This is a genomic window from Nocardia niwae NBRC 108934 = DSM 45340, assembly GCF_001613465.1.
GTDB lineage: Bacteria > Actinomycetota > Actinomycetes > Mycobacteriales > Mycobacteriaceae > Nocardia > Nocardia niwae.
Genome location: NZ_BDCK01000038.1, coordinates 1 through 57,671, shown reverse-complemented (window position 1 = coordinate 57,671; position 57,671 = coordinate 1). Strand labels below are relative to the sequence as shown.

Genomic DNA, 57,671 nt, shown 5'->3' with positions numbered 1-57,671 from the left:
TCGAGGACCTGGAGCAGAATCGTCATGCTGCTTCCTCCGCTTCCTTGAGACCAAGCTGCGGTTGTTTGCGATGACCTGCGGATATTCCAGTATGTGCCGGTTACGCGCAGAAATCCACAACGGTCGGGGCACTGGGCGTGCCGCCGTGTCGGACCCGCCTGGTTGGATGGATTGATGCTGCACGGACTGTGGTCGCCGGGATCGGGGCTGCTGCTGTGGCACGACGCGCCGGTCGCCGCGACGTCCGCCGGGCTACCGGATCCGCTGGGCAGCGCGCTGCGGACGTCGAGGTTCCGGCACCGCGCCGAGGTGCTGGCCGTCGCGAACGGCGGCGCCGCGACCGAGCGGGTGCGCGCGCACGCCATGGCCCCGGTCGCGGCGGCGGAGGCGCTGCGGCAGCGGTTGCCCGCCGAGCTGGTGGCAGGAGATCTGCGTTTTCTCGCGCACGTCGCGCGTGGCATCGAACGCTGGGTGCGCGCCGGGCGTGTCGTGCCGGACCTGCGCCGGGAGGACGGCCAGTGGTGGGTGCGCTGGCGGCTGGTCGGCGGGGAGCGGCAGCGGGCCTGGCTGGCCGAGCTCGCGGTCGCCATGCCGCAGGCCCTGCGGGTGGCCGGGCGTCCGGGCGCGGTGCTGGACGACATGGTCACCGAACTCACCGATCCGATCGCGCGGTCGCTGGCCGACCCGCCGGACTCGTCGCATCCGCTGGTGGCCGCCCTGGTCGGCGACACTCCGCTGGAAAACGGCAGCTATCAGGTCGCCGAGGTGCTGGAGCGATGGCGGGCGAGCCTGACCGGTGACGAACCGGAATTGGTGCTGCGGTTGCTGGAACCGGACGGTGAACTCGGGCTCGCCGACGAGTCGGTGGCGCTGTGGCGGCTGGAGGTCTGCCTGCGATTGACCGGGGAGGCGCCGAAAACCGTTCCACTGCACGAGGATCCGAATCTCGTGCGAATCGCGGTGGACAAGCTCGGCGCGGCGCAGCGGGCGTATCCGAGACTGCGTGATCTGCCGAGCGATCCGCGCAGCATGGACCTGCTGCTGCCCACCGAGGTGGTGCTGGACCTGGTCGCGCACGGCGCGCACGCCCTGCACGCCGCCGGGGTCCAGTTGCTGCTGCCGCGTGCCTGGAGCGTCGCCGAACCGAGCATGCGCCTGCGCGTGGACAGCGCGGTGCCCGCCGCGGAGAGCACGGTCGGTCTGCGCGGCCTGGTCGCCTATCGCTGGGAGCTCGCGCTCGGCGACATGGTCTTGACCACGTCCGAGATGGAACGCCTGGTGCGCGGCAAGTCCGATCTGGTGCAGCTGCGCGGCCAGTGGGTGCAGGCCGATCACAAGGCGCTGGCCGCCGCGGCCCGGTATGTCGCCGCCCACGCCGACGACACTCCGGTCACCTTCGCGGACATGCTCGGCGAGATCGCCGTCTCGCGGGTGCCGCAGGTGCCCATCACCGAGGTCACGGCCTCCGGGTGGGCGGGTGACCTGCTCGGGGGCGGCCGGGAGCCGGAACCGGTCGCCGCACCCGTCGGGCTGAAGGCCGAGCTGCGTCCCTACCAGGAACGTGGCCTGGCCTGGCTGGCCACCATGAGCCGGATGGGCTGCGGCGCGATCCTGGCCGACGACATGGGGCTCGGCAAGACCGTCCAGGTGCTCGCCTTGCTGGTGCACGAACGTGAGACGCCGGAGCCAGCCGAGGCGCCGGGCCCGACCCTGCTGGTGTGTCCCATGTCGGTGGTCGGCAACTGGCAGCGCGAGGCGGAACGGTTCGCGCCCGACCTGCGGGTGTGGGTGCACCACGGCGCGGGCCGGCGGACCGGGTCCGAACTCGACGAGACCGTCGCCGCCGCGGATCTGGTGGTCACCACCTACGCCCTGCTCGCGCGCGACGCCGGGGAACTGGGCAGGCAGCGCTGGGACCGCGTCGTCCTGGACGAAGCGCAGCACATCAAGAACGCGGGTACGCGGCAGGCGCGAGCGGCGCGGTCGCTGCGCGCGCGGCACCGGCTGGCGCTCACCGGCACCCCGGTGGAGAACCGGTTGGAAGAGCTGCGCTCCATCATGGATTTCGCGATGCCGAAGGTGCTGGGCAGCGCCCAGTCCTTCCGCGCCCGCTTCGCGGTTCCGATCGAACGCGAGCGCGACCAGAACGCGATCAGCCGGCTGCGCTGGCTCACCCAGCCGTTCGTGCTGCGCCGGGTGAAGACCGACCCCACGGTGATCAGCGACCTACCCGAGAAGCTCGAGATGACCGTGCGGGCCAATCTCACCGTCGAACAGGCCGCGCTCTACCAGGCGGTCGTGGACGACATGCTGGCCAAGATCAAAGACGCGAAGGGCATGGCGCGCAAGGGCGCCGTGCTCGGTGCGCTCACCCGGCTCAAGCAGGTGTGCAACCATCCCGCGCACTTCCTGGGCGACGGGTCGAGCGTGCTGCACCGAGGGGCGCACCGTTCCGGCAAGCTCGCTCTCGTCGAGGACGTCGTGGACGCGGTGCTGGCCGACGGCGAGAAGGCTCTGCTGTTCACGCAGTTCCGGGAGTTCGGCGAGCTGGTGGCGCCCTATCTCGCCGAGCGCTTCGGCGCCGAGATCCCGTTCCTGCACGGTGGCGTGCCGAAGAAGAAGCGCGATGCGATGGTCACCCGGTTCCAGGCGCCGGCCGGCCCGTCGCTGATGTTGTTGTCGCTCAAGGCTGGTGGCACCGGTCTCACTCTCACCGCCGCCAACCACGTGGTGCACCTGGACCGCTGGTGGAATCCCGCGGTGGAGAACCAGGCCACCGACCGCGCCTTCCGGATCGGACAGCAGCGCAACGTCCAGGTGCGCAAGCTGGTCTGCGTGGACACGATCGAGGAGCGGATCGACGAGATGATCAACGGCAAACGCCAACTCGCCGATCTGGCCGTCGGCGCGGGGGAGAACTGGATCACCGAGCTGAGCACCGACGAACTGCGCGACCTGTTCACCCTCGGAGCGGCGGCGGTGGGCGAATGAGTCCGTTCGTCGACTACTCCGAGTACGGGAAGAAGCTGCCGGTGCGCGGCGGAGTGGAGGCGCGCAGCCGGCGCGGCGCGTTCGGGCGCAGCTGGTGGGGCAAGGCGCTGGTGGAATCGGTCGAGCGGATGGCGGAGCCGGGCCGGTTGGCGCGCGGCCGCAACTACGCCAGGTCCGGCCAGGTGGTGAACTACCGAATCGAGCCGGGCGCGGTGACGGCGGAAGTGCAGGGCAGCCAACCGCGTCCGTTCACGGCGGTGTTCACCGTGCGCCCGTTGCGCGAGGACGAACTCGAGTTGCTCATCGAGACCATCCGCGCGGCGCCGGGCATGCTCGCCGAGATCGCCTCGGGCGCGCTGCCGACCGGACTGGGGCCGCTGCTGCTGCCGAGCACCGCGGCCGACCTGGATTTCACCTGCACCTGCCCGGATCCCGGGTGGCCGTGCAAGCACGTGGCGGCGGTCTGCTACCTGCTCGCCGAGCGGCTCGACGAACGCCCCCGCGAGATCCTCACGCTGCGTGGCCTCGACCTGGACACTTTGATCGGCGGCATCGAACGCGAGCCGAGCCCCGCCGTCACCGACGATCCGTACGGCGAGAACATCGCCTTGCCGGAGCTGCCCACCGTCGAATTCCGCCCGGCGTCAGAGGATCTGGATCCGATGCTGCTGCGCAGGGCGCTGCGGATGACCTCGGCGGACGAGACCACCGCCGCGACCGGTCTGCGCGAACTCACCGCTCTCTATCGGCTGTTCGACCGTTGATGTTGGTCGGCACCCAGCATCGGGGCTGTCGGTTACCGCCGGTCTGTCGGGGCGGGATCGATACCGGCGGAGCGAAGGGACCGGAGACTTCCCGACGCCGGGTGCCGCTATCCAGTCTCTCGCCGCGCGACCCGATGCGGAACTGCCCATTGACGCCCCGCCGCTGCCCTTGCGCCGAACTTGCCGAATCGTCACTCCGGTTCGCCGGATCTCGGCACGCTCTGCCGCCGACTCGGGAAAAGCCCCCGACCTGCGCGAACCTCCTGCTATAGGCTGACCGCGTGGCAGGAGAGAGCCCAACGGCCGGGTCGCCGCGCGACGACCTCGGTACCGCGGTGGATCTGCGCACACCCCCGCGCCGGGTGGTGTCGCTCGTTCCATCGCTGACCGAGGCGGTGGCGCGCACTTGCCCGGAAGTCTTGGTGGCCGCCACGCAATGGTGCACGCATCCAGCAGATCTGGCGGTCGAGCGCGTCCGTGGCACGAAGAACCCGGACGTCCGTCGCATCGTGGAACTCGCCCCCGACCTGGTGCTGTGCAACAAAGAGGAGAACCGCCGCATCGACGTCGAACGTCTGCGCGCGGCGGGGATCGCGGTGTGGGTGACCGAGATCCAGACCGTCGAGGAGGCCATGGTCTCACTCGCCCGGCTCTGCGTGGAGGCGCTCGGCGTCGGCATCCCGGCTTGGCTCACCGAGGCCCGCTCCGCCTGGGCCGCAGCGTCACCGGAACCGGCGCGCGCCGCCGTCATCCCGGTCTGGCGGAACCCGTGGATGGTGGTCGGACGCAACACGTTCACCGGCGACCTCGCGCACCTTCTGGGCCTGCGATTGGTGCACGCCGACCGCCCCGACCGCTATCCGCGCGTCACGGAGGCCGAGCTGATCGAAGGCGTCGAGCTCGCGGTGCTCCCCGACGAACCCTACGTCTTCACCGAAAGTGATGGACCCGAAGCATTTCCGGATATCCCGGTCGCTTTGGTCGAGGGTCGCGCCCTCACCTGGTACGGGCCGTCATTGGCGACTGCCCGCGAGACTCTCACCGCGCAACTGGCTCGCGCGATTCACAAATCGTAGTCGAACCACAGGTGGTGTGTGCCGTCGTCGTCCACCCGCAGTCCGCCCGTGCCCGTGATACCGGCGAGGTCGCCGGTGCCGCTGCCGGGCACGATGACGCAGAATTCGTTCGTGCGGTCGGCCCCGCTGGTGCTCGCGACGTGCAGGAAGTTGAAGGTGCCCGCGACGCCGTCGAGCGCGCCCTCGAACGACTCCATCGCGGTGTAGCTGCCCACACCGGTGGCCTGGTCGAACGCGGCGGTGAACACGGTGGACGAGCGGCCTTCGATCGCGCCGCTGAATTGCTTGGCGATGAGGGCGACGCCGACCGGCAACGCGGTGGTGATCGTGGGATCGGGCACCACCTCGGTCGGGACGAAGGAACTCACGGAGAACGTGCCGGTGGCTTTCACGCGGCGAATGTTAGCCCCGGGCACCGACACCCGGGTCAGTCCGCGATCCGGTACACGCGCTGCGCGGTGGCGCGGAAGACCTGCTCGAGTTCCGTCCGTCCGCCGCCGTGACCGGTGACGGCGGTCGCGATGGCCTCGATGCTGTCGGCGATGCTGGTGACCGGCTTGTCCACGGGGAAATTGGAACCCCAGATGAGACGGTCGGCGCCGAAGACGTCCAGCGCGTGCTCGACCAGCGGGCCGATGCGGTCGAGCAGCTGCGGCAGAGGTGTCGACGTGCCGCGCGGTGGGATCGGGTGGCCGAGGATCGGCATCATCAGCCCGCTCACCTTCGCGACCACGTTCGGGCGCGCGGCCACCGCGGCGAGGTCGTCGCGCCACCGCACCAGCAGCTGCCTGCGCAGCCCGGGGTTGGTGCCGGTGTGTTTGCCGACCCCGCCGAAGATTCCTGCGGGCGTGCCGAGGTGGTTCAGCACGATCGGTACCTCGGGATAGCGCTCGGCCAGCGCGGTGACGTCGGGAATGGCGTGCGAGTACACCCACGCCTCGAACGACAGGCCGCGCTCGGCCAGGTGTGCGAAGCCGTCCAGGAATTCCTTGGTGGTGAGCTTGCCGGGAGCGTCGGTGAACGATCGCACGCCCGGATCGGGGTGGTGGGCGACCATGGTGCGGATACCGCGCAGCAGCGGTGACGCCGCGGCGTGCGCGTCGAGCAACTGCGCGAACCCCGGGTCCGCCGGATCGCCGCCCGCCAGGATCGCGCCGAGCCGCGGCGCCGTCTCCAGCGGCAGCCCGGCCACCCAGGCGGTCTCCCCGGCCTTCCCCAGCGGTCCCGGCTGCGACCATTCGACCTCGATGTGCGCGACGAGCTCGATCGGCGCGTTCCCGGCGTCGGCGCGGTAGTCGAACGGCAGGTAGGGCCGCAGGTAGGCGACCGGGTCTCCGACGAACTCGCGATCCCGCCGGGGAGCGAGGCGTTTCGCCGCGTCCACCGGAATCGGCAGCAGCCGGAACAGTTTCGCCAACCCGCTGAAATCTCGCGGTGTGGTGAACGGGTCCCACTGGTGGATGTGTGCGTCGATGATCCGAATACCCGAAAGGTCCATGTCTGCCATCCCAACCGCGCCGAAGGTTTGCTCGGCGATTGTCACATGCCCGTGCGCGGCAGGCCGGGAATCCGCGACGGGGTCCGCCGGATCCGTGCGGGGACCCGGCCCGCGAGCGCTGGCCGGGCATACCGGGACGCCGACCGCGCCCGCCGCGGATGCGGACGCGAACGACCGGCTCACACGTTGCGTCGGTACTGCCCGCCGACGGTGAAGAACGCGTCGGTGATCTGCTGCAACGTGCACACCCGCGCGGCCTCCATGAGTACCTCGAAGATGTTGTCGTCGGTGCGGGCGACCGCGTCGAGCCGGGCGAGCGCGGCGTGGGCGGCGTCCCGGTTGCGCTGCTGGAATTCGCGTACCCGCCGCAGCTGGGACTGCTTCTCCGCTTCGGTGCCGCGCGCGAGCTCCAGTTCCCGGTGCGGCTCGTCGTGGGAGTTGCGGAAGGTGTTCACGCCGATGATCGGCAGCGAACCGTCGTGCTTGCGCTGTTCGTAGCGCATCGATTCGTCCTGGATCTTGCCCCGCTGATAGCCGGTCTCCATCGCGCCGAGCACGCCGCCGCGTTCGCTGATCCGCTCGAACTCGGCAAGCACAGCTTCCTCGACGAGATCGGTGAGCTCGTCGACGAGGAAGCTGCCCTGTAGCGGGTTCTCGTTCATCGCGACGCCCCACTCCCGGTTGATGATGAGCTGGATGGCCAGCGCCCGGCGCACCGATTCCTCGGTCGGTGTAGTGACCGCCTCGTCGTAGGCGTTGGTGTGCAGGCTGTTGCAGTTGTCGTAGATCGCGATCAGCGCCTGCAGCGTGGTGCGGATGTCGTTGAAGTTCATCTCCTGCGCGTGCAGTGACCGGCCGGAGGTCTGGATGTGGTACTTCAGCTTCTGCGACCGCTCGTTGGCGCCGTAGCGGTCCCGCATGGCGACGGCCCAGATCCGGCGGGCCACGCGGCCGATCACCGAGTACTCCGGATCCATCCCGTTGGAGAAGAAGAACGACAGGTTCGGCGCGAAGTCGTCGATGTGCATGCCGCGCGCGAGATACGCCTCCACATAGGTGAATCCGTTGGCCAGGGTGAAGGCCAGTTGGCTGATCGGGTTCGCGCCCGCCTCGGCGATGTGGTAGCCGGAGATCGATACCGAGTAGAAGTTGCGCACGCCGTTGCGCACGAACCATTCCTGGATGTCGGCCATCATGCGCAGGCTGAACTCGGTGGAGAAGATGCAGGTGTTCTGGCCCTGGTCCTCCTTGAGGATGTCCGCCTGCACCGTGCCGCGCACCGTGGCCAGCGTGCGGGCGCGCAGGTCGGCGGCCTCGGCGCCGGTCGGCGGCCGCCCCTGCTCGGCCGTGAAGCGATCCAGTGACTGATCGATCGCGGTGTTCAGGAAGTAGGCCAGGATGGTCGGCGCGGGGCCGTTGATCGTCATCGACACCGAGGTGGTCGGCGCGGTCAGATCGAAGCCGTCGTAGAGCACCTTCATGTCGTCGAGGGAGGCGATCGACACGCCCGAGGTGCCGACCTTGCCGTAGATGTCCGGGCGCTCCGCGGGATCGTGGCCGTAGAGCGTCACCGAATCGAAGGCCGTGGACAGCCTTTTCGCGTCCGAGTGCTCGCTGAGCACCTTGAACCGGCGATTGGTGCGGAACGGATCGCCCTCGCCGGCGAACATGCGCGCCGGGTCCTCGTTGTCCCGCTTGAACGGGAACACTCCGGCGGTGAACGGGAACCGTCCGGGCAGGTGCTCGGCGCGCAGGAAGCGCAGCAGCTCGCCGTGATCGGTGCAGCGGGGCAGGGCGACGCGCGGAATCGAGTTGCCGGACAGCGTCTCCCGGCGCAGCGGGGTGTGAATCTCGCGATCCCGTACCCGCACCACTTGTTCTTCCCCGCGGTAGGACTCGGCCAGCGCGGGCCACTCGGCCAGCAGCGCGGCGTTCGCGGGCGTCAGGTCGGCGCGGGCGCGTTCGGCCAGGTCGGCGACCGCGCTGTCGCCGGGCAGCTCGGCCGCGACCTGCTCGAGGCGTTGCACCCGTTGCGCGGCGGCGATCTGGGCTGCGGTTTCGGCGTGGTAACCGCGCACGGTCTCGGCGATCTCGGCCAGGTAGCGCACCCGTGCGGGCGGGATGAGCTGGGCGAAGCGCGTGGACGTGCGGGTGTCCACCCGCGGCAGCGCCCCGGGCTCCAGCCGCAGGCCGTGTCCGGCGAGCAACCCCGTCAGATGCTGGTAGAGCGCTGTCACCCCGTCGTCGTTGAACGTGGCCGCGCTGGTGCCGAAGACCGGCATGTCCTCCGGCGCGGCGTGGAACTCCTCGCGGTTGCGGATCAACTGCCTGGCCACGTCGCGCAGCGCGTCCGCGGCGCCGCGGCGCTCGAACTTGTTGATCGCCACCACGTCCGCGTAGTCCAGCATGTCGATTTTCTCCAGCTGGGAGGCGGCGCCGAACTCGGGCGTCATCACGTACATCGATACGTCGACGTGGTCGGTCACCGCGGCGTCACCCTGACCGATGCCGGGCGTCTCCAGGATGACCAGGTCGTATCCCGCTGCCTTGCAGGCGGTCACGATGAGATCGATGTTGTCCGGCAGTTCGTGTCCACCGCGGGTGGCCAGCGAGCGGAAGAAGACGTGATCGCCGTCGAGGGCGTTCATCCGGATGCGGTCACCGAGCAGCGCACCGCCCCCGCGCCGCCGGGTGGGGTCCACCGCGAGAATCGCGACCCGCACCTTGTCCTGCTGATCCGAACGCAATCGGCGCACCAATTCGTCGGTGAGCGAGGACTTCCCGGAGCCGCCGGTACCGGTGATGCCGAGCACCGGCACGGTCCGCGCCGACGCGGCCTCGGTCAGCTTCCGCCGGTCGGCCTCCGGCAGCGCGTCCGCTTGCAGGCAGGTGATGACGCGCGCCAAGGCGGCGCGTTCGCCGGCGAGCACCGCGTCGGGCGCCGGAGGCTCGGCCGCGAGGTCGATGTCGCAGGCGCGGATCAGCTGGTTGATCATGCCGGGCAGGCCGAGTCGCTGGCCGTCCTCGGGGGAGAAGATGGTCACGCCCGCTTCGGCCAGTCGCGCGATCTCCTCCGCTACGATCACGCCACCGCCGCCGCCGAAGATCCGCACGTGCCCGGCCCCGGCCTTCCGCAGTGCGTCGGCGAGGTATTCGAAGTACTCGACATGTCCGCCCTGGTAGGAGCTCACCGCGACGCCCTGCGCGTCCTCGGTGAGCACTGCGTCGACGACCTCGCTGACCGAGCGATTGTGGCCGAGGTGGATCACTTCCGCGCCTTGGCTCTGCAAGATGCGGCGCATGATGTTGATCGCCGCGTCGTGCCCGTCGAACAGGGCCGCCGAGGTGACGAAACGAACGGGGTGGGTGGGTGGGTAGAGCGCGCTGCTGTCGGCCACGGGATTCCTCTCGGGATTCCATTGTCGCCCGATACTAGGACGTCAAACTAATCGTACGGTGACGGCGATCACATCGCCAGCGTCGCCGCCGGGTGGTTCGCGCCGTGCTGCTGTGCCGGTTCGTGTCAACCGCCGGCGGATTCGGTGGCGGTCGACGTCGAAGGCGCACACCCGGCTGGGTGCGCGCCTTTCGCCGCGACGAGTTCGGCGCGTTCCGGTCGACCGTCGCGGCAGGCCACGGCGCTGGGCCTCGTAGCGGCGGGCATTCCGGCGGGGACCGTCGCGGGCCGGGTGGATCGGACGGCGACGCCCGTGCGCGATACCTCGCTCCGGCCGATTCTGTTGTCATAACGGCCGACTCGGACATACTGGGCCCATGGTGAGCGACGACAGGGCGGAAGCCGCGGTAGGGCGGCTGGTCGCCGAGCGCGTGCTGACCCGCGATCAGGCCGACGCGGTGCTCACGGCGCTCGCCGTCGAGCGGGCGGCGGCGGTGGCGCGCGGGAAAGTGCTCGCCGAGATCGCCTCGTATGTCGGCGCCGGTTTGCTGTTCGGCGGGATCGCCCTCGTCGCGGCCTCGTCCTGGGACGCGCTCGACCGGCCGGTCCGAGTGGGAGTGCTCGCCGTCGTGTCGGCCGGTCTGCTGCTCGGGGGCGTTCTGCTCGCGGGTGTGCCGACCGGTCGCGCGAGCGCGAACAGTGCGCGCGCGAGGCTGGCGGCCGTCCTCTTCGCCCTCGGATCGGTCGCGCTCGCCGGGTCCGTCGGCACCGCGCTCGAGCACGCGAGCACCGATGCCGCGTGGGTGTTCGCCTGTGTGGCGGGAGCGTTGATTTCCGTACTCGGTTACCTGGCGCTGCCCTCGGTGATCGGAATGCTGGTCTGCGCTTGCTTCGTGCCCGCGGCCGTCGCGGGGATCCTCACCGAAGTGATCGGTCTCGATGACACCTGGGGCAGCGTGGCGGTACTGCTGCTCGGTGGCGCGTGGTTCGCGCTGGCCGGGATCGGCGCCCTCGTGGACCTCCGGATCGGATACCTGATCGCGATCGTCACCTCCGTCGCGGCCGCGCAGACACTCGACATCGACGGCCGGATCTGGGCCTACGGGATCACGGCTCTGATCGCGGTGGTCTGCTTCGCGCTGTACGCCGCTCGGCGGTCGGCGGTGCTCGTGGTCGGGGGCGGTGTGGCCATCGCGGTGGCGGCGGGGGAGGCGGTCTCGGAATGGACCGGCGACTCGCTCGGCGCGGCGGGGGTGGTCGTGGCGATCGGCGCGATCACGCTCGGGTTGGGCGCGTTCCGGTTGGCGCGACCGCGGCGGGAGAAGGAAGCCGATCCGGCTGTTCCCGTGCCGAAGCCGTAGGCAGGGAACTGAACGAACCGTGGCTACACCGATCCGCGCACGCGGCCATCGGGCGGTCGCACCGGATCAGGGATGTCCGGCTCGGCTACCTCTGTGGGCGAAGGCGTGGGATGAATCACATCGGCCCCGCGGCATTGCCGATACTTGGACGTCCAACTATAGGATGACCGCATACCGCACCGCGGTGTCCCGATCGCTACGAGAACAGGACTGGCATGGTTCGCGAACTCACCCATTTCATCGGCGGACAGCATGTGCCGGGCGCTTCCGGCAAGTTCGGCGATGTCTTCGACCCCAACCTCGGCCAAGTGCAGGCGCGGGTGCCGCTGGCGAGTAAATCCGAGGTCGAGGCGGTCATCGCGAACGCCGAGGCCGCGCAGCCGGTGTGGGCCGCGTTCAACCCGCAGAAGCGGGCGCGCGTGCTGATGAAGTTCCTGACCTTGGTGCAGGACGAGATGGACTCCCTCGCCGCCCTGCTGTCCTCCGAGCACGGCAAGACCATCGCCGACGCGAAGGGCGACATCCAGCGCGGCCTGGAGGTCATCGAATTCGCCATCGGCATCCCACACTTGCTCAAGGGCGAATACACCGAGGGCGCGGGCACCGGCATCGACGTGTACTCGATGCGCCAGCCGCTCGGCGTCGTCGCGGGCATCACCCCGTTCAACTTCCCGGCCATGATCCCGCTGTGGAAGGCCGGTCCGGCGCTGGCCACCGGCAACGCGTTCGTGCTCAAGCCCTCCGAGCGCGACCCCTCGGTGCCGCTGCGGCTGGCCGAGCTGTTCCTCGAGGCCGGTCTTCCCGCCGGCGTGTTCAACGTGGTCAACGGTGACAAGGAGGCCGTCGACACGCTGCTGCACGATCCGCGCGTCAAGGCCGTCGGCTTCGTCGGTTCCACCCCGATCGCGCAGTACATCTACGAGACCGCGACCGCGAACGGCAAGCGCGCCCAGTGCTTCGGCGGCGCGAAGAACCACGCGATCGTCATGCCGGACGCCGACCTCGACGACGTAGCCGACCAGCTGATCGGCGCGGGCTACGGTTCCGCGGGCGAGCGTTGCATGGCCATCTCGGTGGCGGTCCCGGTCGGCGAGGAGACCGCCGACCGTCTGGTGGCCAAGCTGACCGAGCGGGTGCACAAGCTCAACGTCGGCCGGTCCGACGACCCGGGTGCGGATTACGGGCCGCTGGTCGGGCGCGACGGCGTGGACCGGGTGAACAACTATGTCCAAATCGGCATCGAAGAGGGCGCCGAGCTGGTGGTGGACGGTCGCGGGCTGGTCGTGGAGGGCGCGGAGGACGGCTACTTCGTCGGCGCGACGCTGTTCGACAGGGTGACCCCGGAGATGCGGATCTACCGCGAGGAGATCTTCGGCCCGGTGCTTAGCGTGGTCCGCGCGAAGGATTACGAAGAGGGTCTGCGGCTGGCCGACGAGCACGAGTACGGCAACGGCGTCGCGATCTTCACCCGCGACGGCGACACCGCCCGCGACTTCGCCGCCCGCGTCCAGGTCGGCATGGTCGGCATCAACGTGCCGATCCCGGTGCCGATCGCGTACTACACCTTCGGCGGATGGAAGCGTTCCGGCTTCGGCGATCTGAACCAGCACGGCCCGGACTCCATCCGCTTCTACACCAAGACCAAGACGGTGACGCAGCGCTGGCCCGCGGGGCCCGAGGAGAGCAACGCGTTCGTCATCCCGACGATGGACTGACGCGGATGTTCGCACTCGACGACGACGAGAAGGCGATCCGCGACACCGCGCGCGGCTTCGCCGACGAATTCCTCGCCCCGAACGCGCTGGAATGGGACGAGCAGAAGCATTTCCCGGTGGACGTCCTGCGCAAGGCGGGCCCCCTGGGCCTGGGTGGCATCTACGTGCGCGAGGATGTGGGCGGTTCCGGGCTGCGCAGGCTCGACGCCGTGCGCATCTTCGAGCAACTCTCCACCGGCTGCCCGGCGATCGCCGCCTACATCTCCATCCACAATATGGCGGCGTGGATGATCGACCGCTACGGCGACGACGACCAGCGCCACCGCTGGCTGCCCCGGCTGACCGCGATGGAACTTCTGGCCAGTTACGCGCTCACCGAGCCGGGCGTCGGCTCCGACGCGGCGGCGTTGAGCACCAAAGCCGTTCGCGACGGTGACGACTACGTCTTCAACGGCGCAAAGCAGTTCATCTCCGGTGCGGGCGCCACCGACGTCTACGTCGTCATGGCGCGGACCGGCGACGCGGGGGCGCGCGGGATCTCGGCGTTCATCGTGCCCGCCGACACGCCGGGCGTCTCGGTCGGCGCCAACGAGAAGAAGATGGGCTGGAACGCGCAACCGACCCGTCAGGTGATCTTCACCGATGCCCGGGTTCCGGCGGCCAATCTGCTCGGCGCGGAGGGCGATGGGTTCCGCATCGCGATGAACGGGCTCAACGGCGGCCGGCTCAATATCGCCGCGTGCTCGGTCGGCGGCGCGCAGGCGGCGCTGGACAAGACGGTGCCCTACCTCGCCGAGCGGCACGCGTTCGGCAAACCGCTGCTGCGCAACCAGGCGCTGCAATTCGAACTCGCCGATATGCGCATCGAATTGGAGGCTGCCCGCACGCTGCTGTGGCGGGCCGCCGCGGCGCTGGACGCCGACGCGCCGGACAAGGTGGAGCTGTGCGCGATGGCGAAGCGCTTCGCCACCGACGCGGGCTTCGAGGTGGCCAACAAGGCCCTGCAACTGCACGGCGGATACGGCTACCTGGCCGAATACGGCCTGGAGAAGATCGTCCGGGATCTGCGGGTGCACCAGATCCTCGAGGGCACCAACGAAATCATGCGGGTGGTCGTCGCCCGCTCGCTGGTAGGAGCGGCATGAGCGGACAGAGCATGAGCGAAGCAGAAGTTCTTCTCGAACAGCGTGACGGGCTCGGCCTGATCACGCTGAACCGGCCCAAGGCCATCAACGCGCTGAATCACTCGATGGCCCTTGCCATCACCGACGCGTTGCGCGCGTGGGCCGAGGACGACGCGGTGCGCACCGTGGTCGTCACCGGCGCGGGGGAGCGCGGCCTGTGCGCCGGCGGTGACATCGTCGCCATCCACGCGGACGCGAAAAGCGGTGCGAATACCGCCGATTCGGCCACCGGTCGATTCTGGCGCGACGAGTACATCCTCAACGCCTTGATCGGCCGCTACCGGAAGCCGTATGTGGTGATCATGGACGGCATCGTGATGGGCGGCGGCGTCGGGCTCTCCGGGCACGGCAGCCACCGCATCGTCACCGAGCGGTCCAAGATCGGCATGCCCGAGGTGGGCATCGGCTTCGTCCCGGACGTCGGCGGCACCTACCTGCTGGCGCGTACCCCGGGGGAGATCGGCACGCACGTCGCGCTGACCACCGCGCGCATGGGCGCGGGCGACGCCATCGCGGCGGGCTTCGCCGACTACTTCGTCGCCTCCGAGGATCTGCCCGCCCTGCTGGAGACGCTGCGCACGGAGAGCGCCGACATCGCGATCGCCAAGTTCGCCACGGACGCACCGGATTCCGCGCTCGCCGCCGGGCGGAGCTGGATCGATGCCTGCTACGGAGCCGATTCCGTGGAGGAGATCGTCGCGCGGCTGCAGGCGCACGAGGCTCCCGAGGCGCGGGTGGCGGCCACCGAGATCCTGGCGAAATCCCCGGTGGCGCTGAAGGTCACGCTGCGCTCGCTGCGTGCGGCGCGCACCGCGCCGAGCCTGGAGGCGGTGCTGAACGAGGAGTATCGGGTCTCCATCGCGTCGCTGTCGTCGCACGATCTGGTCGAGGGCATCCGCGCGCAGGTGATCGACAAGGACCGCAACCCGCAATGGTCGCCCGCGACGCTGGAGGCGGTCACGGGCGCGCAGGTGGACGCGTACTTCGCCGAGCTGGGCGATCGAGAGCTGGGTCTGGCGACCCCGGAGGTGGCGTGATGAGCAAGCGAATCGGATTCCTCGGCCTCGGCCACATGGGCGCGCCGATGGCGGCCAACCTGGTGCGGGCGGGCTACGAGGTGCTCGCCTTCGACCCGGTGCCAGCGGCGCGGGAACAGGCGCAGCGCGACGGCGCGACGGTGGCCGGTTCGGCTGCCGAGGCCGCCGCGGCCGACATCGTGATCACCATGCTGCCCAACGGCAAACTCGTCCTCGACGTGTACGCCGAGCTGCTCGCGGCCGCCGCGACGGGCACGCTGTTCATCGACTGCTCCACCATCGACGTGGCCGACGCCAAGGCCGCGGCCGAACGCGCCGTCGCCGCCGGGCACCGGGCGCTGGACGCACCGGTCTCCGGTGGGGTCGCCGGCGCGGCGGCGGGCACGCTGACCTTCATGGTCGGCGGGGCCGCCGAGGACTTCGCCGCCGCGCTGCCGGTGCTCGAGGTGATGGGCGGCAAGGTGGTGCACTGTGGCGGCTCCGGCGTCGGGCAGGCCGCGAAGATCTGCAACAACATGCTGCTGGGCGTGTCGATGATCGCGCTGTCGGAGTCGCTGGTGCTGGGCGAGAAGCTGGGCCTGAGCCACCAGTCGTTCTTCGACGTGGTCTCCACGGCATCGGGCCAGAGCTGGGCGCTGACCAGCTACTGTCCGGTTCCCGGTCCGGTGCCGACCAGCCCGGCCAACAACGACTATCAGCCGGGCTTCGCCACAGCGCTCATGTCGAAGGACCTGGGCCTCGCCGCGAACGCCCTGCGCGAGAACAACATCGACGGGCAGCTCGGGTTGCTGGCCGCCGCGATCTACGACCGCTTCAACCAGACGGATGCCGGACGGGACTTCTCGGCTATCGTCACCGATATCCGTAACCGTTCCGACCGATCCGACGAAGAGGGTGCCGAATAATGAACGCATCGCAGAGCGATTCCGTGGGGGACGGCGGCCGTGCGACGAGTGGGCGTGACTTCGAGACGATTCTGCTGGAACGCAAGGGCCGGGTCGGCTGGATCACGCTGAACCGCCCGAAGGCGCTGAACGCACTGAACGCGCAGGTCCTCGACGACGTCATCGCCGCGCTCGACGAGCTCGAGCACGACGACGAGATCGGGGCCATCGTGATCACCGGCTCGGAGCGCGCCTTCGCGGCGGGCGCCGACATCAAGGAGATGCAGCCCAAGTCGTACATGGACATGTTCATGGACGACTACTTCGCCCGCTGGGACCGGCTGGCGCAGTTCCGCAAGCCCACCATCGCCGCGGTGGCGGGCTACGCGCTGGGCGGCGGCTGCGAACTGGCCATGATCTGCGATCTCCTGCTGGCGGCCGACACCGCGAAGTTCGGACAGCCGGAGATCAAGCTGGGCGTCATCCCCGGCATCGGCGGTTCGCAGCGCCTGACCCGCGCGATCGGTAAGGCCAAGGCCATGGACCTGGTCCTCACCGGCCGCAATATGGACGCGGAGGAAGCCGAACGCGCCGGGTTGGTCTCGCGTATCGTGCCCGCCGCGGAACTGCTGGACACCGCCCTCGAGGTCGCCGAGACCATCGCGTCGATGTCGCTGCCGGTCGCCATGATCGCCAAGGAAGCGGTGAACCGCTCGTTCGAGACCACCCTCGCCGAGGGACTGCGCTTCGAACGCCGGGTCTTCCATTCGCTGTTCGCCATCGAGGACCAGAAGGAAGGCATGAACGCCTTCGTCGAGAAGCGTCCGGCGAAGTTCACCAACCGCTGACGTCGATCCCGCCCGGCCGATCCGCTCGGCCGGGCGGGATCGGCATGGGTCAGTCGGAGGCACCCGGCGTGGGGACGACGAGTTCCGCAGGAGGGGGCACTTTGTTTCCTTCCGGCCGAGGCGCGTCCTTGCTGGTGGCGAGCAGCCCGGCGATGGTGGCGCCCAGAGCGATGGTGACCGCGGCCGCCGCGATGAGCTTGCGCCGGTCGACGCCGACCGGGACCAGGCTGGCTCCGGCGCGCATCCGTATCCGTGCCATCCGCACGTCGCCGCCCCGGCGTTCGGCGGCCAGCAGCACGGCGCCGCGCGCGGAGACGATCTCGGGCTCGGGGTCGTAGACGATCGGCAGGTCGATCAGTTCGGCCAGCTCGGAGCGAATGCTGGGATTGCGAGTGCACCCGCCGAGCAGCACCACGGCTTCCGGTCGCACACCGGTCTCGTCGATGATCTGCCGCACGAACGACACCGAGTGATGGATACCCGCCGCGCACAGTTCGGCCAGGTCGCTGCGGGTGACGACGGCTCGGTCGCCGGTGCCGTCATCGATCGCGGTGACCACTCTGGCCTCGCTCAATTCCTCGCGGTGGCGGCGGATGGTCGGGGTGTCGGTGAGCACGCCGTCGCGGGCGAGCCGCCAGCGCAGCAGCGAGTCGTAGCTGTCGCCGCCGAGCACCGTGCTGCGCTTGCTCGACAGAATCGTGTCGGTGCGGCAGTCGGCATGGGTGAGGGTGAGTCCCGAACTGCCGAGGTCGTAGAGAATCACCGTGCCGCTGTCCGGCAGTTGCCCGGTGAAGCGCAGATAGCGCAGCTGGGCGAGCGGCTCGTCGACGATGGTCACGTCGCGGCCGCTCACGCCCGCGCGGATGGCGTCGGCGTGCAGCGGACAGCGGCAGGTCACCGCCGTGCCCGAGATCAGCTCGTCGCGCCGGCCCGCCGCGCCGTTCATCCGGCGGATCGCTTCGAAGACCGACTCCTCGACGCCGCCGCCCGCCCGCCGCGGCACTTCGCAGCGATCGATCGGGGGTAGGTGTGGCTGATCGGAGTGTGTCAGCATCGCGTGGGCGCCGCCAGCGCCCGCCGATACCCCCAAGACCAGCACCATGTTCTCCATGGTGGACCTTTTCGCCTCCGCTGCCAAGACGGCATGCCCGGCAATTCGCCGGTTGGATGCCCGAATGTTACTCGGGGGTCGGTCGACCGCGGTATGCGACCGACCGGTACGCCGAATCAGTCTGTGGCCGTGGCCGACCAGCGCGCCGTTCCCTCCGCGGTCTCGAAGTCGCCCGCGGCGTGTCGGAATTCGGCGAGCAGTTGCAGGAGCGTGTGCAGCCGCTCCGGCGGCAGGCCGGGCAGCGCGAAGACCTTCGCGTTCAGTTCCTCGGTGGCCTTCGCCACCAATTCCCGTCCGGCGTCGGTGATTTCGATGAGGGTAGCGCGCCGGTCGCTGGGGTGCGGCACACGCTCGACGAGCTTCGCCGCTTCGAGTCGGTCCACGGTGTTGGTGACGCTGGTGGGGTGGACCTGCAAGCGGGCGCTGGCCTTCGCCATCGGCAGCGCGCCGGTCTTGCTGAAACTGAGCAGCATGAGCAGCTCGTAGCGGGAGAAGGTCAATCCGGTGGGTTTGAGCGCCTCGTCCACCCGGGCCATCACGATTTGCTGGGCCCGGACCAGCGACGTCACCGCGGCCATGCCGTCGGCGACATCGCCCCAGCCGTGGCCGACCCACTGGCGGTGGGCTTCCTCGATCGGGTCGTTCGGAAGCGGGCGTGGCCGAGACATGTTCCGATCATTCCATGTCACCACGAGCGGACGGGGACATCCGACCAGCCTTCGGATCACCGTGAGCGCAATGGTAGGCCGGGCCCGCCTGCCACGGGCACTATCTAGGGCGAGGCGGGCGTGGCTGAGTGGTTTAGGCAACGGTCTGCAAAGCCGTTTACGCGGGTTCAATTCCCGCCGCTCGCTCCAAGCGTCCTCGGCGCCCGGCTCGGCCCACGCCACTGCCGAGCCGGGCATCGAGGCGCACCATCGCGCCGACCGCCGCGTCAGGCGGCTTCGTTGTCGGTGTACGCCACCGCGGAGCCGACCACTTCGAGCCGCACCCGCTGCCCGGTGACCGGGGCGGCGACGCTGGCCCGGCGCACTCGAATAGGAGTGGCGGTGCCGTCCAGCTCGATCGTCAGGATGACGTCGGCGCCGCGAAAATCGACGGCGCCGACCCGGCCGGTCTCCGACTCGTCCTCCGAAGCGATATGCGCGACAAGTTGTTCCGGGCGCAGCATGACGGTGGACGGCCCGCTCGCGGCGCCGTGCTGCACCGGAATCCGGCCGAGCGCGCACTTGGCCACGTCGGCCTCGACCACCGCGTCCAGCAGGACGCAATCGCCGAGGAACCGTGCGGTGAACAAGTCTTTCGGCGTCGCGTACACCTCCTCCGGCGTCCCGACCTGAGTGAAGCGCCCCTCCCGCATCACCGCCACCTGGGCGGCGAAACTCAGCGCCTCCTCCTGATCGTGTGTGACCAGGATGCTGGTCATGCCCGCCTCGCGCAGCGTGTCGGCCACCGCCTGCCTGGTCGTCGCGCGCAGGCCCGCGTCCAGCGCGCTGAACGGCTCGTCCAGCAACATCACCTTGGGTTTGCGCGCCAGTGCGCGGGCCAGCGCGACACGCTGCTGCTGGCCGCCGGAGAGCTGATGCGGCCGCCGGTCGGCATAGGACGCGTCCAGCGACACCATCTCCAGCAACTCCTGCACTCGCGCGCGGCTGCGGCGGCCCGAACCGGGCAGGCCGTAGGCGATGTTCTGGCCGACGGTCAGATGGGGGAACAGCGCCCCGTCCTGGGCGACGTAACCGATGTTGCGGCGCTGTGGCGGCACCGAGACACGCTCGCCGACAACCGTTTCCGTTCCGATCGATACCGAGCCCGCATCCGGCGCCTCGAATCCGGCGATCACGCGCAGCAGCGTGGTCTTGCCGCACCCGGACGACCCGACCACCGCGGTCGCGGTGTGGTCCGGCACGTCGAGGCTGATCCCGCCGAGAACCCGGGTGTGGCCGAAGGTCTTCGACACATCGGCGACGACAACGCGACTCATACCCCGGCCGCCTTCCGCGAGTTGGTGAACAGCAGGTAGGTCACCGGCACCGCGGCGACGATCATGATCAAGGCGTAGGGTGCGGCGGCCGCGTAGTCCAATTCGCCCGACAGGCCCCAGAACCGCATGGCCAGCGTGCGAGTTCCGTTGGGGGCCAGCAGCAGCGTGGCGGTCAGCTCGGTCGCCACGGCGACGAACACCAGAGCGGCCGCTGCGGCCGCGGCCGGCGCGGCGAGACGCAGGGTGACCAGGAAGAACGTCGCCGGAGCCGATTTGCCCAGTGAGCGCGACGCCTCCTCCAGGCCCACCGGCACCTGGGCCAGCCCGGCCCGCACGCTGACCAGGGCCCGAGGCAGGAACAACAGCAGATAGGCGGCGATCACCATGCCCGCCGTCTGGTAGAGCGCAGGCGCCCACCGGATGGTCACGGTCACCATGGCCAGCGCGATCACGATGCCGGGCAACGAACTGGTGATGTAGTTGGCCCCCTCGATCAACCGCGCGAACGCCGAGGTGGAACGCACCGCGATCCAGGCCACCGGGAACGCGCACAGTGTGGTGAGCAGCGCGGCGACGGCCGCGAGGGCCACCGTCTGCCCGAGCGCGTTGCCGATGTCGGTGAGGTCCCACACCGCCGTTCCGCCGATGCGCAACCAGCGCCCGATGGTCCACAGCGGCACGCCCAGCGCGCCCGCCGTCACCGCGACGAGCGCGGCCAGCACCGGCACCGTCCCGGCGCCCAACCGGATCCGGGTCGCCGCGCGCGGCGCTCCACTGCCGATCCGCGCGTAGCGCGCCCGTCCGCGCAGCCCGGCTTCCGCGCCGAGCAGCGCCAGGCAGCACAGCACGAGCACACCGGCCAGCATGCTGCCCGCCGGCCCGGCGAAGCTGGACTGGTACTGCTCGAAGATGGCCGTGGTGAACGTGTCGAACCGGACCATCACGAAGGCGCCGTACTCGGCGAGCAGATGCAGCCCGATGAGCAGCCCGCCACCGAGGATGGCCAAGCGCAACTGCGGCAGCACGATCCGGGCGAACACCGCGACCTGCCCCGAACCCAGTGCCCGCGCCGACTCCTCCACGGCCGGGTCCAAGCGGCGTAGCGTGGCCGCCGCGGGGAGATAGACCAGCGGGAAATAGGACATCGTGGAGATCACCACACCCGCCGACAGGCCGTGCATGGTCGGGAAGACGCTGACCCAGGCGTAGCTGTTGACGAACGCCGGAACGGCGAGCGGCGCCGCGAAAACCGGCCCCCACCACGACTTGCCCGGCACATCGGTGCGTTCGACCACCCAGGCCAGCCCGACACCGAGCGCCACGCAGATCGGCACGGTGCACACCACCAGCGCCGCCGTATTGCCGAGCAGCTCACCCACCCTCGGCCGGAACACGAGCTCCGCGGCCTGGTCGAGACCGGTGGAGAAGACCGTCGAAACGATGTATCCGAGCGGCACGAACGTCGCCGCCACCAGCAGCAGCGCGATGCCTGTGACCACCGCCCCCGGCCTGCCGACCCGGGGCGCGGCGACAACGGTCCGCAGTGCCACGGCTACAGCAGACCCGCTTCGGTCATCAGCTGCGTGACCTTCTTGGAGTCGAGCCGGGACGGGTCCACCGCCGGGGCCTGGAGGTCGGCCAGCGGCGGCAGCGCCGGATTCGCGGCCACACCGGCGGCCACCGGGTATTCCAGCGAGGTGCCGTCGCGCAGCACCTCTTGCCCCGTCTTACCGACGATGAACGCCAGGAACTTCTGCGCCGCCTCCTGCTTCTTGCTCGCCTTCAGCACGCCACCGCCGGAGATGCTCACGAACGCACCCGGGTCTTGGTTCTCGAAGTAGTGCAGGGCGGTATCGGCGCTGCTCTCCTTCGTGTTCGCCTGGTCGCGGTACCAGTAGTAGTGGTAGATCACGCCGCCGTCCGGGCTGCCGGAGTTGACCGCCTTCATCGTGGCGACGTTGTTCGGGAAGGGCGTCGCGTTCTCCTTCATGCCTTTCAGCCAGGCGCGGGTGACGTCCTCACCCTTCAGCGCGAGCAGGGCTGCCACGATGGCCTGGAAGTCGGCGCCGGAAACGCCCGCGCCCCAGCGTCCCTTCCACTGCGGTTGCGCCAGATCCAGCAGCGAGGCAGGTAGCTGACCCGGCTGGACCTTGTTCTTGTTGTAGACGAAGACCGTCGAACGCGCGGCGACGCCGGTCCACTTGCCGGTGGACGGGCGGAACTGCGCGGGCACCTGCTCCAGGGTCTCGGCGTCGACGTCGGCGAACAGGCCCGCGTTCTCCACCAGCGCCATGGCGGGGGAGTTCTCGGTGAGGAAGACGTCGGCGGGCGAGGCCGCGCCCTCGGCCACCAGCTGATTGCCCAGCGCCGTGTCACCGCCTTGGCGCAGGGTCACCTTGATGCCGGTTTCCTTGGTGAACGCGTCGGCCCATTCTTTCGTGAGCGACTCGTGCTGCGCGTTGTAGACGGTGATCTCGTTCGCGTCGTCGGAGGAATTCGAGCACGCCGTGCTGCCGAGCGCCGTCATCGCGAGGACCAATCCAGCGGCAAGCGTCTTCCATCTGACCGGCTTCATCCTCGTCCTTCCGACGCGTCCCGCATGCATATGTTGAGGCTTACCTAAGGAAGATACCGCGTCCGACGTGCGCAAACGTTTCCCGGATGCGAAGAACCCGCTCGCCCGCTATCGCAGGCCCGAGAAGTCGCGCAGCACAACGTGATTGCGGTCGGCGCAGGTGCCGAGCGTGTAGTCGGGAAGCAGCCCGAAGTACTCGCCGCGGGAGAGCGCGCTCCAGCGCCGCGCGTCCTCGGTGCGGGTCTTGTAGAAATTGACCATGTAGCCGCCCTCGTAGACGCGCAGCAGGCTGTAGCCGCCCGGATACTCCTTGACGGCGGCCACCTCGAGGAACTCCACCGCGCACGGCGCGTCCGGCCTTGTGCGGCGATTGCGGTGGGTGTGACCGCTGTGCTGCAGAAAGACTCCGGGGCTGCGGGTGTAGAGCGCTTGCAACTGGGCGCTGTCGCGTCCGTCGAGCACGAATCCGGGGCCCGCGATGTTGGTCAGTCCGGACTCGGTCGTGACCGGGTGATGCCCGAACAGCAGCGTCGGCCGGTCCGGGTCGGCGCGCAGACGTTCGGCGAGGTGATCGAATTGCGGGCGCTCGATGGACCCGCCCGCGCCGTCGAGCCCGCTGGTATCCACTCCCAGCACCCGCAAGCCGCCGAGTTCGTGTTCGACCAGTTCCTGCCGGGCGGAGAAGACATCGGCCCAGCAGTCGCGATGGTCGGCGGGCGCGGGGGCGCATCCGGCGTAGTCGCCGCCCAGATGCGGACGGTCGTGGTTGCCGCGCACGGCCAGGTAGTCGTGGCCGAGCGCGCCCCACGCGTCGAGGCGGGCGCGCACCGCACGGGTGTCGGACTCGGAGGCTTCGGCGGTCAGGTCTCCCGCCAGCAGCAGGAGTTCGGCTGCGCGGTCGGGGCGCCGCAAGTCGTCCAGCACCGCGGCGAGCATCACCTCGGGATAGGGCAGGAGGCCGGGGCCCTGCCGGACGCCGGGTGGCAGGTCGCCGACGATCAGCCCGCTGACCTGCTCGCCGTAGTGCACGTCGTTGGCCAGCGCCAGGGTGCGCAGCCTGCGGCCCGGCGGCGGAACCAGGGTGGTGAACTCGCCGCGCGCTTCCGGCGCGGCGGGGTCGGAGGTGGTGAGCGACAGCGCGGGCGTGGCGCGCAGGCCCGCCGACCAGGCTTCGAAGCGGTAGGCGCGGCCCGGTTCGAGTCCGGCGATCTCGGCGTAGTGGAACGGTGTCGGGCGGTCGTCGGCGAAGACCGGCAACGGTGCGTGCGCGGAATCGGCGGGACCCACCCGCACGTGGGTGTCCGCGTCGACGGGGATCAGCCGCCCGGCCGGGTCGGGCGCGAGCGTGGTCCACGTGAGGATCACCGAGGTGTCGGTGATCGTCACCACTTCGAGATCGGTCGCGACGATCGTATTCGGTTGTGCCGAAGATCTTTTGGCGCGTCCGGCGAGAGGGAGGAGAGTGGCGAGGCCGAGCGCCCCGAGAACGGTTCTGCGGCTCGGTCCGCAGCAACTCATGCGTGGGTGCATGCGATCAGCGCGTGCCCTCCGCGGAGCAGACCTTCCACTTGCCGTCTTCTTTCTTCAGATGCTCGGTCGTGCTGGTTTCGGTATCGGGCTGCTGACCGGGCACCGCCACGGTGAGCTTGCCGGTGACCTTCGCGGTCGCGGTGTCCCCGGTGACAACGATGTCCTCGATCCTATCGATCGTCACCGATACCGAGGTGCTGTCGAATTCGCTTTTCTCCTGCTCGGTCATCGCCTCGAAGGTGGCGCGTTCGCGCGTGCACGCCAATTCGGCCGCCGCGCGGAAGCCGCGCGAGTCCAAAGTCTCGTAGAAGTCGCGGATCGCGAGTTCGATCCTCTTCTCGTCCGAGGCGAGCGGACCCCGTCCCTGCGAGGTCAGGAACACTCCGGCGATCACCGCGCCCGCGATCACCAGCGCGACGATCGCCACCAAGCCGACGATCAAGCCGATATTGCTTTTCCTGGGCGGTGGTGGATGACCCCAAGGCGGGTAGCCGGGCGGCGGATAACCCGGGCCCGGTGGCGGAAGGGGCTGCCCGGGCCCGGGGTAGCCAGGGGCCGGCTGTTGCGGGTAGTGCGGTCGGTCATCCGGCGGTTGCCCGCCCGGCGGATAAGCCATCTCGTCCTCCGGTCTACCCCCGGTGCCAGGATCTTTACGGCAAAGGCGTGCCCGGGTGACCGGAAACCAAACCAGGCCGGATGGTGGCGTCCATGGCTCAGCGGGCCGACCGACTCGGTGGCGGTCGGTCAGGCGGCCAATGCGGCGTGCCAGCGGGCGGTATCGGTGTACTGGTGCAGCCGCGTGATGCGGCCCTCGTCGTCGACCTGCCACAAGTGCACGAATTCGGCGTCGTATTCGCGGCCGGTGGCGCGGGCCGCGCCGCGATAGTGACCGGTCACCACGACGGTGCCGTCGGTGGTCTCCTGCCAGGTCTCGTCATACGGCGCGGTGTCGAACTCCCGGGCGACCGCGCCCCAGACCCGCGCCATCGCCGCGAGCGGGCCGTGGAAGACGCCGCCCGCACCGCACGGCAGGCCCGGCGCGGTGCGGGCTTCGAACTCCGGATGCAACAGCGCCAGGATCGCGGGCCCGTCACCGGTCTGTGTCGCCGCGTAGAAACCCTTGACGATCTCGAACTTCGTGGACATCTCCACTCCTTCTAATACGTTCGTTCTAGAATGAACATACTAGAAGGGTACGTCTATGGAAGTGTGGTCGTCGTCATGCCGTGCGATTCGCGGCGGGGTTGCCTGGTGCTTGCCGCATATGTCCGGCTAACATTCGAACATGGGTTCGATAAGCGATGAAACGCCGCGAACCGAAGGAACGGAACCCGAGCTGGTCTACCCCAGTCGGACCGGCCACTACTACCGCACGCTGACCTACCCGCCGCGGCCGGTCTGGGTGCGCTTGGACGCGATCCTGGTCCGCGACCCGGGCACCCCCCGGCATGTGAACGGTGCGGGAGTCATCATGCGTGGCGAGCGTCCCGGAACCTTGACGCACTGGTTGCCCACCGTCGACGGAGACTGGATGGGGCGGGTGACCTACAGCATCCAGTTCGCCGACGGGCGCCCCGACCTGCACGTACGCGACCAGCTCGTCCCGGCCTACGCGCTGCGTCCGCGTCGCACCGAGCGATCCGAATCGGAGCCGACCTGACCGGCGATCCGTCGCCTAGCTGTGCCCTCCGGGGGCTTGGTGCCATCTGTTGCCGCGTCCCCCGCGGCCGCAGGTTCGGGGTGAATCGACCTCACCGGCGGTCCGCGGCCGAGGCGTGCTGTGTCGGGCTCGGTGCCATCAGGGCTGTGTCGCCGCGTGCCGAGGGTTCGGTGCGGGCCGACTTGATCGGCGGTTTGCGGCCGAGGGGTGTCGTATCGGGCTCGGTGTCATCGGCGCTCCGTCCCCGCGCGCCGCAGGTTCGGAGCGAACCGACCTGACCGGCGAATCCTGCACGATCAACGCTGTGGCCGAGCGGTGCCATAGCTGTCCATTTGCCGCGTTCTTCTCGCATCTGCGCGCCCCCTGTGAGGGGCTCTTACGTCGCGATTTGCCAGGGCGGGCACGCGCGGCTCAGCGGGTTGTCCGGCCGGTTGCCGATCGGTTGTCGCCGTAGGGGGCCGGTGATACGTTGCCCGGCATGGGATTTCAGTTGCCGCATCCCGAGGTGCTGTGGGCGCGCGTGACCGTCTTGGACGTGATCACTTCCGCGACCCATACCGATCGGGTCGCGAGCGGACAGGAGATCGGGCAGACGGCCAGAGTGGAAGGCGGCCGGCTGATCAACGACGACGGCGAGGGGAATTGGTACTCGCTGGTCAGATATCCCGGCGACCGCGCGCTGCTATTCGGAAGGGATGAGGACAACGAGGTCGCCGGGACCTCCTACGACCCGCTGGCCGCCGCGCCCGCCTGGGTGCGCTCGGTGGAACCGACGGGGAAGCTGCCCGGCGGCGTCGAAGGTCCGGTCAGCTTTGTGCGCTGGTGGGAGTTCGGCCGCTGGCAGCACACGCCGACCGATCTCGACGACGGCCTCGAACTCGGCCTCAGCGCGGCCTCCGACCGCGAGGACTTCACCGGCAGCGTGATGAGCGCCGCCATCCACGCGAAGTGGGTGGAGATGGACTACGAGGCGGGCAAGCTCACCGCGCTCACCGTCGACCCCACCGCCCTGCACGCCCTGTGCGACGCCACCGAGAACGGCACCGTCACCAAGGCCCACTTCTACTTCCTCCAGCCCGGCCTGACGGCTCCCGCCTTCAGCTACCTCACCAGAGCCGGTGTGCTCACCACCGACAAACCCACCGAACCCCTGCCCTGACCCTCTGATCGCAGGCGACACCCGACCACTCGAGAAGGGCTCCGGCTTCCGGGGCCCTTCGCTCATATGACGGCGGCATTCGAGAAATCCCTTATCTATATCCCCCAACGCCGGCGACCGATAGCCGGATTCGACATTCGCAAGGATGGCCGTGCCGTTGGGGTCGGTCGGCTGTGTGTGGTGGGTGGGGCGGCTCGGTGACCATGCAGGGCCAGCGGATGCCGCTCCGTTCGACCGGCCACCGGACACCGCCGCAAGCCGACTGCGGACAACAAATTCAGGTCGCGTACATGCCGATAACCGGCTTCCTCGACGGCTCGAGGGTGCTCAGCAGCGTACGCAGCACGTCGTCGCGGACCGCGACACACCCAGCTGTCGGCCTGCCTGCCTCGACGTGGACGAAGAAGGCCGAGCCCCGATTCGGCGCCACCGGAAAACGGTTGTAATCGATGACCAGCGCGTAGTTGTACTGCGGGTCGGTCCGGCCGAGATTCTCGCTGAGCGTGGTGTCGAACGGGCACTCGCCCTCGGCGCATCGATATTTCTGGTTGTACAGCGGGCTCTGCGTATCCGACACCCACCACCAGGTATTCGACGGATCCACCGGCAGGTAGGGGAGCTTCGCGCCCGCGTGCGGCAATCGGCCGAAGCCCTCGGTCAACGCGAACGTGCCCTCCGGCGTATACGCCTCCCCCTCCTTCGCCTCCCGCGAAATCCCCCCTTTGCCCACCCAGGCGGGCACCGCCAACGTCCGCTCCCACCGCCAGAACCGGTTCCGCTGCCACAATTCCAACGTCCCCCGGTCGGCTCCCGCAGGGGCTGTCACCCAGACGACTTGGGTCCCCGGCACCGCGTCCCGATCGAACGGCGGCCTACTTCCGCCGATCCCGGTCACCAATACGATCCCGACCACTGCGACCGTCACCACGATCCCTATCACAGTCCAGCGCAGTACCCACCCGCGCCGGGTCCCAGCGTCAGCCAATCCAGTTCACGCTCCTCCGCGTACCCAGATGCCCGGTCTCACACAGCCCCGACGCCATCCTATGCACCACCACCTCCCAGCAGGCGAGTCGGCGAGTGGCACATGGCTGCGGCAAAAGCCGAGTAGACCTCTCGGTGGTGTGCCACTCGCGTCATCGACGTGGGGCTACTGCGTTCCAGTAGTCGGATCTTCGCCAGGGCGTCGGCGGACAGGGACCGGCCCGGCGCTGCTCTTCACGTCCGGCGCATGGCACACCTTCACCGTCGGCGTCGTCCGTGGCAGGTTCGACCGGGCATAGGGCTACCGCAACCTGGCAGACGGGCACTTCGCCCAGCGGCGACGTCGGCGCGCAGTGCGTCGCTATCCCGCCGTCGGTCGAGGTATCCGGTCCCAGCGGGCCGGTCCGGCGCGGAAGTCGCGGCCGTGGGCCCGCCCGTGCTTACCAGTCGTTAAGGATTTCTTCAGGCCGTCCTGTGAGGGTCGCGCGACAGTGATTACCTTCTCGCGTAGGAGCCTTGATGATCACAACCCGTCTGACCCTCCTAGGACTTCCCGTGCTCGTGCTGGCCGCGACCGCTGGTCTGGCGACGGCACCCACTGCCGTGGCGCAGCCCCCGCTGCCGACCTACACCTGCAAGTACACGCCCATCACCGACTACCTCGCGGTGTTCAACTCGATGCGAGCGCGCAGGTGCGCAGCGTCTCCGGGCGCTCCTCTGGACGGCAATTACTTCTATCCGGTCAGGATGGAGAACAGCGTCACCGGTGAGAAATGGGAGTGCGGTGGCGCGTTCCCGTACCTCGGCAAGCCGATCCATCCGGAAATGGGATCTTACGAGGCGGAGGCGGTGCTCAACGCCGGTGTGGACGCGAGCAACTGTCGCCCGATCTGACCGCGCGCGGCAGCTGCTTATGAGTGCCGAGAAGTACTGATTTCTCTTTCGAACAGGAACCGCGATGAAAACAACCCGCACGGCCCGACTCGGGCTGCCGATATTCCTGCTGGCCGCCACCGCCGGTCTGGTGACCGCCCCCGCCGCGGAGGCGCAAACTCTGCCGACCTACACCTGCGGCTACACGATCGACCTACCCCAGTTCGGCTCAGTCAAAGGTCGCGAATGCACGGCCTCGGCGGGCGCTCCCCTCACCGGCCACCACTGGATCACCTTCCAGCTGCGAAACACCGGATCGGGTGAGACGTGGGTGTGCAACAGCGTCGAGGCGGCTCTCGTCCCGTACTACTTGGACAACAAAATAGATCCCGACTATGCGGACTTCGAACGGGCATACGGCCGTGGCGCGGATGCGAGCGTCTGCCACCGCCTGCTGGACTGACGCGGCGCCGACGGCATAGCCGGGGAGTGGGCCGTTTCGCCCCGTACCGTTCCCTTATAACAAGATCGGGGTACGGTCGACCCGGGCCGGTGACTCGACATCCGTACCTGGGCGCTGTCGATCTCCGGCCCGCTCCTGTCGCCTCGATCGAGGCGGACGGGTGCACGCTTCACTGTCGCTAGAAAGGACCTGCCGGTGTTCTCGGCAACCACATCCACCGCTGCGCGTCGGATATTGGCCCGCGCACTCGTCGCTGGAGCAATCGCCGCTGTTCCCCTGACGATATCGACGATTCCGGCCTCGGCCGATCCGGCGACGACCCCTGCCGTCGGTACGGAAATCGGGCATGACCGATGGGACGACCGTCCCGACTTCCAAGGCAAAGATTGGCCGGGGGATCACGACCGTGGCCGCGGCAATGATCCGCTGTGGCGTCTGTTCCACAGCTTCCTACCGCACGGCGCGTTCGGCAGCAGCTGACCGCAGCGCAAAGAAGGCATGAACGACAATGGCTCCCGACCAGAAGAATCTGGTCGGGAGCCATTGCGTCGCGTGCCCTCGGCAGGATTCGAACCTGCGGCCTTCTGCTCCGGAGGCAGACGCTCTATCCCCTGAGCTACGAGGGCGGGATAGGGCTCGGTCGGGGCCTGGACGGCGGTCCGATCGGGCTGGGTCAGCCTATCGTATCGGTGGCCGTCCGCCAAAAAGGGCGGACGGCGGCGGGGTTTCGGGTCAGGGGAGGGGGGCGGCGCCGCGGGCGGTGAGCATGGTGGCCATCAGGTCGGACTCGCCGCGTTGGGTGGTGGCCATGGTTTCGGCGAGGGTGCGCACCGCGGTGGTGTCGGCGTGTTGTGCGGCGTAGTCGATCATCGACAGGCCGCCTTGGTGGTGGCGCAGCATCAGCTGCAAGAACATCGTGTCCAGCTTGGGGCTGGTGGCTTGGCGCAGCGCGGCGAGTTCGGCGGGCGTGGCCATGCCGGGCATGGTGGACACCGGCCCGGAGTGGTGCGGCATGTCGGCTCCGGAATGGTCGTGGCCGCTCATCTGCTCGCTCATCCAGCCCATGAAACCGTCCACGCCCTGCGCGGGCTCGCCCCACAATTGCAACCAGCCCTGCATGCGCCCGATCTGACTCTGCTGGGTGGTGAGGATGTCGTAGGCCAGCCGCCGCACCTCGGTGTCGGTGGAACGAACCAGCACCACACCCGCCATCTCGACGGCTTGGGCGTGATGCGCCGACATGTCCTGGCTGAAGCCGATGTCGACCGGGCCCGGATCCGGCTCCTTGGCGCCGTCCAGCGGAATCCGGGCGAGCACGCCGATCGCGAAGCCGATGAGGATGGCCCCGATGATGCCGAGGGTCAGCAGCGCGGTGCGCTGGCGGCGGAACTGTCCACCGATTCCGGACCCGGCCGGTGCCCGGTCGTGATCGGAGTCGGTGGATCGGCGCTCGTTCGATCCCGCAGGTATTTCACGCATGCCGGACCTGACGTGTGCTTCGCGACCGTCGGCCGAGGTATGAACTCGCTGGTCGGCGATGGATACGCGATCGCCGGACCCGGGAATCTCGCCGGACCCGGAGACTTCCCGATCGCCGGACCCCGAGGCTTCCCGATCGCCGGACCCCGAGGCTTCCCGATCGCCGGACCCCGAGGCTTCGCGATTGCGGGTTTGGGAGGCTTCGCGATTGCCGGATTCGGGAATCTCACGATTGCCGGACCCGGAGGCTTCGTGATTGCGCGGTTCGGGAGCTTCGCGATCGCCGGACTCGATGGCTGCTGCGCGATCGTCAGACCCGGCAGGTGCGTCGCGACCGGCGGCCCCGGTGACTTCAGGGGTGTGCGACTCGGCAGCCGCGGCGCGAGCGCCGCCGGTGACTTCACGCGGGCCCGGCTCGCCCGATGCCGCGCGATCGGCGGGCCCGGTGGCTGCGCGCTTACCGGACCCGCGGGCTCGGCGGCGACCGTCTTCGGTCCGGGTGCCGGACTCGGCGGACGCCACACGATCGTCCGATCCGGTGACTCCACGATCGTCGGAACCAGCGGAGGCTCCGGCCTCCGCGCCGTCCCGCTCGCCGGCCACTACTGCCCCGCGCCGGGTGCGGGCTGAGCGGGCGCGGGCGGCGCAGGCACCGGAGCGCCGGGCATGCCGGGGAGCCCGGGGAGACCCGGAACGCCCGGAACGCCGGGCAGCCCGCCGGGCGCGCCGCCGAGTTCGGACTGGTCGGGCTGGAGGCCCTTGCCATCCATCGGCACCGCGTCGGGCCCGGGCGGCGTGGGGTCGAACGGCGGCGGGTTGTCGGTGTCGAAGACGATGGTCGAGCAGTCAGCGCCGACCTCGGGGTAGGCGTAGGAGTTCAGCCGCAGCGCGGTGATGAACTGGCCGACGCGCTTGTCGTCCGCGCTGTCCAGCTTCAACTGATGACCCCAGGACTGCAGCGACACCGCGGAGTCGAGGCCGGGGTAGGGCGACATCATCGTGTACGGCTTGCCCTCGACCTTCGCCTTCAGCGTCGCGATGCCGTCGGCGTTCACCTTGTCGGGGTTGTAGGCGATCCACACCGCGCCGTGCTCGAGCGAGTGCACCGCGTTCTCCACCCGGATCGGCTTGCTGTAGACCACGCCGGTGCAGGTCGCCCAGGACTGGTCGTGCGGGCCGCCGAACGGCGGCGCCTGGTCGTAGGCCACCCGCTGACCGGAGCCGATGTGCAGCCCGGCCGGGTATTCCTTCTTCACCACGCCGGGGATCCCGTCGGACGGGTCCTTCTTCTGCGCGCTCGGGGTGAACTTCTCCAGATCGGCCTTTTCCCGGTACTTGGGGACCAGGTTGTAAGCCAATGCGCCGATCAATGCGATGATTACTACGGCCGCGCCGATGGCCAGCCAGGGGACCTGCCGATTCTTCTTCGGAAGCTGTCCTTGTCTGCCCCGTTTGCGGGGAGCGGACAACTTCGCCGCGGCCTTGGCGGCCTTGGCCGATTTGGCGCTGGGACTGCTAGGCATCGCTCAGTGTGCTCTTTCGACGTTGATGGATCCGCTGGCTGCGCAGTGCCCACCCCGAGGTGTACACCCGCCAAGACCATAGGATAGAGACTCGTGACTCCAGCTGACCTTGCAGATCTCCTTCGCTCGACCGCGGCGAAGGTGCTTGTCGAACGCGGACTGGACCCCGCTGTCCTTCCCGACGAGGTCACCGTGGAGCGTCCCCGCAACCCCGAACACGGCGACTATGCCACGAACGTCGCGATGCAGGTGGCCAAGCGCGCCGGGACCAAGCCGCGCGACCTGGCCACCTGGCTGGCCGACGCGCTGGCCGCCGCCGACGGCATCGCCGCCGCCGAGGTCGCCGGGCCCGGATTCCTGAACATCCGCCTCGCGGCTTCCGCGCAGGGCGCGATCATCGAGCGGGTGCTCGCCGCGGGCGCCGCGTACGGCACCGCGGAGACGCTGCGGGGCACCCGCATCAACCTGGAGTTCGTCTCGGCCAACCCGACCGGCCCCGTGCACCTGGGCGGTACGCGGTGGGCTTCGGTCGGCGACGCGCTGGGCCGCATCCTCGCCGCGCAAGGCGCCGACGTGGTGCGCGAGTACTACTTCAACGACCACGGCGCGCAGATCGATCGGTTCGCCGCCTCGCTGGTCGCGGCCGCCACCGGTGCGCCGACCCCGGAGAACGGCTACGCGGGCGAATACATCGGCGAGATCGCCGACAAGATCGTGGCCGCGCACCCGGACGTGCTGAGCAAGCCGGAGGGCGAGCGCCTCGAGCTGTTCCGGGCCGAGGGCGTCGAGCTGATGTTCACGCACATCAAGGAGTCGCTGCACGAGTTCGGCACCGACTTCGACGTCTACTTCAACGAGAGCTCACTGTTCGCCTCTGGCGCGGTCGAGCAGGCCGTGGAGCGGCTGAAGAACTCCGGCGACCTGTACGAGAAGGACGGCGCCTGGTGGATCGCGAGTTCGGAATACGGTGACGATCAGGACCGGGTGGTTCTCAAGAGCGACGGCAAAGCCGCCTACATCGCGGGCGACATCGCCTATTTCCAGGACAAGCGGGCCCGTGGCTTCGACCTGTGCATCTACATGCTCGGCGCCGACCACCACGGCTACATCGGCAGGCTGAAGGCCGCCGCGGCCGCGTTCGGTGACGACCCGGCGACCGTCGAGGTGCTGATCGGGCAGATGGTGAACCTGCTGCGCGATGGCGTGGCGGTGAAGATGAGCAAGCGCGCGGGCACCGTGGTGACGCTCGACGACCTGGTCGAGGCGATCGGCGTGGACGCGGCGCGGTACTCGCTGGTGCGTTCGTCGGTGAACTCGAGCATCGACATCGATCTGAACCTGTGGACCAGCCAGAGCAATGAGAACCCGGTCTACTACGTGCAGTACGCACACGCGCGGACCGCGTCCATCGCACGCAATGCCGCGGAGTTCGAATACGGTTCCGTCGCAGCGGATCTCGCGTTGCTGTCGGCCGAGGAAGAAGGCGAGCTGATCCGCACCCTCGGCGAATACCCGCGCGTGGTGGCGAGCGCGGCGAGCCTGCGCGAACCGCACCGGGTGGCCCGCTACCTGGAGGAGCTGGCAGGCGCGTACCACCGTTTCCAGACCAACAAGAACCTGCGCGTGCTGCCGCTGGGCGACGACCCGGTGTCCCCGACGAACGCGGCCCGGCTCGCTCTGGTCAACGCCACACGGCAGGTCCTGGCCAATGGCTTGGGCCTGCTCGGCGTCAGTGCGCCGGAGCGCATGTGACCGGCCGACCGACCAGAGCGAGGAAGGAAGCGACTGTGAGCGAGGAGCAGGAATGAGCGCGCATCCCGCCGGTCCCCGGCACGCCGAGATCCCGCACGCGCCGAATCTGCCGGAGCGTCCGAGCGATCCGAAGCAGATGATCGACCTGCCCGCGAATGTGTGGCCGCGCAACGCCACCCGCGACGACGCGGGCGTGGTCCATTTCGCGGGCGTGCCGGTGTACGAGCTGGCCGAGCGGTTCGGCACCCCGCTGTTCGTGGTCGACGAGGACGATTTCCGCTCCCGCTGCCGCGACATGGTCCGCGCCTTCGGGGCGAACGCGCGCGTGCACTACGCGTCCAAGGCGTTCCTGTGCGGCGAGGTCGCCCGCTGGATCCGGGACGAGGGCTTGTCGCTGGACGTGTGCTCGGGCGGCGAGCTCGCCGTCGCGTTGCACGCGGGCTTCCCGGCCGAGCGAATCGCGTTGCACGGCAACAACAAGTCCGTCGCGGAGCTGGAAGCCGCGGTGTCCGCGGGCGTCGGTCACGTGGTGGTCGACTCGCTCATCGAGATCGAGCGCCTGGAAGCCGTCGCGGGCCGCGCCGGTGTGGTGCAGGACGTCCTGGTCCGGGTCACCGTCGGTGTGGAAGCCCATACCCACGAATACATTTCGACCGCGCACGAGGACCAGAAGTTCGGTTTCTCGATCGCGGGCGGCGACGCGATGGAGGCGCTGGCACGCGTCTTCGACGCGGACAATCTGCGCCTCGTCGGCCTGCACAGCCACATCGGCTCGCAGATCTTCGAGATCGACGGCTTCGAGATCGCCGCACGCCGCATGCTCGGCCTGCTCCGCGAGGCCATCGACAAGTTCGGCGTCGAGCGCACCGCACAGATCGCGACACTGGATCTGGGTGGCGGTCTCGGTATTTCCTACCTTCCCTCGGATGACCCGCCGCCGCTGGACCGGTTCGCCGCGAGCCTGCGCGAACTGGTCGCCGCCGAAGCCGACCGCGCGGGCCTGCCAACGCCGGTGATCGCGGTGGAGCCCGGTCGCGCCATCGCCGGTCCGGGCACGGTGACCCTCTACGAGGTGGGCACCATCAAGGATGTCTCGCTGGACGGCGGTCTGCGCCGCCGCTACGTGAGCGTCGACGGCGGCATGAGCGACAACATCCGGCCCGCGCTGTATCAGGCCGACTACGACTGCCGCCTGGTCTCGCGGTCGTCGAAGGCCGGGCCGGTGGTCGCGCGCGTCGTCGGAAAGCATTGCGAGAGCGGCGATATCGTCATCCGGGACACCTGGATGCCCGCCGACGTCGGCCCCGGTGACCTGGTCGCCGTAGCCGCCACCGGCGCGTACTGCTACTCGATGTCCAGCCGGTACAACCAGTTGACCCGCCCCGCGGTCGTCGCGGTGCGGGACGGACAGCCGCGCTTGATCCTGCGCCGGGAAACGGTGGCGGACCTGCTCAGCTTGGAGGTGGAAGCGTGACGGCCAACGCGAAGAACGGCGTGTGGGGCACCGATCGGCCGATCGGGGTCGCGGTCCTCGGCATGGGCAATGTCGGCACCGAGGTGGTGCGCATCCTGCGTGAGCACACCGAGGACCTGCGTTCCCGCGTCGGCGCCCCGGTGGTGCTGCGCGGGGTGGCCGTGCGCAGCCTCGACACCGACCGCGGCATCCCCGCGGACCTGCTGACCACCGACGCCGACGCCCTGGTCGCCCGCGACGACGTCGATTTGGTGGTCGAGGTGATCGGCGGCATCGATCCACCGCGCCGTTTGATCCTGGCCGCGCTGAACGCGGGTAAATCCGTGGTGACCGCGAACAAGGCGCTGCTGGCCGACTACACCGGCGAGCTCGCCGCCGCCGCCGAGCGCAGCCGCGCCGACCTGTACTTCGAGGCCGCCGTGGCGGGCGCGATCCCCGTCGTGCGACCGCTGATCCAGTCGCTGGCGGGTGACCGGGTCAACCGGGTCGTCGGCATCGTCAACGGCACCACCAACTTCATCCTCTCCGCGATGGACGAGACCGGCGCCGACTACTCGCAGACGCTGGCCGAGGCCACCCGGCTCGGCTACGCCGAAGCCGATCCGACCGCCGACGTCGAGGGCTACGACGCCGCGGCCAAGGCCGCGATCCTCGCCTCGCTGGCGTTCCACACCCGGGTCACCGCCGCCGACGTGTACCGCGAGGGCATCTCGCGCATCTCCGCCGAAGATCTGGAGACCGCCTCGGCGCTCGACTGCACGGTCAAGTTGCTGGCCATCTGCGAGCGCGTGGACGCGGGTCCCGGCGAGCCGGGCCCGGAGGACGGCGGCAAGGAGCGCGTCTCGGTGCGCGTCTACCCGGCCCTCATCCCCCGCAGGCACCCGCTGGCCGCGGTGACCGGGGCGTTCAACGCGGTGGTCGTCGAGGCGGAGAACGCCGGGCGGTTGATGTTCTACGGGCAGGGCGCGGGCGGCGCCCCGACCGCGTCGGCCGTGCTCGGCGATCTGGTGATGGCGGCCCGGAACAAGTTCTATGGGGGTCGCGCTCCGGGCGAATCGGTTTATGCTGAGCTACCGATCGCGCCGATCGGCGATACGCCCACCCGCTATCACGTGAACCTGCAGGTCGAGGACCGTCCTGGGGTCCTGGCCGCGGTGGCGGGCGAATTCGCCGCACATGGGGTGAGCATTTCGACCGTCCGTCAAGAAGGGCACGGCTCGGGTGCGCGCCTGGTCGTGGTGACCCACCACGCCGTGGAGTCGGCGCTCGCGGACACCGTGGCCGCACTGGCGGAAATGGCATCCGTCACATCTGTGACCAGCGTTCTGAGATTGGAAGGCACCGAAGAATGACCACAGCGTCGCGTAGCGACTCCATGAGGGGCGGCGGCCGGGAGACGGGTGGGCATACGACTGGCGTCGCGCCCCAGGCCGGAGTGCACTCCCGCTGGCCGGGCCTGATCGCGGCTTACCGCGACCGGCTCGCGGGTGCGGCCGATTGGGAGCCGGTCACGCTGTACGAGGGCGGTACGCCGCTGGTGCCCGCGCCGCATCTGTCCGAGATCACCGGCTGCGAGGTGTACCTGAAGGTCGAGGGCCTGAACCCGACCGGCTCGTTCAAGGACCGCGGCATGACGATGGCGATGACCGACGCCAAGTACCGCGGCCAGCAAGCGGTGCTGTGCGCGTCCACCGGCAACACCTCCGCCTCCGCCGCGGCGTACGCCACCCGCGCGGGCATGAGCTGCGCGGTGCTGATTCCGCAGGGCAAGATCGCGATGGGCAAGCTGGCCCAGGCCGTCATGCTCGGCGCGAAGATCATCCAGGTGCAGGGCAACTTCGACGACTGCCTCGAGCTCGCCCGCAAGGTCACCGCCGATTTCCCCAGCATCGGCCTGGTGAACTCGGTGAACCCGGCGCGCATCGAGGGCCAGAAGACCGCCGCCTTCGAGATCTGCGATGTGCTCGGCAAGGCGCCCGACGTGCACGCCCTTCCCGTCGGCAACGCCGGCAACATCACCGCGTATTGGCGTGGTTACCGGGAGTACTACGCCGACGGCGTCACCGGCGCGCTGCCGCGCATGCTGGGCGTGCAGGCCGCGGGCGCCGCCCCGCTGGTCAACGGCGCTCCCGTGAAGGATCCCGAGACCATCGCCACCGCCATCCGGATCGGCGCGCCCGCGTCCTGGAACGGCGCCGTCGAGGCCAAGGAACAGTCCGGCGGTGCGTTCCGCGCCGCCACCGACGAGGAGATCCTCGACGCGTACCGCCTGGTCGCGGCCACCGAGGGCGTGTTCGTCGAGCCCGCGTCGGCGGCCAGCGTGGCCGGTGTGCTCGCCGCCCGCAAGGAGGGCTGGCTGGATTCCGGGCTCACCGTGGTGTGCACGGTGACCGGCAACGGTCTGAAGGATCCCGACACCGCGCTGTCGGGCATGCCGCAGGTGCAGCCGATCTCCGTCGACCCGGTCGCGGTCGCCGCCGAACTCGAACTGGCTTGAGTTGAATTCGCGCGACAGCCAGCTCATGAGCGCGACGCTGCCCGCCGGTCTGACCGTGACCGTGCGGGTGCCCGCGTCCACCGCGAACCTCGGCCCCGGGTTCGACTCGCTCGGCATGGCATTGGGGATCTACGACGAGATCGAGGTGCGCACCACCGATTCCGGGCTCACCATCCGAGTCGAGGGTGAGGGCGCCGACGACGTCCCTTGGGGCCCTTCACATCTGGTGGTCCGCGCGATCGAGCGCGGCCTGGAGTCGGCCGGGGTGTGGGCCGACGGCCTCGATGTGGTGTGCCGCAACGTGATTCCGCATTCCCGTGGGCTCGGCTCCTCGGCCTCCGCGGTGGTCGGCGGACTGGCCGCGGGGTGTGCCCTGGCCGCGAAGCTGGACTCGGCGCTGGCCACCTCGGATGACCGAATGGTCCAGCTGGCGGCGGAATTCGAGGGTCATCCGGACAACGCGGCGGCCAGTGTGCTCGGCGGCATCGTGGTGTCGTGGACCGAGAGCGATCGCCCCGCCGACGAGGCTCCGGCCACGGAGTACCACGGCCGCGTCTACCGCGCGGTGCGGCTCGACGCGCATTCCGCGCTGCGCCCGGTGGTGCTGATCCCGGAGGAGCGCTCGTCCACCGCGCACACCCGCGGGCTGCTGCCCGACGTCGTGCCGCACGGCGACGCCGCGTTCAACGTCAGCCGTGCCGCGCTGGCCGTGGTGGCGCTCACCCAGCGCCCCGACCTGCTGATGCCCGCTACCGCGGACCGTTTGCACCAGGCCCAGCGTGCCCCCGCGCTACCGTTGACCACCGCGTGGATCACCCGCCTGCGCGCGGCCGGGATCGCGGCCACCGTCTCCGGGGCGGGACCGACCATCCTGGCCCTGGGTACCAGCGAATTCCCGGCAGAACTCCGTGAACTGGCGGCGGCCGACGGCCTGCGCGTGGTGGAGCCGGGAATCGCCGAGGGCGTCCTGGTCGACTGACGGCGAGTCTGTCTTGCCGAGATTCGCAATGGACAGCTATTCTGGGCAAGTCCGTACATCGTGCGCATCAGACGCCGGTGCTTCATCAGGGCAATCGCTCCAGCAGGCTCCAGGCTCGAGCCTCCAGGCCATGGGGGTGCTGCGTAGCTGCGCAACTGGAATGATCTCTCCCCACCTTTCACCAATGGTGGAGAAGCCGCCGGTCCGGCGGGGCAGGTGATACGGCACACAGCGCCCGGACGGACGCATCCCAGTCCGGCAGAATGCCCGGGCTGCGGGACGAACCCTCGAAACAGCACACGGCGATCGAGGGAAGGAAAGGATTTCCGTGACAGATACGGACCTGCTCGCGACACCCGGCGTGGAATCGAACCCGACGGGCGACCGCGAAAGTGAATCCGGACAGATTTCGAAGATGAGCGAACACACCGACGTCGCACGATCGGGGCTGACTGGAATGTTGTTGCCGCAGTTGCGCGCGCTTGCGGGGGAGCTCGGTATCCGAGGCACCTCCGGAATGCGCAAGGGCGATCTGATCGCCGCCATCAAGGAGAATCAGGCCGCTGGAAAGGCGGCGAAGGTGGAGAAGCCCGCCAAGGGCGAGACCAAGTCCGCGGCAACCGCCAAGGCCGATGCCCCCGCGAAGGCCGACATCCCCGCCAAGACCGCCGCTGCGGCGCAGCCGGCGCAGGCCAAGGCCGAGCAGGCGACCCTCGACGTGACGCCCGCGGCTTCGGCTGCGCCCGGCGAGGCTCCCGCCCCGGCGAAGACGGCCCCCGATTCCGCGACCGAGTCGGCGTCGGCGCAGGCCACCGAGACCACCGAGGAGTCCGGCCGGGAGAGCGGTCAGCGTGGCCGCGGCCGGCAGCGGCGCGGCCGTGACCAGGCGCGTTCCGCGAACGAGACCGCGCCCGCCGAGACTCGTTCCGACGAGTCGAAGCAGGATGCCGACCAGGGCGGCGAGCGCCGCCGCGAGCGCGGCCAGGGTGAGCGCGGCGAGCGTCAGGGTGAGCGCGGCGAACGCCAGGGTGAGCGTGGCGAGCGTCAGAGTGACCGCCAGGGCGAGCGTGGCCAGAGCCAGAACGGCAGCGCGGGCGGCCGTGGCGGGGACGACGAAGAGGGTGGTCGCGGACGGCGTGGACGCCGCTTCCGGGAACGCCGCCGGGGGCGTGACCGCGAGAGTGGCGGCGGCGAGACCCGCGAGCTGGAGATCCGCGAGGACGACGTCCTCCAGCCGGTCGCGGGCATCCTCGACGTGCTGGACAACTACGCCTTCGTCCGCACCTCGGGGTACCTGGCCGGGCCGAACGACGTCTACGTGTCGATGAACCTGGTCCGGAAGAACGGCCTGCGCCGTGGTGACGCGATCACCGGCGCGGTGCGCGCGCCACGCGACGGCGAACAGTCCAACCAGCGCCAGAAGTTCGATCCGCTGGTGCGGCTGGACACGGTCAACGGTGGCGACGTCGACGCGGCCAAGCGGCGTCCGGAGTTCGGCAAGCTCACGCCGCTGTACCCGAACCAGCGCCTGCGGCTGGAAACCCAGCCGAACAAGCTGACCACCCGGGTGATCGACCTGATCATGCCGATCGGCAAGGGGCAGCGCGCCCTGATCGTGTCGCCGCCGAAGGCCGGTAAGACCACGATCCTGCAGGACATCGCCAACGCGATCGCGACCAACAACCCCGAGTGCTACCTCATGGTGGTGCTGGTCGACGAGCGTCCGGAAGAGGTCACCGACATGCAGCGCTCGGTGAAGGGCGAGGTCATCGCCTCGACCTTCGACCGGCCGCCGTCGGACCACACCTCGGTCGCCGAACTCGCGATCGAGCGCGCCAAGCGTCTGGTGGAGATGGGCAAGGACGTCGTCGTGCTGCTCGACTCGATCACCCGCCTCGGGCGCGCGTACAACAACTCCTCGCCCGCTTCGGGCCGAATCCTTTCCGGTGGTGTGGATTCCACCGCGCTGTACCCGCCCAAGCGGTTCCTCGGCGCGGCGCGCAACATCGAGAACGGCGGCTCGCTGACGATCATCGCCACCGCGATGGTCGAGACGGGTTCCACCGGTGACACGGTGATCTTCGAGGAGTTCAAGGGCACCGGCAACGCCGAGCTCAAGCTGGACCGCAAGATCGCGGAGCGCCGCGTGTTCCCCGCGGTGGACGTCAACCCGTCCGGTACCCGTAAGGACGAGCTACTGCTCAGCCCCGACGAGGCGGCGGTACTGCACAAACTGCGCCGCGTACTGTCCGGCCTGGACTCGCACCAGGCGATCGATCTGCTGATCGACCGTCTGAAGAAGTCCAAGAACAACCTCGAGTTCTTGATGCAGGTGAGCAAGACCGCGCCGGGCGCGCTCGACGAATAGGGCTGTCCGCCTCTGCGGATATTCAGGCCGTACAGGTCCGGAGCCGCGAGAGTAACGCTCAGGGCCGGCGGCAAGCGCCTCGCTGGGTTCTGGGCGTGCCCGACGAGTTGCCCATCTGCTCGCGAAATCAGTTGTCGACAGGACAACGGCCGAGAGGGTCCCGCTGGTGCGGGACCCTCTCGGCGTTCGTGGGGTGAAGAAGACCAGTCCGATCGTGGCGGCGCCCCAGATAAGGACACCGAGGATCAGCGCACACGGCCCGGGATCGGGGGCGGCGTCGGGTTCGGAAGTCTGGCTGTACACGGCGTTCGCCGGGGGCGGATAATGCATGTCTTCGGGGAGCGCGGACAAACCGACGGCGACCGCGAGAGTCAGCAGAACGAGAATCGCGGACGCGATCCGAATGTTCACGGGGTCTCCTTCCTGTCTCGGCACGCCGACGTGCACCAGGTACGCAACTCTATGAACGAATCTGTTCGCATTCCTGAGTAGCGGACTACCCGACTTCAGAGTCCCGGAGGTGGCGCGGATTCGCGTGCCCGGACTTCCAGGGGCGCGAACGATGGGGGAGTAGTACCCGGGGCGGGAACAAACCGCGCGCCCGGGGCGTTTTGGGAGCGTAACGGCAGTTCTGGCATACTGAGCGGTCGTTGCGTCTGCTCAGTGAGCAGAGCTCCCGCCTAGTCGGTTCCGGTTCACGCTTCGCGCGCGTTGGCGCAGGCGACCCGGCGACCACAATCGAGAGGACATCCATGAAGGCAGGAATTCACCCGGCGTATGTCGACACCACGGTCGTCTGTGGTTGCGGCAACACCTTCCAGACTCGCAGCACCAAGGAGTCGGGACACATCACCGTCGAGGTCTGCTCGCAGTGCCACCCGTTCTACACCGGCAAGCAGAAGATCCTCGACACCGGTGGCCGTGTGGCCCGCTTCGAGGCCCGCTACGGCAAGCGTGCCGGCAAGAAAGCCGACGCGAAGTAGCTTCCTCGCCGACGCCCGGTCCTGCTGCGCAGGCCGGGCGTCGGTGTTTTGTATGGACAGGTACCAGGAGAAGGAAGCACCGTGACGCAACCGTCCGCCATCGACGACATTCTGGCCGAGTACGCGGGCCTGGAGACGCAGCTGGCCGATCCGTCGCTGCACAACGATGCGGGCGCCGCGCGCCGGGTCGGCAAGCGGTTCGCCGAGCTGGCCCCGGTTATGGCCACCTACCGCAAGCTCGAGACGGCCCGCGACGATCTGTCCGCCGCCGAGGAACTCGCCGCCGACGACGCCGCGTTCGCCGCGGAGATCCCGGAGCTGAAAAGCCAGGTCGAGGAGCTGGAGCAGGCGCTCGCCGACCTTCTGGCCCCCCGCGACCCGCACGACGGCGACGACGTCGTGCTGGAAGTGAAGTCCGGGGAGGGCGGCGAGGAGTCCGCGCTGTTCGCCGCCGATCTGGCCCGCATGTATGTGCGATACGCCGAGCGTCACGGCTGGAAGGTCGAGATCCTCGACGCGGCCCTGTCGGACCTGGGCGGTTACAAAGAGGCGACGCTGTCGATCAAGAGCCGCGACGCCGCGCGCGACGGTGTCTGGTCGCGCTTCAAGTTCGAAGGCGGCGTGCACCGGGTGCAGCGCGTCCCGGTGACCGAATCGCAGGGCCGCATCCACACCTCGGCGGCCGGCGTGTTGATCTACCCGGAGCCCGACGAGATCGAAGAGGTGCAGATCGACGAGTCGGATCTGCGTATCGACGTCTACCGCTCCTCCGGCAAGGGCGGACAGGGCGTCAACACCACCGACTCCGCGGTGCGCATCACCCATCTGCCCTCCGGCATCGTGGTCACCTGCCAGAACGAGCGCTCCCAGCTGCAGAACAAGGCCCGTGCCATGCAGGTGCTCGCGGCGCGCTTGCAGGCGCTGGCGGAAGAGCAGGCCGATCAGGAGGCGGCGGCGGGCCGCGCCAGCCAGATCCGCACGGTGGACCGATCCGAGCGGATCCGCACCTACAACTTCCCGGAGAACCGCATCACCGACCACCGGATCGGTTTCAAGGCGCACAACCTCGACTCCGTGCTGGACGGGGACCTCGACGCGCTGCTGGACGCGCTGGGGAAGGCGGATCGCGAAGCACGTATGGCCGCGGAATGATCATCTTTCGGGCAGAGTCGGTGCCATGTCTAGCACCCGAGCCGCGCTGCGCCCCGTCATCAACGACGCCATCGAGACGTTACGGATCGCCGGTGTGCACAGTCCGCAGGCCGACGCCGAGCACTTGGCCGCGCACGTCCTCGGTGTGGAGCGGACCCGGCTGGCGCTGAGCCCCCTCGTGCCGCCGGACAAGCTGGACGAGTTCCGCGAACTGGTCGCCCGCCGGGCGGAGCGAATCCCGTTGCAGCACTTGACCGGAACGGCCGTGATGGGCGCGCTCGACCTCGCGGTCGGCCCCGGCGTCTTCGTGCCGCGCCCGGAGACCGAGTTGCTGTACGCGTGGGCGCTGGCGCAGTTGGAGGCGCTGCCGCACGATCACGCGCCGATCGTCGTCGATCTGTGCACCGGGTCGGGAGCCCTCGCCCTCGCCCTCGCCCACGCGCGCCCCGACGCCGAAGTGCACGCCGTCGAACTCGACCCCGCGGCGCTGGGCTGGGCCCGGCGCAACGCCGACGACCGCATCGCCGCGGGCGACACCCCTCTCACGCTCTACGCCGACGATGCCACCGATCCCGCTCTGCTCACCGACCTGAACGGCCGGGTGGACGTCGTCGTGTCCAACCCGCCCTACATTCCGGAGGGCGCCCGCCTCGACCCAGAGGTAGCCGAGCACGACCCGTCCGTCGCCCTGTTCGGCGGCCCGGACGGGCTGTCCGTCATCCGCGGGATGATCCCGAACATCGCCAGGCTGCTGCGCCCCGGCGGCGCGACCGCCATCGAGCACGACGACACCAACGGCTCCGGCGTCGCCGCCCTCCTCGCCGCCACCGGCGTCTTCACCGACGTCGTCGAACACCCGGACCTGGCAGGCAAACCCCGCTTCGTCGCCGCCACCCACACCTGACCCGCGCTTCGCCCGCTGTCGCCGGATCGCACCGGAATCGGCGCCTACGCTGCTACCGGCCGCTGCGTCCGCGCGGGACGGCCTGGACCGGCAGCACGCGTGTGGGCCGGTGGCGCTCGTGTGGGGCAAGTCGCGCCTCTTCTCCTGGGCTCGGAGCCCGACCGCATCCGAGCGTCTCGCGCACGTCGGCGGCGTTGCACTTGCCCATACGAGCCGTGCGGCCGACCGAACGCGAGGAGTGCGCACTCATCCCGACGGACTCGCGGCCCGGCACGCCTCGGGGCCGCACTGATCCATCCACAGCGGCCGGATCAGGGGTGCGGCGACCGCCGCACCCCACGTGACGACTGATTTCGCGAGCACATGGGTAACGCCTCGGGCACGCCCAGAACTCACCTGGCACCGAACGCGCGACCTGAACGCGAATCCCATCTCACCCCACTAATACGGCCTGAATACCCGGAGAGGCGGTCCAGATGCCAGGATGGTTGCCGTGAGTACCGTCTACGACTGCGCGGATCCCGACTCGCGCGCCGCCGGACTGTCCGCAGCCACCAGCGCCCTGAAATCCGGACGGTTGGTCGTGCTGCCCACCGACACCCTGTACGGGCTGGCCGCCGACGCGTTCGATTCCACCGCGGTGAGTTCGCTGCTCGCGGCCAAGCGCCGCGGCCGGGACATGCCCGTGCCGGTGCTCGTCGGTTCCTGGCACACCATCGACGGCCTGGTGTTCTCGGTGCGGCCGCAGGCGCGCGAGCTGATCCGGGCGTTCTGGCCCGGCGGTCTGAGTCTCGTTGTGCAGCAAGCGCCTTCGCTCGCCTGGGATCTCGGTGACACCCGTGGGACGGTGATGCTGCGGATGCCGCTGCATCCGGTCGCCCTCGAATTGCTGCGCGAGGTGGGTCCGCTGGCGGTGTCCAGCGCCAACGTTTCCGGGCAGCCGCCGGCGAAGACCGCGGCCGAGGCCCGCGACCAGCTCGGTGAGCTGGTCGGCGTCTATCTCGACGGCGGCCCGGCCGAGCACGCGGTGGCCTCCACCATCGTCGACCTGACCGCCGACCAGCCGCGCATCCTGCGCGTGGGCGCGGTGCCCGTCGCCGACATCGCCGAGGTGCTCGGCATGTCGCCGGAAGCGCTCAGCGGCGCCGCGCAGCTCGGATGATGGGTTCGAGCGCTGTCGTACCGCTCCGGGAGCTGCTCGTCGTGCTGCTCATCTCGGCGGTGGTGACGTTCCTGGCCACCGGCGGGGTGCGGGTGCTGGCGATCGGCTTCGGCGCGGTCGCCGTGCCGCGTGACCGGGACGTGCACGTCAAGCCGATTCCGCGGATGGGCGGCGTCGGCATGTACATCGGGGTGGTGGCCGCGGTGTTGTTCGCCCATCAGCTGCCCGCGCTGCGCAGCGGCTTCGATTACAAACCCAACATCCCGATCGCCGTGCTGGTGGCCGCCACGGTCATCGTGCTGGTCGGCATCGTGGACGACCGCTGGGGCCTGGACGCGCTGACGAAGTTCGCGGGCCAGGTGACGGCGGCGGGGGTGATGGCCGTCATGGGATTGGGCTGGTACGTCATCTACAACCCGTTCAGCAACACCACGGTCGTGCTGGACGGATTGCAGGGCGGACTGGTCACGGTCGCGGTCACCGTCACTCTGGTGAACGCCATGAACTTCGTCGACGGCCTCGACGGCCTCGCGGCGGGCCTGGGCTTGATCGCGGCGCTGGCCGTGTTCGTGTTCTGCCTGGGCCTGATGAACGAGCAGGGCGGCTCGGTGGACACCTATCCGCCTGCGCTGCTGGCCGCCGCGCTCGCGGGCGGATGCCTCGGCTTCCTGCCGCACAATTTCCAGCCCGCGCGCATATTCATGGGCGACTCCGGCTCGATGCTGATCGGATTGATGCTGGCCGCGGTGTCGACCGGCGCTTCGGGCCGAATCCCGCTGCAGGGCTACGGCCCGCGCGACATCGTCGGTCTGCTCTCCCCGCTGTTGCTGGTCGGCGCGGTGATGTTCATTCCGGTGCTCGACCTGTTGCTCGCCATTGTGCGCCGGGTTCGCGCGGGCGTGAGTTTCTCGACGCCGGACAAAATGCACTTGCATCATCGCTTGCTGCAGATCGGTCATTCGCACCGCCGCGTGGTGCTGTTGATCTATTTGTGGGTGGGTGTGCTCGCCTTCGGCGCGGTCGGCACCTCGCTGATGGATCGCAGGCTGGTCGTGTTGCTGATGGCGGGCGGGCTGGTCTTCGCGCTGGTGATCACCGCCATCCCGGGGCTACGGCGTGGGGACCCGGCGGGCGACGGATCGGCGTCCGGGTAAAGTCGGCGGCTGTGAGCTTCACCCCCGAACCCGTCCCCGGCCCGGACGCGCCGCTGCGCGCCGCGCTGCGCTACGGACTGATCGGCCTGGGCGTGCTGGTGGTCCTGGCCGTGGCGCTCGGCGCCGCCGTCTCGGGTGTCGCCGGTGTGTGGGGTGCGATCCTGGGCGCCGCGATCGGCGGCGGCTTCATCCTGACCACCGCCGCCGTCGTGCTGTTCGGCGCGAAACTGCCGCCGAGCACCGCTGGTCTGGTCATGCTGGTCAGTTGGGTGCTCAAGCTCCTGGTGGCGCTGATCGTCGTCGCGATCCTCCAGCGGTTCGATTTCTACGATCGGGTCGTCCTGTTCCTCACCGTGGTCGGCGCCTTGATCATCGTGCTCGGCGCGGAGACGTACGGCGTTGTCCGCCAGAAGGTTCCGTACGTGACGACGACCGACTCGGAGTCCGCGTCCGGTACTCGGGAGTAACGAAAACCCCCACCCCCTACACGCTGTCGTAGATGACTTGGTAAAGTATTGGTAAGCAAGCGACCAAGTCGGGGATCAGTGAGGGGTCACCGCCGAGATCCCCTGCATGGGCCGCTATGCTTACTGCCGTGCCGGGCTCCGAGGGGTGTTCCGGTTCTGCATGTCGACGAATGTCGCCGACACACGTACAGACGCCTGGTGGATTCGAACCACCGCACAGCTGCTGACGAACTTCGAGCCGACCTGAGTCGACCCAAATTGATCGTCAATGTCCGATCGAACCGCGGGAATGACCGTACCCGCGGCCCGAACACGGGAGAGAACGCTGAGCGTCACCACTCTGGCGGCCGAGTTCCATGCGCCGTCGCTTACCGACTTCTTCCCTCCAGCTGTGCTGTTCGAGGGAACGCCGTTCGAACTCGATCGATTGATGCTGATCCGCATTCTGATGACGGCCGTTCTCGTCGTCGTGATGGTGCTGGCATTCCGCTCGCCCCGGCTCGTTCCGCGCGGTCTGCAGAATGTCGCCGAAATCGGCCTGGTCTTCGTCAAGGAGCAGATCTGTGACGAGGTCCTCGGCAAGGAATCGGGACGGAAGTTCTTCCCGCTGATCGCGACGATCTTCTTCACGGTCCTCTTTCTGAACTTCTCGGGTGTCGTGCCGGGGTTGAACATCTCCTCGAACGCCCGAATCGGCATGCCGCTGGTGCTGGCCGTCATCGCGTACCTGACGTTCAACTACGTCGGTATCAGGAAGTACGGATTCCTCAACTACATGCGCAGCAGCATCGTCGTTCCGAACGTTCCCGCCGCACTGCACGTGCTGCTGATTCCGATCGAGTTCGTCTCCACCTTCATCCTGCGCCCGTTCACGCTGACCGTCCGACTCATGGCGAACATGCTGGCCGGCCACATCATGCTGGTGCTGTTCTTCAGCGCGACCTGGTTCTTCCTGTTCGACGCCGCCGCGTGGATGAAGGTGTTCTCGCCGTTCTCGCTGCTCGCGGGACTCGGTTTCACGCTCTTCGAGCTGTTGGTCATCTTCCTGCAGGCCTACGTGTTTGCGCTGCTGACCGCCGTATACATCGGACTCGCGCAGCACGCGGCCGATCACTGACCTGACCGACACAAATACCGGAAACCTGCTACACCACGCCGACCGGCGGGTGAGCAACAGAAAGGGAATGGAAGACTCATGAGCCTCGCTTACCTGGCCCAGGAAGCCGCCACGAACGAGAGCACCTTCAAGGGCCTGGGCGCCGTCGGCTACGGTCTCGCCGCGATCGGCCCCGGCATCGGCGTCGGCATCGTCGTCGGTAAGGCCATCGAGGGCATCGCGCGTCAGCCTGAGCTGCAGGGCACCATCCGTACCAACATGTTCCTCGGTATCGCGTTCACCGAGGCGCTGGCCCTCATCGGTCTCGTCGCCGGCTTCATTTTCTGATTCCGATGTACGAGTCAGTTTTGCTCGCGGCGGCGGAGGGAGAGGATGTGAATCCTCTCGTCCCCGAAACGTACGACATCATCTGGTCGATCGTCTGCGTCATCATCATCGGGTTCTTGTTCTACAAGTACGTGATCCCGCGCCTGATGAAGACGCTCGACGAGCGTTCCGAGAAGATCGAAGGCGGCATCGCTCGCGCGGAAGCCGCGCAGGAAGAAGCTCAGCTCACCCTGCAGCAGTACCAGCAGCAGCTGGCCGACGCCCGGCTCGAGGCGGCGCGTATCCGCGAGGACGCGCGCACCCAGGGCCAGGAGATCCTCGCGCAGATGCGCTCGGAGGCCCAGGCCGAGGCCGACCGCATCATCGCGGCGGGCCACACCCAGCTGGAAGCCCAGCGCCAGCAGATCCTGACCGAGCTGCGCCACGAAGTCGGCCGCACGGCCGTCGACCTGGCCGAGAAGATCATCGGGCAGTCGGTGTCCGACGAGGCCAAGCAAGCGGCCTCGATCGACCGGTTCCTCGACGAGCTCGACCAGACCGACGCAGGCATCGGGGTCGGAAGGTAACGACGCGAAAGTGAGAAGCATGTACGCAGCGAGCCGCGAGGCCAGTGCCCGGTCTCGGGAGGCGCTTCGGGCCGCTCTGACCGGAAGCGACAGTGCTGCGGCCACGACGGGCTCGGAACTGTTCGCCGTTGTCGCCGTGCTGGACGACCAGCGTTCGCTGCGTGTCGCGCTCGCGGACGTGTCGGTGCCGGGTTCCGCGCGTGCGGAACTCTGCGAGCGGGTCTTCGGCGGCAAGGTCAGCGCTGCCACGCTGGCAGTGCTGACCACCGCGGTGGCCGAGAACTGGTCGCGCACTTCCGATTTGGTGGACACCCTGGTGCTGCTCGGTCAGGAGGCGCTGCTGGAGTCGGCGGCCCAGCGTGGCCGGATCGAGGCGGTCGAGGACGAACTGTTCCGGCTCGGCCGGATCATCGGCGACAACCCCGACTTGGAGCAGGCGCTGTCGGATCGGTCGCAGCAGGCTTCGGCCAAGGCCGAACTGATCCAGCGACTGCTCACAGGCAAGACGGAGCCCATCACCCTGACCCTGGCGGAGCAGGTGGTGACCAGGCAGCGGTCGGGCATCAGCGCCGCCTTCGACGAGCTGTCCGACCTCGCGGCGGCGCGCCGCGATCAGATCGTCGCGCACGTGCGCGCCGCGATCGGGCTCACCGAGCAGCAGCGCGACCGGCTGGCCGCCTCGCTGCGGCGCATCTACGGCAAGGCGACCACGGTGCACATCCAGGTCGACCCGAGTCTGCTGAGCGGAGTCGTGGTGCGCGTCGGTGACGACGTGATCGACGGCAGCGCCATCGGCCGACTGGAGAAGATGCGCCGGGCCCTCACCTAGCGCGCTTCCACCACCCCCGACATTCCAGACCCAGACAGCGAGAGCAGGAAGAACATGGCGGAGCTGACGATCTCCTCCGACGAGATCCGTAGCGCGATCGAGAGCTACACCAAGAGCTACACCCCCGAGACCTCCATCGAAGAAGTCGGTGTGGTCACCGACACCAGTGACGGCATCGCGCACGTCAGCGGCCTGCCTTCGGCGATGGCCAACGAGCTGCTCGAGTTCCCGGGCGGCGTGCTCGGCGTCGCGCTGAACCTCGAGGACCGTGAGATCGGTGCGGTCATCCTCGGCGAGTTCGCCGAGATCGAGGAGGGCCAGGAGGTCCGCCGGACCGGTGACGTGCTCTCGGTTCCGGTCGGCGACAAGTTCCTCGGCCGCGTGGTGAACCCGCTGGGCCAGCCGATCGACGGCCTCGGCGAGATCGAGTCCGAGGAACAGCGCGTGCTCGAGCTGCAGGCCGCGACGGTGCTGGAGCGCCAGCCGGTCGAGGAGCCGCTGGCCACCGGCATCACCGCGATCGACGCGCTGACCGCCATCGGCCGCGGCCAGCGTCAGCTGATCATCGGCGACCGCAAGACCGGCAAGACCGCGGTCTGCATCGACGCGATCCTGAACCAGAAGGCCAACTGGGAGACCGGCGACCCGGCCAAGCAGGTGCGCTGCATCTACGTCGCCATCGGCCAGAAGGGCTCCACCATCGCGGGCGTGAAGGCGGCGCTGGAGCAGCACGGCGCGCTGGAGTACACCACCATCGTCGCAGCCCCGGCCTCCGACTCCGCCGGCTTCAAGTGGCTGGCCCCCTACACCGGTTCGGCCCTCGGCCAGCACTGGATGTACCAGGGCAAGCACGTGCTCATCGTGTTCGACGACCTGACCAAGCAGGCCGAGGCCTACCGCGCCATCTCGCTGCTGCTGCGTCGCCCGCCGGGCCGCGAGGCCTACCCCGGTGACGTCTTCTACCTGCACTCCCGGCTGCTGGAGCGCTGCGCGAAGCTGTCCGACGAGTTGGGCGCGGGTTCGATGACCGGTCTGCCGATCATCGAGACCAAGGCCAACGACATCTCGGCGTTCATCCCCACCAACGTCATCTCCATCACCGACGGCCAGGTGTTCCTCGAGTCCGACCTGTTCAACAAGGGCGTCCGCCCGGCGATCAACGTCGGTACCTCGGTCTCCCGCGTCGGTGGCGCCGCCCAGACCAAGGGCATGAAGAAGGTGGCCGGTTCGCTGCGTCTGGAGCTGGCGCAGTACCGCGAGCTGGAGGCGTTCTCCGCGTTCGCCTCCGACCTGGACGCGGCCTCGCTGGCCCAGCTCGAGCGCGGCGCCCGCTGGGTCGAGCTGCTCAAGCAGGACCAGTACTCGCCGGTGCCGGTCGAGGACCAGATCATCTCGATCTACCTGGTGGACCGTGGCCACTTCGACTCGATCCCGGTCGCCGACATCCGCCGCTTCAACGCCGAACTGCTCGAGGATCTGCACCGCAGCGCCGCCGACGCGTTCAAGGCGATCGAGGGCGGCAAGGTGCTCGACGGCGAGGCGGCCGAGCAGATCGAGGCAGCGACCAAGAAGTTCCTCGGCACCTTCCTCACCTCCGACGGCACCCCCGTGGTGAACGAGGCCGAGGCGGGCCAGCTCGACCACGAAGAGGTCGAGTCGCTGTCGGTGACTCGCAAGCACGTCGAGAAGTAACGCGAGCCGGCAAATGCGCTATTCGATCCGCGGCATGCGCGACGGGCACGAGGGTGGAAGCAACCACCTCGTGCCCGGCGGATGCCGCCCATCCCACGCAGCGAACGAAGGGAGTGTGAACCGCTGATGGCAAGCTTGCGTGAATTGCGCTCCCGCATTCGTGGTGTGAATTCGATCAAGAAGATCACCAAGGCCCAAGAGCTGATCGCGACCTCGCGTATCTCCAAGGCACAGGCCAGGGTCGCGGCCGCGAAGCCGTACGCGGAGGAGATCACCAAGGTCCTCAGCGAGCTGGCGAGCGCGTCGAAGAACCTGTCGCATCCGCTGCTGACCGAGCGCCCCAACCCGCGCCGGGCGGCCGTGCTGGTGATCACAAGTGACAGCGGCATGTGCGGTGGCTACAACTCCAACGTGCTCAAGCGCGCCGAAGAGCTGATGACCACCCTGCGTGACGAGGGCAAGGAGCCGGTGCTCTACGTCATGGGCAACAAGGGCCTGACGTACTACGCCTTCCGCAACCGCTCGTACGTGTCGGCCTGGACCGGGTTCTCGCAGCAGCCGAAGTACACCGATGCTTCGTCCGCCTGCCACCACCTGGTCGACGCCTTCATGGCCGGCTCCGACGGGGCGGTGCCCGCGCCGAACGGGACGGGTGACATCGCCGGTGTCGATGAGCTGCACGTCGTGTACACCCGCTTCGTCTCGATGCTGACGCAGACGCCGGAGGTGCGCCGGTTGGCGCCGATCCAGGTGAGCTACGTCGACGAGAATTTCGACCTGGGTGAGGACATCGTGTCGGATTCGCCGACCGCGGACGTCCACGCGCAGTACGAGTTCGAGCCCGACGCCGATGTGCTGCTGGCGGCGCTGCTGCCGAAGTACGTCAACACGCGCATCTACGCGTCGTTGCTCGAGGCAGCGGCATCCGAGTCAGCGGCTCGGCGCACCGCAATGAAGGCCGCCACCGACAACGCCAACGAGCTCGCGAGCGTGCTCCAGCGCGAGGCGAACTCGGTGCGCCAGGCCCAGATCACGCAGGAAATCAGCGAAATCGTCGGCGGCGTGAACGCGCTGGCGTCGAGCTCGGACCGCGACTGAGCGCCACACGCGGCCTGAGCGACGGGCACGTAGTAAGGCCCCCGAAGGCCGCACATCGACACGGAGAGAACCAACACCAATGACCGCAGCTGTCACTCAAGACAACACGAGCCGGACCGGCGGCGCCGCAGGCCGCGTCGTCCGGGTCATCGGCCCCGTCGTGGACGTCGAGTTCCCGCGCGGAGCCATCCCCGAGCTGTTCAACGCTCTGCACGCCGAGATCACCCTGACCTCGGTGGCCAAGACCCTGACCCTCGAGGTCGCCCAGCACCTCGGCGACAACATCGTGCGCACCATCTCGATGCAGCCGACCGACGGCCTGGTCCGCGGCGCCACCGTCACCGACACCGGCAAGCCGATCTCGGTGCCGGTCGGTGACGTCGTCAAGGGCCACGTCTTCAACGCGCTCGGCGACTGTCTGGACACCCCCGGCCTCGGCCGCGAGGGCGAGCAGTGGGGCATCCACCGCAAGCCACCGTCGTTCGACCAGCTCGAGGGCAAGACCGAGATCCTGGAGACGGGCATCAAGGTCATCGACCTGCTCACCCCGTACGTGAAGGGTGGCAAGATCGGTCTGTTCGGTGGCGCCGGCGTCGGCAAGACCGTTCTGATCCAGGAGATGATCACCCGTATCGCGCGGGAGTTCTCCGGTACCTCCGTGTTCGCCGGCGTCGGCGAGCGCACCCGTGAGGGCACCGACCTGCGCCTGGAGATGGAGGAGATGGGCGTCCTCCAGGACACCGCCCTCGTCTTCGGCCAGATGGACGAGCCGCCGGGCACCCGTATGCGCGTCGCTCTCTCGGCCCTGACGATGGCCGAGTACTTCCGCGACGTGCAGCACCAGGACGTGCTGCTGTTCATCGACAACATCTTCCGGTTCACCCAGGCCGGTTCCGAGGTGTCGACCCTGCTCGGCCGCATGCCCTCCGCTGTCGGTTACCAGCCCACGCTGGCCGACGAGATGGGTGAGCTGCAGGAGCGCATCACCTCGACCCGCGGCCGGTCCATCACCTCGCTGCAGGCCATCTACGTGCCCGCGGACGACTACACCGACCCGGCTCCGGCGACCACCTTCGCCCACCTCGACGCGACGACCGAGCTCTCCCGCCCGATCTCGCAGAAGGGCATCTACCCGGCCGTCGACCCGCTGACCTCGACCTCCCGCATCCTGGAGGCCTCGATCGTCGGCGACCGGCACTTCCGGGTGGCCAACGAGGTGAAGCGGATCCTGCAGAAGTACAAGGAACTGCAGGACATCATCGCCATCCTCGGTATGGACGAGCTCTCCGAAGAGGACAAGGTCCTCGTCGGCCGCGCGCGCCGCCTGGAGAAGTTCCTCGGTCAGAACTTCATCGTGGCCGAGAAGTTCACCGGTCAGCCGGGTTCGGTCGTGCCGCTGGAGCAGACCATCGACGACTTCGATCGCGTCTGCAAGGGTGAGTTCGACAGCTACCCCGAGCAGGCCTTCAACAGCTGCGGTGGTCTCGACGACGTCGAGAAGGCCGCCAAGAAGATCCTCGGGAAGTAGTCACCGATGGCGGAAATGTCAGTCGATCTCGTCGCGGTCGAACGTCTGCTCTGGTCCGGCCAGGCGACGTTCGTCAGCGCGCAGACCACGGAGGGCCAGATCGGCATCATGGCCGGCCACGAGCCGCTGCTCGGCCAGCTGGTCGAGGGCGGCACCGTGACGATCGTGGATACCGACGGTCAGCGGGTCGTCGCCGCGGTGCACGGCGGCTTCTTCTCGGTGACCGCCAACTCGGTCCGGGTCCTGGCCGAGTCGGCGGAATTCGCCGACGAGGTGGACGTCGAGGAGGCCCGCCGGGTGCTGGCCGACTCCGACGCCAGCGAAGAGCAGCAGCGCGCGGCTCAGGCTCGGGTGCGCGCGGTCGAGCAGACCGCGAGCGCGTAATCCACAACCTGTCATCGAGAACAACTGCTGTCGGCGGTGAAGCTTCCTTCACCGCCGACAGCGTCTTTCAGGCGAGTCGGACACGGCCGGGCCATTTGTAAACTCGGGGCCGTGATTGAATGGCCGCACGCGATGTGCGGATCGGGCTCGGAGGCGCAAGCCTGAAGAGCCGGTCCACATCGCCGATCGGATGCCGTGTGCACGACACGGCGGCGGAGCGAAGGGACGAACGGCATTGCAGACCGGGATGGTTCTCCTGATCATTCTGGTGCTCACGCTCGTGTTCCTCGCGCTCGCCTCGACTTATCGCCTGATCATGTTGCGGCGCGGCGGAACTGCCGCGCTCCTGCGTGTGCTTCCCGCTCGCGGCGGCCAGGGGTGGCGGCACGGATTGATGCGCTACGACGAGGATCGTCTCGTCTTCTTCAAACTCACCAGCCTCAAACTCGGTCCGGATTCCACCATTCGGCGTCAGGGCATCGAGATCGGTGATCGCCGCGGACCGCGCGGCGACGAGTTCGACATCATGACCGACGACATCGCCGTGATCGCGGTGTCGGACCGGGCGGGCGACTTCGAACTGGCGCTGGACCGGGACTCACTGACCGCCTTTCTCTCCTGGGTGGAATCCCGCCCGTCCGACCGCACCCGCCGGATGCCGGGCCTGTAGTACCACACGGGCCGACGGCTCGGTCCGGACGCGCCAGCTAGGGTTGTGCTGTGAGCGTGCATTTGACCCGGATCTACACCCGGACCGGCGACGACGGGACCACGGGATTGAGCGACTTCTCCCGGGTCGCGAAGACCGACCCACGCTTGGTCGCCTACGCCGACTGCGATGAGACGAACGCCGCCATCGGCGTGGCGATCGCCCTCGGTGGGCCGGACGAAACGATGCTCACCGTGCTGCGGCAGATACAGAACGATCTGTTCGACGCCGGGGCCGACCTCTCCACACCCGTCGTGGCCGAGCCCAAGTATCCGCCGCTGCGGGTCACCCAGCCTTACATCGACCGGCTCGAGGCATGGTGCGACGAGTTCAACGCGGGCCTGCCCGCGCTCGATTCGTTCATTCTCCCGGGCGGTACGCCCTTGGCGGCATTGCTGCATACCGCCCGCACGGTCGCTCGGCGCGCGGAGCGTTCGGCTTGGGCCGCGATCGAGACGCATCCGGAGGACACGAACGTCTTGCCGGCCAAGTATCTCAATCGCCTCTCCGACCTGCTGTTCATCCTGAGCCGGGCGGCCAATCCCGGCGGCGATATCCTGTGGAAACCCGGCGGAGAACGGCCGAGTGCCTGATCGACGGGCTACGCCGGGCGAGTACCCGAGCGATCACGGGGTATGGCCAGCAGGGTGACGGGGTCACCTCGTCCACCGCAGAACGCCCATCCCGCGGCACTCGCTCCAACGGCGAAAACGTCCGGAGGCGAGGGGAGTCGTGGAGAGGCGGCACCGCAGTGCGCCGTCCCAAACTATCCTTGCACCAACAGTGCGCCGAATACGCGGAGAGGCGGCATGGAACGGTTTTTGGTTACCGGCGGAAATCGACTCGTCGGTGAGGTCACGGTGGGGGGCGCCAAGAACAGCGTCCTCAAACTGATGGCCGCTGCGCTGCTCGCCGAGGGCACCACCACGATCACGAACTGCCCGGACATCCTCGACGTGCCGCTGATGGGCGATGTGCTGCGCGGCCTCGGCTGCGACGTGACCATCGACGGCGGGGCGGTCACCATCACCACGCCCGCCGAACCGAAGTACCACGCGGACTTCCCCGCGGTGACGCAGTTCCGCGCTTCGGTGTGCGTGCTCGGCCCGCTGATGGCTCGGTGCAAGCGAGCCGTCGTCGCGTTGCCCGGCGGTGACGCCATCGGCTCCCGCCCGCTCGACATGCACCAGGCCGGTCTTCGCCTGCTCGGCGCGACCAGCGAGATCGAGCACGGTTGCGTGGTGGCCAGGGCCGACGAATTGCAAGGCGCACGGATCCGCCTCGACTTCCCCTCGGTCGGCGCGACCGAGAACATCCTCATGGCGGCGGTGCTCGCCGAGGGCGAGACGGTGATCGACAACGCCGCGCGCGAACCCGACATCGTCGACCTGTGCAACATGCTCGTCCGGATGGGCGCGCGGATCAGTGGTGCGGGCACCTCGGTGCTCACGATTCAGGGGGTTGAGCGCCTCGCGCCGACCACCCACCGCGTGATCGGTGACCGCATCGTCGCGGCGACGTGGGGCATCGCGGCCGCGATGACCCTCGGGGACATCCGCGTCACGGGCGTGAACCCCAAGCATCTGTCGCTGGTGCTGGACAAGCTGCGGTCGGCCGGCGCGCGCATCTCGTTCGAGCAGGACGGCTTCCGCGTGGTCCAGGCCGAGCGCCCGCGCGCGGTGAACTTCTCGACGCTGCCGTTCCCCGGTTTCCCGACGGACCTCCAGCCGATGGCCATCGGCCTGGCGGCCATCGCGGACGGCACCTCGATGATCACCGAGAACATCTTCGAGGCGCGCTTCCGGTTCGTCGAGGAGATGATCCGGCTCGGCGCCGACGCGCGGACCGACGGGCACCACGCGGTGGTGCGCGGCATCCCCCGGTTGTCGAGCGCTCCGGTGTGGTCGTCGGATATCCGGGCCGGCGCGGGTCTGGTCCTCGCGGGCTTGGTCGCCGACGGAACCACCGAAGTACACGACGTCTTCCATATCGATCGCGGGTATCCGAATTTCGTCGAGCAGCTGCAGGCGCTGGGTGGCGATGTAACGCGCGTCGGTGTCACGGATTGAGGGCTGCGGCGTACATGTCGGCGGCAAGCGACAAACGTGTTCCTGAAAATGTGTGCTGACCAGGCGATTTGACATGGTGCACGCAGACACGTAACTTATTCCAAGTCAGAGCGACACGGACACCGACCCGGGGCCCAGGAGCTGAGCGGAAACGCTGAGTGAGAGGCCAGGGAAACGAGGTAGGACGAGGAGCGCCTGACGATCACACTAGCTCGAACGCGACCCTGGTTTGCAACCGGGTTCACGGCTGAGCTAAGCTGGAAAAGTTGCTTCACCGATCAATCGGCTCAGACCGGGCGATGGTGTGTGCGTGTGTTCTTTGAGAACTCAATAGTGTGTCGATGAATGTCAGTGCCAAATATTT

52 protein-coding genes and 2 tRNA genes (1 of these 54 running past the window's edge) are annotated in these 57,671 nt (G+C 68.8%); 38 read left to right on the top strand and 16 right to left on the bottom strand.

From position 1 onward, the window contains the following. Positions 1-26: the 5' end (the start) of a hypothetical protein gene (locus NNI01S_RS26380; protein WP_063022985.1), read on the bottom strand. The gene continues 337 nt to the left of window position 1, outside the view; 26 of the gene's 363 nt are visible here — the first part of the coding sequence; it begins with the start codon at positions 24-26; its stop codon lies beyond the left edge, outside the window. 148 nt (positions 27-174) lie between these two features. Here NNI01S_RS26380 and NNI01S_RS26375 point away from each other — a divergent pair, with 148 nt between their 5' ends. The 3 genes from NNI01S_RS26375 to NNI01S_RS26365 all read left to right on the top strand — a co-directional run bounded on the left by NNI01S_RS26375 (position 175) and on the right by NNI01S_RS26365 (position 4,831). Next, entirely contained in the window at positions 175-2,991 is a 2,817-nt protein-coding gene (locus tag NNI01S_RS26375) for a DEAD/DEAH box helicase (protein ID WP_063022983.1), read from the top strand. Next, positions 2,988-3,755, top strand: coding sequence for an SWIM zinc finger family protein (locus tag NNI01S_RS26370; protein ID WP_063022981.1), 768 nt, complete (start codon positions 2,988-2,990; stop codon positions 3,753-3,755). Before NNI01S_RS26375 ends, NNI01S_RS26370 begins: the two co-directional genes overlap by 4 nt. Before the next feature lie 281 nt (positions 3,756-4,036). Next, positions 4,037-4,831, top strand: a complete 795-nt coding sequence (locus NNI01S_RS26365) for a helical backbone metal receptor (protein WP_084489329.1) — start codon at positions 4,037-4,039, stop codon at positions 4,829-4,831. Here the strand turns inward: NNI01S_RS26365 and NNI01S_RS26360 are convergent. From NNI01S_RS26360 to icmF, 3 genes are all read right to left on the bottom strand, one after another. Next, positions 4,819-5,223, bottom strand: a complete 405-nt coding sequence (locus NNI01S_RS26360) for a DUF3224 domain-containing protein (protein WP_063022978.1) — start codon at positions 5,221-5,223, stop codon at positions 4,819-4,821. The genes NNI01S_RS26365 and NNI01S_RS26360 overlap by 13 nt on opposite strands. Positions 5,224-5,258: 35 nt before the next feature. Further along, positions 5,259-6,329, bottom strand: coding sequence for an amidohydrolase family protein (locus NNI01S_RS26355; protein WP_063022976.1), 1,071 nt, complete (start codon positions 6,327-6,329; stop codon positions 5,259-5,261). Between the two features lie 179 nt (positions 6,330-6,508). Continuing rightward, a complete protein-coding gene (gene icmF / locus NNI01S_RS26350) occupies positions 6,509-9,727 on the bottom strand; it encodes a fused isobutyryl-CoA mutase/GTPase IcmF (protein ID WP_063022974.1) in 3,219 nt (1,072 codons plus the stop codon). A gap of 376 nt (positions 9,728-10,103) precedes the next feature. Here icmF and NNI01S_RS26345 point away from each other — a divergent pair, with 376 nt between their 5' ends. The 6 genes from NNI01S_RS26345 (at position 10,104) to NNI01S_RS26320 (ending at position 16,755) form a co-directional block, all read left to right on the top strand. Next, a complete protein-coding gene (locus NNI01S_RS26345) occupies positions 10,104-11,087 on the top strand; it encodes a DUF2157 domain-containing protein (protein WP_063022972.1) in 984 nt (327 codons plus the stop codon). A gap of 215 nt (positions 11,088-11,302) precedes the next feature. Next, entirely contained in the window at positions 11,303-12,802 is a 1,500-nt protein-coding gene (locus NNI01S_RS26340; protein WP_063022970.1) for a CoA-acylating methylmalonate-semialdehyde dehydrogenase, read from the top strand. 5 nt (positions 12,803-12,807) lie between these two features. Then, the gene (locus NNI01S_RS26335; protein WP_063022968.1) at positions 12,808-13,947 is read left to right on the top strand and encodes an acyl-CoA dehydrogenase family protein; all 1,140 of its coding nucleotides are present in this window, start codon (positions 12,808-12,810) and stop codon (positions 13,945-13,947) included. After that, positions 13,944-15,023, top strand: a complete 1,080-nt coding sequence (locus NNI01S_RS26330) for an enoyl-CoA hydratase/isomerase family protein (RefSeq protein WP_063022966.1) — start codon at positions 13,944-13,946, stop codon at positions 15,021-15,023. Before NNI01S_RS26335 ends, NNI01S_RS26330 begins: the two co-directional genes overlap by 4 nt. Further along, positions 15,023-15,928 (top strand): 3-hydroxyisobutyrate dehydrogenase, encoded by a 906-nt coding sequence (mmsB, locus tag NNI01S_RS26325; protein WP_063022964.1) that lies wholly within the window; start codon positions 15,023-15,025, stop codon positions 15,926-15,928. The genes NNI01S_RS26330 and mmsB overlap by 1 nt, the downstream gene beginning before the upstream one ends. Continuing rightward, complete coding sequence (locus NNI01S_RS26320; protein ID WP_063022962.1) at positions 15,928-16,755, top strand: enoyl-CoA hydratase; 828 nt, start codon at positions 15,928-15,930, stop codon at positions 16,753-16,755. The genes mmsB and NNI01S_RS26320 overlap by 1 nt, the downstream gene beginning before the upstream one ends. Before the next feature lie 49 nt (positions 16,756-16,804). Here the strand turns inward: NNI01S_RS26320 and NNI01S_RS26315 are convergent, their stop codons facing one another. Both NNI01S_RS26315 and NNI01S_RS26310 read right to left on the bottom strand, forming a co-directional pair. Beyond that, a complete protein-coding gene (locus tag NNI01S_RS26315; protein ID WP_063023111.1) occupies positions 16,805-17,857 on the bottom strand; it encodes an Hsp70 family protein in 1,053 nt (350 codons plus the stop codon). A gap of 125 nt (positions 17,858-17,982) precedes the next feature. Next, positions 17,983-18,534, bottom strand: a complete 552-nt coding sequence (locus tag NNI01S_RS26310; RefSeq protein ID WP_063022960.1) for a MarR family winged helix-turn-helix transcriptional regulator — start codon at positions 18,532-18,534, stop codon at positions 17,983-17,985. A 114-nt stretch (positions 18,535-18,648) separates the two neighbouring features. Between NNI01S_RS26310 and NNI01S_RS26305 the strand changes: the two genes are divergently transcribed. After that, positions 18,649-18,723: transfer RNA gene (locus NNI01S_RS26305), tRNA-Cys, on the top strand. A 77-nt stretch (positions 18,724-18,800) separates the two neighbouring features. Here the strand turns inward: NNI01S_RS26305 and NNI01S_RS26300 are convergent. From NNI01S_RS26300 to NNI01S_RS26275, 6 genes are all read right to left on the bottom strand, one after another. Next, entirely contained in the window at positions 18,801-19,850 is a 1,050-nt protein-coding gene (locus NNI01S_RS26300) for an ABC transporter ATP-binding protein (protein ID WP_063022958.1), read from the bottom strand. Further along, a complete protein-coding gene (locus tag NNI01S_RS26295) occupies positions 19,847-21,400 on the bottom strand; it encodes an ABC transporter permease (RefSeq protein WP_063022956.1) in 1,554 nt (517 codons plus the stop codon). Before NNI01S_RS26295 ends, NNI01S_RS26300 begins: the two co-directional genes overlap by 4 nt. Before the next feature lie 2 nt (positions 21,401-21,402). Next, a complete protein-coding gene (locus NNI01S_RS26290; RefSeq protein WP_063022954.1) occupies positions 21,403-22,425 on the bottom strand; it encodes an iron ABC transporter substrate-binding protein in 1,023 nt (340 codons plus the stop codon). A gap of 108 nt (positions 22,426-22,533) precedes the next feature. Next, positions 22,534-23,814, bottom strand: a complete 1,281-nt coding sequence (locus NNI01S_RS26285; protein ID WP_245676379.1) for a metallophosphoesterase family protein — start codon at positions 23,812-23,814, stop codon at positions 22,534-22,536. 145 nt (positions 23,815-23,959) lie between these two features. Beyond that, a complete protein-coding gene (locus NNI01S_RS26280; RefSeq protein ID WP_063022950.1) occupies positions 23,960-24,397 on the bottom strand; it encodes an Rv0361 family membrane protein in 438 nt (145 codons plus the stop codon). A gap of 302 nt (positions 24,398-24,699) precedes the next feature. Then, a complete protein-coding gene (locus NNI01S_RS26275) occupies positions 24,700-25,101 on the bottom strand; it encodes a nuclear transport factor 2 family protein (RefSeq protein WP_063023109.1) in 402 nt (133 codons plus the stop codon). 139 nt (positions 25,102-25,240) lie between these two features. Here NNI01S_RS26275 and NNI01S_RS26270 point away from each other — a divergent pair, with 139 nt between their 5' ends. Beyond that, entirely contained in the window at positions 25,241-25,615 is a 375-nt protein-coding gene (locus NNI01S_RS26270; protein ID WP_063022948.1) for a hypothetical protein, read from the top strand. Positions 25,616-26,093: 478 nt separating this feature from the next. Then, positions 26,094-26,774 (top strand): hypothetical protein, encoded by a 681-nt coding sequence (locus NNI01S_RS26260; protein WP_063022940.1) that lies wholly within the window; start codon positions 26,094-26,096, stop codon positions 26,772-26,774. 277 nt (positions 26,775-27,051) lie between these two features. On the opposite strand, the gene NNI01S_RS26255 is transcribed toward NNI01S_RS26260, so the two are convergent. Further along, complete coding sequence (locus NNI01S_RS26255; protein ID WP_169813020.1) at positions 27,052-27,702, bottom strand: L,D-transpeptidase family protein; 651 nt, start codon at positions 27,700-27,702, stop codon at positions 27,052-27,054. 575 nt (positions 27,703-28,277) lie between these two features. On the opposite strand from NNI01S_RS26255, the gene NNI01S_RS26250 reads away from it, so the two are divergent. The 3 genes from NNI01S_RS26250 (at position 28,278) to NNI01S_RS34795 (ending at position 29,574) form a co-directional block, all read left to right on the top strand. After that, positions 28,278-28,652, top strand: a complete 375-nt coding sequence (locus NNI01S_RS26250; RefSeq protein WP_157114984.1) for a hypothetical protein — start codon at positions 28,278-28,280, stop codon at positions 28,650-28,652. 64 nt (positions 28,653-28,716) lie between these two features. Then, on the top strand, positions 28,717-29,094 hold the full coding sequence (locus tag NNI01S_RS26245) for a hypothetical protein (protein ID WP_063022934.1): 378 nt from the start codon (positions 28,717-28,719) through the stop codon (positions 29,092-29,094). 195 nt (positions 29,095-29,289) lie between these two features. Continuing rightward, on the top strand, positions 29,290-29,574 hold the full coding sequence (locus NNI01S_RS34795; RefSeq protein WP_157114983.1) for a hypothetical protein: 285 nt from the start codon (positions 29,290-29,292) through the stop codon (positions 29,572-29,574). Between the two features lie 73 nt (positions 29,575-29,647). Here the strand turns inward: NNI01S_RS34795 and NNI01S_RS26240 are convergent. From NNI01S_RS26240 to NNI01S_RS26225, 3 genes are all read right to left on the bottom strand, one after another. Beyond that, positions 29,648-29,720, bottom strand: a tRNA-Arg gene (locus tag NNI01S_RS26240). 106 nt (positions 29,721-29,826) lie between these two features. After that, complete coding sequence (locus NNI01S_RS26235; RefSeq protein ID WP_084489327.1) at positions 29,827-30,573, bottom strand: DUF305 domain-containing protein; 747 nt, start codon at positions 30,571-30,573, stop codon at positions 29,827-29,829. Positions 30,574-31,175: 602 nt separating this feature from the next. Next, positions 31,176-32,096, bottom strand: coding sequence for a thioredoxin-like domain-containing protein (locus NNI01S_RS26225; RefSeq protein WP_063022930.1), 921 nt, complete (start codon positions 32,094-32,096; stop codon positions 31,176-31,178). Between the two features lie 93 nt (positions 32,097-32,189). Here NNI01S_RS26225 and argS point away from each other — a divergent pair, with 93 nt between their 5' ends. The 23 genes from argS (at position 32,190) to murA (ending at position 57,307) form a co-directional block, all read left to right on the top strand. Beyond that, entirely contained in the window at positions 32,190-33,848 is a 1,659-nt protein-coding gene (gene argS, locus NNI01S_RS26220; RefSeq protein ID WP_063022928.1) for an arginine--tRNA ligase, read from the top strand. A 52-nt stretch (positions 33,849-33,900) separates the two neighbouring features. Further along, complete coding sequence (gene lysA / locus NNI01S_RS26215) at positions 33,901-35,322, top strand: diaminopimelate decarboxylase (RefSeq protein WP_063022926.1); 1,422 nt, start codon at positions 33,901-33,903, stop codon at positions 35,320-35,322. Next, positions 35,319-36,674, top strand: a complete 1,356-nt coding sequence (locus tag NNI01S_RS26210) for a homoserine dehydrogenase (protein WP_084489324.1) — start codon at positions 35,319-35,321, stop codon at positions 36,672-36,674. Before lysA ends, NNI01S_RS26210 begins: the two co-directional genes overlap by 4 nt. A 23-nt stretch (positions 36,675-36,697) precedes the next feature. Then, entirely contained in the window at positions 36,698-37,819 is a 1,122-nt protein-coding gene (gene thrC / locus NNI01S_RS26205) for a threonine synthase (protein WP_063022924.1), read from the top strand. Positions 37,820-37,844: 25 nt separating this feature from the next. Next, positions 37,845-38,798, top strand: coding sequence for a homoserine kinase (gene thrB, locus NNI01S_RS26200; protein WP_063023103.1), 954 nt, complete (start codon positions 37,845-37,847; stop codon positions 38,796-38,798). 328 nt (positions 38,799-39,126) lie between these two features. Then, positions 39,127-41,166 (top strand): transcription termination factor Rho, encoded by a 2,040-nt coding sequence (gene rho, locus NNI01S_RS26195; RefSeq protein ID WP_063022922.1) that lies wholly within the window; start codon positions 39,127-39,129, stop codon positions 41,164-41,166. Between the two features lie 752 nt (positions 41,167-41,918). After that, the gene (gene rpmE / locus NNI01S_RS26190) at positions 41,919-42,149 is read left to right on the top strand and encodes a 50S ribosomal protein L31 (RefSeq protein ID WP_011207583.1); all 231 of its coding nucleotides are present in this window, start codon (positions 41,919-41,921) and stop codon (positions 42,147-42,149) included. A gap of 81 nt (positions 42,150-42,230) precedes the next feature. After that, on the top strand, positions 42,231-43,301 hold the full coding sequence (gene prfA, locus NNI01S_RS26185) for a peptide chain release factor 1 (protein ID WP_063022919.1): 1,071 nt from the start codon (positions 42,231-42,233) through the stop codon (positions 43,299-43,301). 25 nt (positions 43,302-43,326) lie between these two features. Then, positions 43,327-44,205: a peptide chain release factor N(5)-glutamine methyltransferase gene (prmC, locus tag NNI01S_RS26180; RefSeq protein ID WP_063022917.1), complete on the top strand. Its 879-nt coding sequence runs from the start codon at positions 43,327-43,329 to the stop codon at positions 44,203-44,205. Between the two features lie 493 nt (positions 44,206-44,698). After that, complete coding sequence (locus NNI01S_RS26175) at positions 44,699-45,367, top strand: L-threonylcarbamoyladenylate synthase (protein WP_063023101.1); 669 nt, start codon at positions 44,699-44,701, stop codon at positions 45,365-45,367. Continuing rightward, positions 45,364-46,521: a glycosyltransferase family 4 protein gene (locus NNI01S_RS26170; RefSeq protein WP_063022915.1), complete on the top strand. Its 1,158-nt coding sequence runs from the start codon at positions 45,364-45,366 to the stop codon at positions 46,519-46,521. The genes NNI01S_RS26175 and NNI01S_RS26170 overlap by 4 nt, the downstream gene beginning before the upstream one ends. Positions 46,522-46,532: 11 nt before the next feature. Beyond that, complete coding sequence (locus NNI01S_RS26165) at positions 46,533-46,988, top strand: Cg1360 family ATP-synthase-associated protein (RefSeq protein WP_063022913.1); 456 nt, start codon at positions 46,533-46,535, stop codon at positions 46,986-46,988. A gap of 289 nt (positions 46,989-47,277) precedes the next feature. Then, complete coding sequence (gene atpB, locus NNI01S_RS26160) at positions 47,278-48,105, top strand: F0F1 ATP synthase subunit A (protein WP_157114988.1); 828 nt, start codon at positions 47,278-47,280, stop codon at positions 48,103-48,105. A 78-nt stretch (positions 48,106-48,183) separates the two neighbouring features. Then, on the top strand, positions 48,184-48,432 hold the full coding sequence (locus tag NNI01S_RS26155; protein WP_039796339.1) for an ATP synthase F0 subunit C: 249 nt from the start codon (positions 48,184-48,186) through the stop codon (positions 48,430-48,432). 5 nt (positions 48,433-48,437) lie between these two features. Then, positions 48,438-48,998, top strand: coding sequence for a F0F1 ATP synthase subunit B (locus tag NNI01S_RS26150; protein WP_063022909.1), 561 nt, complete (start codon positions 48,438-48,440; stop codon positions 48,996-48,998). 19 nt (positions 48,999-49,017) lie between these two features. After that, a complete protein-coding gene (locus NNI01S_RS26145; RefSeq protein ID WP_063022907.1) occupies positions 49,018-49,827 on the top strand; it encodes a F0F1 ATP synthase subunit delta in 810 nt (269 codons plus the stop codon). A gap of 54 nt (positions 49,828-49,881) precedes the next feature. Further along, on the top strand, positions 49,882-51,519 hold the full coding sequence (atpA, locus tag NNI01S_RS26140; RefSeq protein WP_063022905.1) for a F0F1 ATP synthase subunit alpha: 1,638 nt from the start codon (positions 49,882-49,884) through the stop codon (positions 51,517-51,519). Between the two features lie 126 nt (positions 51,520-51,645). After that, a complete protein-coding gene (locus tag NNI01S_RS26135; protein WP_063022903.1) occupies positions 51,646-52,617 on the top strand; it encodes a F0F1 ATP synthase subunit gamma in 972 nt (323 codons plus the stop codon). 79 nt (positions 52,618-52,696) lie between these two features. Next, positions 52,697-54,145, top strand: a complete 1,449-nt coding sequence (gene atpD / locus NNI01S_RS26130; RefSeq protein ID WP_063022901.1) for a F0F1 ATP synthase subunit beta — start codon at positions 52,697-52,699, stop codon at positions 54,143-54,145. Between the two features lie 6 nt (positions 54,146-54,151). After that, positions 54,152-54,529: a F0F1 ATP synthase subunit epsilon gene (locus NNI01S_RS26125; RefSeq protein WP_063022899.1), complete on the top strand. Its 378-nt coding sequence runs from the start codon at positions 54,152-54,154 to the stop codon at positions 54,527-54,529. Between the two features lie 247 nt (positions 54,530-54,776). Further along, on the top strand, positions 54,777-55,199 hold the full coding sequence (locus NNI01S_RS26120) for a DUF2550 domain-containing protein (RefSeq protein ID WP_063022897.1): 423 nt from the start codon (positions 54,777-54,779) through the stop codon (positions 55,197-55,199). Positions 55,200-55,249: 50 nt separating this feature from the next. Then, positions 55,250-55,831: a cob(I)yrinic acid a,c-diamide adenosyltransferase gene (locus tag NNI01S_RS26115; RefSeq protein ID WP_063022895.1), complete on the top strand. Its 582-nt coding sequence runs from the start codon at positions 55,250-55,252 to the stop codon at positions 55,829-55,831. 216 nt (positions 55,832-56,047) lie between these two features. After that, positions 56,048-57,307, top strand: a complete 1,260-nt coding sequence (murA, locus tag NNI01S_RS26110) for a UDP-N-acetylglucosamine 1-carboxyvinyltransferase (RefSeq protein WP_063022893.1) — start codon at positions 56,048-56,050, stop codon at positions 57,305-57,307. Positions 57,308-57,671 lie beyond the last annotated feature (364 nt).

Bases quoted from the DNA above. Each gene is read 5' to 3' on its own strand.
- NNI01S_RS26375 (WP_063022983.1), top strand. From the start codon at position 175: ATGCTGCACGGACTGTGGTCGCCGGGATCGGGGCTGCTGCTGTGGCAC.
- NNI01S_RS26370 (WP_063022981.1), top strand. From the start codon at position 2,988: ATGAGTCCGTTCGTCGACTACTCCGAGTACGGGAAGAAGCTGCCGGTG.
- NNI01S_RS26355 (WP_063022976.1), bottom strand. From the start codon at position 6,329: ATGGACCTTTCGGGTATTCGGATCATCGACGCACACATCCACCAGTGG.
- NNI01S_RS26345 (WP_063022972.1), top strand. From the start codon at position 10,104: ATGGTGAGCGACGACAGGGCGGAAGCCGCGGTAGGGCGGCTGGTCGCC.
- NNI01S_RS26340 (WP_063022970.1), top strand. From the start codon at position 11,303: ATGGTTCGCGAACTCACCCATTTCATCGGCGGACAGCATGTGCCGGGC.
- NNI01S_RS26335 (WP_063022968.1), top strand. From the start codon at position 12,808: ATGTTCGCACTCGACGACGACGAGAAGGCGATCCGCGACACCGCGCGC.
- NNI01S_RS26330 (WP_063022966.1), top strand. From the start codon at position 13,944: ATGAGCGGACAGAGCATGAGCGAAGCAGAAGTTCTTCTCGAACAGCGT.
- mmsB (WP_063022964.1), top strand. From the start codon at position 15,023: ATGAGCAAGCGAATCGGATTCCTCGGCCTCGGCCACATGGGCGCGCCG.
- NNI01S_RS26320 (WP_063022962.1), top strand. From the start codon at position 15,928: ATGAACGCATCGCAGAGCGATTCCGTGGGGGACGGCGGCCGTGCGACG.
- NNI01S_RS26315 (WP_063023111.1), bottom strand. From the start codon at position 17,857: ATGGTGCTGGTCTTGGGGGTATCGGCGGGCGCTGGCGGCGCCCACGCG.
- NNI01S_RS26310 (WP_063022960.1), bottom strand. From the start codon at position 18,534: ATGTCTCGGCCACGCCCGCTTCCGAACGACCCGATCGAGGAAGCCCAC.
- NNI01S_RS26300 (WP_063022958.1), bottom strand. From the start codon at position 19,850: ATGAGTCGCGTTGTCGTCGCCGATGTGTCGAAGACCTTCGGCCACACC.
- NNI01S_RS26290 (WP_063022954.1), bottom strand. From the start codon at position 22,425: ATGAAGCCGGTCAGATGGAAGACGCTTGCCGCTGGATTGGTCCTCGCG.
- NNI01S_RS26275 (WP_063023109.1), bottom strand. From the start codon at position 25,101: ATGTCCACGAAGTTCGAGATCGTCAAGGGTTTCTACGCGGCGACACAG.
- NNI01S_RS26270 (WP_063022948.1), top strand. From the start codon at position 25,241: ATGGGTTCGATAAGCGATGAAACGCCGCGAACCGAAGGAACGGAACCC.
- NNI01S_RS26260 (WP_063022940.1), top strand. From the start codon at position 26,094: ATGGGATTTCAGTTGCCGCATCCCGAGGTGCTGTGGGCGCGCGTGACC.
- NNI01S_RS26250 (WP_157114984.1), top strand. From the start codon at position 28,278: ATGATCACAACCCGTCTGACCCTCCTAGGACTTCCCGTGCTCGTGCTG.
- NNI01S_RS26245 (WP_063022934.1), top strand. From the start codon at position 28,717: ATGAAAACAACCCGCACGGCCCGACTCGGGCTGCCGATATTCCTGCTG.
- NNI01S_RS26235 (WP_084489327.1), bottom strand. From the start codon at position 30,573: ATGCGTGAAATACCTGCGGGATCGAACGAGCGCCGATCCACCGACTCC.
- NNI01S_RS26225 (WP_063022930.1), bottom strand. From the start codon at position 32,096: ATGCCTAGCAGTCCCAGCGCCAAATCGGCCAAGGCCGCCAAGGCCGCG.
- lysA (WP_063022926.1), top strand. From the start codon at position 33,901: ATGAGCGCGCATCCCGCCGGTCCCCGGCACGCCGAGATCCCGCACGCG.
- thrC (WP_063022924.1), top strand. From the start codon at position 36,698: ATGAGGGGCGGCGGCCGGGAGACGGGTGGGCATACGACTGGCGTCGCG.
- thrB (WP_063023103.1), top strand. From the start codon at position 37,845: ATGAGCGCGACGCTGCCCGCCGGTCTGACCGTGACCGTGCGGGTGCCC.
- rpmE (WP_011207583.1), top strand. From the start codon at position 41,919: ATGAAGGCAGGAATTCACCCGGCGTATGTCGACACCACGGTCGTCTGT.
- prmC (WP_063022917.1), top strand. From the start codon at position 43,327: ATGTCTAGCACCCGAGCCGCGCTGCGCCCCGTCATCAACGACGCCATC.
- NNI01S_RS26170 (WP_063022915.1), top strand. From the start codon at position 45,364: ATGATGGGTTCGAGCGCTGTCGTACCGCTCCGGGAGCTGCTCGTCGTG.
- atpB (WP_157114988.1), top strand. From the start codon at position 47,278: ATGACCGTACCCGCGGCCCGAACACGGGAGAGAACGCTGAGCGTCACC.
- NNI01S_RS26155 (WP_039796339.1), top strand. From the start codon at position 48,184: ATGAGCCTCGCTTACCTGGCCCAGGAAGCCGCCACGAACGAGAGCACC.
- NNI01S_RS26150 (WP_063022909.1), top strand. From the start codon at position 48,438: ATGTACGAGTCAGTTTTGCTCGCGGCGGCGGAGGGAGAGGATGTGAAT.
- NNI01S_RS26145 (WP_063022907.1), top strand. From the start codon at position 49,018: ATGTACGCAGCGAGCCGCGAGGCCAGTGCCCGGTCTCGGGAGGCGCTT.
- atpA (WP_063022905.1), top strand. From the start codon at position 49,882: ATGGCGGAGCTGACGATCTCCTCCGACGAGATCCGTAGCGCGATCGAG.
- NNI01S_RS26135 (WP_063022903.1), top strand. From the start codon at position 51,646: ATGGCAAGCTTGCGTGAATTGCGCTCCCGCATTCGTGGTGTGAATTCG.
- atpD (WP_063022901.1), top strand. From the start codon at position 52,697: ATGACCGCAGCTGTCACTCAAGACAACACGAGCCGGACCGGCGGCGCC.
- NNI01S_RS26125 (WP_063022899.1), top strand. From the start codon at position 54,152: ATGGCGGAAATGTCAGTCGATCTCGTCGCGGTCGAACGTCTGCTCTGG.
- NNI01S_RS26120 (WP_063022897.1), top strand. From the start codon at position 54,777: ATGGTTCTCCTGATCATTCTGGTGCTCACGCTCGTGTTCCTCGCGCTC.
- murA (WP_063022893.1), top strand. From the start codon at position 56,048: ATGGAACGGTTTTTGGTTACCGGCGGAAATCGACTCGTCGGTGAGGTC.